This is a genomic window from Phormidium sp. FACHB-1136, from assembly GCF_014697375.1.
In the GTDB taxonomy this organism is placed as follows: domain Bacteria; phylum Cyanobacteriota; class Cyanobacteriia; order Phormidesmidales; family Phormidesmidaceae; genus Nodosilinea.
The window spans coordinates 1-57,671 of the sequence record NZ_JACJRS010000013.1 but is presented as its reverse complement, the minus strand read 5'-3'; the positions used below and the strand labels follow the sequence as shown (position 1 = coordinate 57,671).

Annotated in this window: 43 protein-coding genes and 2 pseudogenes; 18 read left to right on the top strand and 27 right to left on the bottom strand. The window is 55.5% G+C overall.

The genetic code is table 11. The features are described from left to right. Positions 1 to 57: 57 nt before the first annotated feature. The 7 genes from H6G62_RS06215 to H6G62_RS06185 all read right to left on the bottom strand — a co-directional run bounded on the left by H6G62_RS06215 (position 58) and on the right by H6G62_RS06185 (position 5,251). Positions 58 to 483, bottom strand: a complete 426-nt coding sequence (locus H6G62_RS06215) for a GIY-YIG nuclease family protein (protein ID WP_190493250.1) — start codon at positions 481 to 483, stop codon at positions 58 to 60. 128 nt (positions 484 to 611) lie between these two features. Beyond that, positions 612 to 1,568 (bottom strand): S1C family serine protease, encoded by a 957-nt coding sequence (locus H6G62_RS06210; protein ID WP_190493249.1) that lies wholly within the window; start codon positions 1,566 to 1,568, stop codon positions 612 to 614. Positions 1,569 to 1,678: 110 nt separating this feature from the next. After that, a complete protein-coding gene (locus tag H6G62_RS06205; RefSeq protein ID WP_190493248.1) occupies positions 1,679 to 1,855 on the bottom strand; it encodes a hypothetical protein in 177 nt (58 codons plus the stop codon). A 49-nt stretch (positions 1,856 to 1,904) separates the two neighbouring features. Next, positions 1,905 to 2,450, bottom strand: coding sequence for a hypothetical protein (locus H6G62_RS06200; RefSeq protein WP_190493247.1), 546 nt, complete (start codon positions 2,448 to 2,450; stop codon positions 1,905 to 1,907). Between the two features lie 92 nt (positions 2,451 to 2,542). Next, positions 2,543 to 2,878: a hypothetical protein gene (locus H6G62_RS06195; protein WP_199324781.1), complete on the bottom strand. Its 336-nt coding sequence runs from the start codon at positions 2,876 to 2,878 to the stop codon at positions 2,543 to 2,545. Positions 2,879 to 2,920: 42 nt separating this feature from the next. Next, positions 2,921 to 4,579 (bottom strand): hypothetical protein, encoded by a 1,659-nt coding sequence (locus H6G62_RS06190; RefSeq protein WP_190493245.1) that lies wholly within the window; start codon positions 4,577 to 4,579, stop codon positions 2,921 to 2,923. Between the two features lie 450 nt (positions 4,580 to 5,029). After that, positions 5,030 to 5,251, bottom strand: coding sequence for a helix-turn-helix domain-containing protein (locus tag H6G62_RS06185; RefSeq protein WP_190493244.1), 222 nt, complete (start codon positions 5,249 to 5,251; stop codon positions 5,030 to 5,032). 99 nt (positions 5,252 to 5,350) lie between these two features. Between H6G62_RS06185 and H6G62_RS06180 the strand changes: the two genes are divergently transcribed. After that, complete coding sequence (locus H6G62_RS06180) at positions 5,351 to 5,983, top strand: S24 family peptidase (RefSeq protein WP_190493243.1); 633 nt, start codon at positions 5,351 to 5,353, stop codon at positions 5,981 to 5,983. Between the two features lie 50 nt (positions 5,984 to 6,033). Here H6G62_RS06180 and mobF read toward each other — a convergent pair whose 3' ends face one another. Together mobF and H6G62_RS06170 are read right to left on the bottom strand one after the other, a co-directional pair. Beyond that, the gene (gene mobF, locus H6G62_RS06175; RefSeq protein ID WP_190493242.1) at positions 6,034 to 8,712 is read right to left on the bottom strand and encodes a MobF family relaxase; all 2,679 of its coding nucleotides are present in this window, start codon (positions 8,710 to 8,712) and stop codon (positions 6,034 to 6,036) included. 10 nt (positions 8,713 to 8,722) lie between these two features. Continuing rightward, positions 8,723 to 9,040, bottom strand: coding sequence for a hypothetical protein (locus tag H6G62_RS06170; RefSeq protein ID WP_190493241.1), 318 nt, complete (start codon positions 9,038 to 9,040; stop codon positions 8,723 to 8,725). A 778-nt stretch (positions 9,041 to 9,818) separates the two neighbouring features. On the opposite strand from H6G62_RS06170, the gene H6G62_RS06165 reads away from it, so the two are divergent. Genes H6G62_RS06165 through H6G62_RS06155 form a run of 3 tightly spaced genes read left to right on the top strand, consistent with a single transcriptional unit; the run spans position 9,819 to position 11,865 of the window. Continuing rightward, complete coding sequence (locus H6G62_RS06165; RefSeq protein ID WP_190493240.1) at positions 9,819 to 10,955, top strand: hypothetical protein; 1,137 nt, start codon at positions 9,819 to 9,821, stop codon at positions 10,953 to 10,955. 44 nt (positions 10,956 to 10,999) lie between these two features. Continuing rightward, entirely contained in the window at positions 11,000 to 11,488 is a 489-nt protein-coding gene (locus H6G62_RS06160) for a hypothetical protein (RefSeq protein ID WP_190493239.1), read from the top strand. After that, positions 11,485 to 11,865: a hypothetical protein gene (locus H6G62_RS06155; protein WP_190493238.1), complete on the top strand. Its 381-nt coding sequence runs from the start codon at positions 11,485 to 11,487 to the stop codon at positions 11,863 to 11,865. The genes H6G62_RS06160 and H6G62_RS06155 overlap by 4 nt, the downstream gene beginning before the upstream one ends. Positions 11,866 to 11,921: 56 nt before the next feature. On the opposite strand, the gene H6G62_RS06150 is transcribed toward H6G62_RS06155, so the two are convergent. From H6G62_RS06150 to H6G62_RS06070, 17 genes are all read right to left on the bottom strand, one after another. Next, positions 11,922 to 13,442, bottom strand: a complete 1,521-nt coding sequence (locus H6G62_RS06150) for a bifunctional DNA primase/polymerase (protein ID WP_190493237.1) — start codon at positions 13,440 to 13,442, stop codon at positions 11,922 to 11,924. After that, the gene (locus tag H6G62_RS06145) at positions 13,414 to 13,740 is read right to left on the bottom strand and encodes a hypothetical protein (protein ID WP_190493236.1); all 327 of its coding nucleotides are present in this window, start codon (positions 13,738 to 13,740) and stop codon (positions 13,414 to 13,416) included. The genes H6G62_RS06150 and H6G62_RS06145 overlap by 29 nt, the downstream gene beginning before the upstream one ends. Next, positions 13,737 to 14,309 (bottom strand): hypothetical protein, encoded by a 573-nt coding sequence (locus H6G62_RS06140; protein WP_190493235.1) that lies wholly within the window; start codon positions 14,307 to 14,309, stop codon positions 13,737 to 13,739. Before H6G62_RS06140 ends, H6G62_RS06145 begins: the two co-directional genes overlap by 4 nt. Before the next feature lie 165 nt (positions 14,310 to 14,474). Continuing rightward, positions 14,475 to 20,570, bottom strand: a complete 6,096-nt coding sequence (locus H6G62_RS06135; RefSeq protein WP_199324780.1) for a strawberry notch C-terminal domain-containing protein — start codon at positions 20,568 to 20,570, stop codon at positions 14,475 to 14,477. A gap of 2 nt (positions 20,571 to 20,572) precedes the next feature. Further along, positions 20,573 to 22,588 (bottom strand): hypothetical protein, encoded by a 2,016-nt coding sequence (locus H6G62_RS06130; RefSeq protein WP_190493234.1) that lies wholly within the window; start codon positions 22,586 to 22,588, stop codon positions 20,573 to 20,575. Beyond that, positions 22,573 to 22,974: a hypothetical protein gene (locus H6G62_RS06125; protein WP_190493233.1), complete on the bottom strand. Its 402-nt coding sequence runs from the start codon at positions 22,972 to 22,974 to the stop codon at positions 22,573 to 22,575. The genes H6G62_RS06130 and H6G62_RS06125 overlap by 16 nt, the downstream gene beginning before the upstream one ends. A 10-nt stretch (positions 22,975 to 22,984) precedes the next feature. Beyond that, positions 22,985 to 24,715: a type IV secretion system DNA-binding domain-containing protein gene (locus tag H6G62_RS06120; protein ID WP_190493232.1), complete on the bottom strand. Its 1,731-nt coding sequence runs from the start codon at positions 24,713 to 24,715 to the stop codon at positions 22,985 to 22,987. After that, positions 24,715 to 25,233 (bottom strand): hypothetical protein, encoded by a 519-nt coding sequence (locus H6G62_RS06115; RefSeq protein ID WP_190493231.1) that lies wholly within the window; start codon positions 25,231 to 25,233, stop codon positions 24,715 to 24,717. Before H6G62_RS06115 ends, H6G62_RS06120 begins: the two co-directional genes overlap by 1 nt. A gap of 11 nt (positions 25,234 to 25,244) precedes the next feature. Then, the gene (locus tag H6G62_RS06110; RefSeq protein WP_242051853.1) at positions 25,245 to 26,882 is read right to left on the bottom strand and encodes a M23 family metallopeptidase; all 1,638 of its coding nucleotides are present in this window, start codon (positions 26,880 to 26,882) and stop codon (positions 25,245 to 25,247) included. 94 nt (positions 26,883 to 26,976) lie between these two features. After that, positions 26,977 to 27,702: a hypothetical protein gene (locus tag H6G62_RS06105; protein WP_190493229.1), complete on the bottom strand. Its 726-nt coding sequence runs from the start codon at positions 27,700 to 27,702 to the stop codon at positions 26,977 to 26,979. After that, positions 27,699 to 29,219 carry a TrbI/VirB10 family protein gene (locus H6G62_RS06100; RefSeq protein WP_190493228.1) on the bottom strand — a complete coding sequence of 507 codons (1,521 nt, stop codon included), beginning with the start codon at positions 29,217 to 29,219 and terminating at the stop codon, positions 27,699 to 27,701. The genes H6G62_RS06105 and H6G62_RS06100 overlap by 4 nt, the downstream gene beginning before the upstream one ends. Beyond that, positions 29,219 to 29,953, bottom strand: coding sequence for a hypothetical protein (locus tag H6G62_RS06095; protein ID WP_190493227.1), 735 nt, complete (start codon positions 29,951 to 29,953; stop codon positions 29,219 to 29,221). Before H6G62_RS06095 ends, H6G62_RS06100 begins: the two co-directional genes overlap by 1 nt. A 41-nt stretch (positions 29,954 to 29,994) precedes the next feature. Continuing rightward, entirely contained in the window at positions 29,995 to 31,092 is a 1,098-nt protein-coding gene (locus tag H6G62_RS06090; protein WP_190493226.1) for a hypothetical protein, read from the bottom strand. Between the two features lie 40 nt (positions 31,093 to 31,132). Then, positions 31,133 to 31,855 (bottom strand): hypothetical protein, encoded by a 723-nt coding sequence (locus H6G62_RS06085; protein WP_190493225.1) that lies wholly within the window; start codon positions 31,853 to 31,855, stop codon positions 31,133 to 31,135. Next, positions 31,852 to 34,665, bottom strand: a complete 2,814-nt coding sequence (locus H6G62_RS06080; protein ID WP_199324779.1) for a hypothetical protein — start codon at positions 34,663 to 34,665, stop codon at positions 31,852 to 31,854. The genes H6G62_RS06085 and H6G62_RS06080 overlap by 4 nt, the downstream gene beginning before the upstream one ends. Continuing rightward, on the bottom strand, positions 34,613 to 34,948 hold the full coding sequence (locus H6G62_RS06075) for a hypothetical protein (RefSeq protein ID WP_190493224.1): 336 nt from the start codon (positions 34,946 to 34,948) through the stop codon (positions 34,613 to 34,615). The genes H6G62_RS06080 and H6G62_RS06075 overlap by 53 nt, the downstream gene beginning before the upstream one ends. A gap of 70 nt (positions 34,949 to 35,018) precedes the next feature. Next, a complete protein-coding gene (locus tag H6G62_RS06070; RefSeq protein WP_190493223.1) occupies positions 35,019 to 35,564 on the bottom strand; it encodes a hypothetical protein in 546 nt (181 codons plus the stop codon). Positions 35,565 to 36,335: 771 nt separating this feature from the next. On the opposite strand from H6G62_RS06070, the gene H6G62_RS06065 reads away from it, so the two are divergent. The 7 genes and pseudogenes from H6G62_RS06065 (at position 36,336) to H6G62_RS06025 (ending at position 45,173) form a co-directional block, all read left to right on the top strand. Then, complete coding sequence (locus H6G62_RS06065; protein WP_190493222.1) at positions 36,336 to 37,013, top strand: hypothetical protein; 678 nt, start codon at positions 36,336 to 36,338, stop codon at positions 37,011 to 37,013. Between the two features lie 569 nt (positions 37,014 to 37,582). Next, positions 37,583 to 38,227, top strand: a pseudogene (locus tag H6G62_RS06060) (reverse transcriptase N-terminal domain-containing protein); the annotation flags it as partial. Positions 38,228 to 38,329: 102 nt separating this feature from the next. Further along, a complete protein-coding gene (locus H6G62_RS06055; RefSeq protein ID WP_190493220.1) occupies positions 38,330 to 39,121 on the top strand; it encodes an IS5 family transposase in 792 nt (263 codons plus the stop codon). Positions 39,122 to 39,154: 33 nt separating this feature from the next. Continuing rightward, positions 39,155 to 39,490 (top strand): reverse transcriptase domain-containing protein, encoded by a 336-nt coding sequence (locus H6G62_RS06050; protein ID WP_190493270.1) that lies wholly within the window; start codon positions 39,155 to 39,157, stop codon positions 39,488 to 39,490. Positions 39,491 to 40,656: 1,166 nt separating this feature from the next. Continuing rightward, positions 40,657 to 40,971, top strand: a pseudogene (locus H6G62_RS06035) (thermonuclease family protein); the annotation flags it as partial. 640 nt (positions 40,972 to 41,611) lie between these two features. After that, positions 41,612 to 42,589 carry an ATP-binding protein gene (locus H6G62_RS06030; protein ID WP_242051851.1) on the top strand — a complete coding sequence of 326 codons (978 nt, stop codon included), beginning with the start codon at positions 41,612 to 41,614 and terminating at the stop codon, positions 42,587 to 42,589. Beyond that, positions 42,582 to 45,173: a S8 family peptidase gene (locus H6G62_RS06025; protein WP_190493217.1), complete on the top strand. Its 2,592-nt coding sequence runs from the start codon at positions 42,582 to 42,584 to the stop codon at positions 45,171 to 45,173. The genes H6G62_RS06030 and H6G62_RS06025 overlap by 8 nt, the downstream gene beginning before the upstream one ends. 296 nt (positions 45,174 to 45,469) lie before the next feature. Here H6G62_RS06025 and H6G62_RS28250 read toward each other — a convergent pair whose 3' ends face one another. Then, entirely contained in the window at positions 45,470 to 45,592 is a 123-nt protein-coding gene (locus tag H6G62_RS28250; protein ID WP_277883002.1) for a hypothetical protein, read from the bottom strand. Between the two features lie 499 nt (positions 45,593 to 46,091). Between H6G62_RS28250 and H6G62_RS06020 the strand changes: the two genes are divergently transcribed. The 7 genes from H6G62_RS06020 to dpdH all read left to right on the top strand — a co-directional run bounded on the left by H6G62_RS06020 (position 46,092) and on the right by dpdH (position 57,437). Next, the gene (locus tag H6G62_RS06020; protein ID WP_190493216.1) at positions 46,092 to 46,631 is read left to right on the top strand and encodes a site-specific integrase; all 540 of its coding nucleotides are present in this window, start codon (positions 46,092 to 46,094) and stop codon (positions 46,629 to 46,631) included. Between the two features lie 220 nt (positions 46,632 to 46,851). Next, positions 46,852 to 47,034, top strand: coding sequence for a hypothetical protein (locus H6G62_RS06015; RefSeq protein ID WP_190493215.1), 183 nt, complete (start codon positions 46,852 to 46,854; stop codon positions 47,032 to 47,034). A 279-nt stretch (positions 47,035 to 47,313) separates the two neighbouring features. Then, entirely contained in the window at positions 47,314 to 47,520 is a 207-nt protein-coding gene (locus H6G62_RS06010) for a hypothetical protein (RefSeq protein ID WP_190493214.1), read from the top strand. Between the two features lie 47 nt (positions 47,521 to 47,567). Next, positions 47,568 to 50,864 (top strand): protein DpdE, encoded by a 3,297-nt coding sequence (dpdE, locus tag H6G62_RS06005; RefSeq protein ID WP_199324778.1) that lies wholly within the window; start codon positions 47,568 to 47,570, stop codon positions 50,862 to 50,864. Continuing rightward, entirely contained in the window at positions 50,864 to 53,398 is a 2,535-nt protein-coding gene (gene dpdF / locus H6G62_RS06000; protein WP_277883001.1) for a protein DpdF, read from the top strand. The genes dpdE and dpdF overlap by 1 nt, the downstream gene beginning before the upstream one ends. After that, entirely contained in the window at positions 53,395 to 54,318 is a 924-nt protein-coding gene (gene dpdG, locus H6G62_RS05995) for a protein DpdG (RefSeq protein ID WP_190493212.1), read from the top strand. Before dpdF ends, dpdG begins: the two co-directional genes overlap by 4 nt. Then, positions 54,315 to 57,437 (top strand): protein DpdH, encoded by a 3,123-nt coding sequence (dpdH, locus tag H6G62_RS05990; protein WP_277883000.1) that lies wholly within the window; start codon positions 54,315 to 54,317, stop codon positions 57,435 to 57,437. Before dpdG ends, dpdH begins: the two co-directional genes overlap by 4 nt. Positions 57,438 to 57,671: the final 234 nt, after the last annotated feature.

Here is a 57,671-nt window from a genome sequence, read left to right as displayed (position 1 = left end):
CTCAAAACTTATCTCAGTCGGGTGGGCCGTGTGCCCACCCGACCGTTGGGGTTACGCCTAATCCTCCAACGGCGACTTCATCACCGCATCCTCCCGCAGCCCCTCCGGCAGCCCCTCCGGCAACCGCGCCCGAATCAGGTTCGCAACCGGGCGGTCATGGGCATCCAAATACGCCGCCTCCACCAGCTTGTGTTCCCGCGTCTCCAAATAGGCCACATACACCGCCTGGGTCGGGTCGCTGGGGCGTTCCTGCTTATTTCGCAACAGCCCCGCAATCACCTTATTACCACTGCCCCCCAAGTGCCGTTGCAACCGCCCCCGCATACTGCGCCCAGAACGGCCCACATAATGCGTGTTGTAGCGCCAGCCCGTCTTCGTCGCAATGGCATACACCCCAGCCCCATTCGGCACCTGCCCCAACCGCGACGTATCCAGGTTGCCCTTCGCATCAAACTTGCACTCAATCCAGTTACTCCAAGCCATCGTTCCATTTCTCCAAAACTAAGTTGCACAGTCAGCGGTCTATGGGCCGCTATTTCCCTATCCGGCCAACGCCCCAAAAGTTTGCAAATTCCGAGAGCACCGCCCACCCTACGGAAGTTGGGCAAACGTCAATCTCGACAGCTTGCCGGAATCTCCATTTGGCGAATGGCCGACGTGGGCACCGCAACGGCCATACTGTCGTAGCGCCGCAGCACCGCCCGGTTAATTCCCACAATGTGGCCCCGGTCATTCATCAGCGGCCCCCCCGAATTGCCCGGTGCAATGGCAGCCGTGTGCAGAATGGCCTCTGGAGAATAGGCGCTGACAATACCCTGGGTAAACACCTGCTCAATCTGCAACGGACTGCCCAAGGCATACACCGTTTGCCCCCGTTGCACAGGCTCCCGGCCAATGGCCAAACAGGTGGCGGCATCCGGCATCCTTGCCACCCGCAGCACCGCCAGATCGCTTTCCTCATCGACCCGCACCACCCGCGCCAGCACCCGGCTCCCGGTGGAGGTTTTAATCCGCACCACCGGGAACTGCTCCACCACATGCTCATTGGTGAGCAACAGCCCCGATGAATTCACAAACACCCCAGACCCCGTGCCCGTGGGCGTCATCACCGTCACCGTCGCCGACCTTGCCTTGCGGTAAACCTGCTCCGCCGAAAGCTCGGTAGGGGCCGCCGCCACCGGAGGAACCGTTCGCCTCGGTGCAGCGGGAGAGGGGGACGCAGGCCGAGAAGGTGCAGAGGACGCCGCCCGTCCGCCCGTTCCAGCGGTTGTGGGTGGCTGCCGCAAATCGCCCTGGTGCGAGAACACCGCCATTGCTCCCAGCATGGCCACCACACCCGGAGGCCATACCCAAGATCGCCAAGTTCCCCGCTGGGGCTGGGCCACCGGATCCGCAGACCGTGACGCCCCAGACAACAGGGGACGGTCTACCTCATCGCGGTCTACCCCACGACGGGCCGCAGATCGACGGGAGGCCCAGTTTCCAGGCTGGGTCTTGGCCACCCGATAAAATCGACTAACGGACGAACGAGGCGACGGTTTACGAGCGGTCGCAAATTGACGAGGCATCGGCCATACTCCATGCGAGGGGGGGAGGGGCAAGGTTTTCTCGCCCCCATGAATTGGGTCAAGCCATCAGGCTTCCATCCGCGATGGTGGGCGGTGCCCACCCTACGGGTCTAGCCAATCAGCAGCACCAGCAAAAAGCCCAGCAGCGGTAGCCACCAAAAGCCAGAGCCAACCCCACCGACATCCTTCCGCGTCAGGTGAAAATGCTCCCCCGTTTGGGGGTCAATCGCCTCGGTTTCGCTCACTTTCAACAAAACATGTTGTCCAGACGGATAAACGGGGTACATGGGCGTGTCCTCATCGCAAGGGTGGTCTGGGGGTCGCAAATCGGCGGGGCTACCGTTCATCGGCCAAGCGTTGTCGTTGGTGGAGATCCACCATTTCCTCCAGCAGGCCCATCAACTCAGTGGGCATATCCGCCATCAACCGCTGGGCCAACGCCTTACGGCCAGGGTCTTCCCCCGTGGCCAGCACCGCCTTCAGCCGGGGCATCGCCTCCTGGTCTACCAGGTGAACCAACCCCTCCAAACAACGGTTAAACTGCCGTTCTGTTAGGGGGGCGTCCTCCAAGGGCAGCTCAATCGAGGCCCGAATTTCGCCATCGGTGGGGTCATACTCCAGCCGCAGCATCTTCACTTGGTACTGGATGTGGGCCATGGTTTGCAGCAGTGGCCCCTTATAAACCGAATCCGGCACCATCAAAATCTGGGGAGCCTGGAACTGCAAAAACTCGCCCTGCTCCGACAGCCGCAGCACAATCACAAAGGGATCCACATACTCCGCCTTCACCCCGGTCAAAATGCGGGATTCAGCAGGATCCACTCGGTAGCGCCATTGGCGATGATCTAGAAATTGGGCCAACTGCTGTAGCGTGGTTGCCATGGTGGCTCCTCAATGGTGAACTGCTTACAGTCCTCTATCGGGCCATAGCCACTGAGTTTTGCAATTTCCTAGAGACCGACCCACCACTCGCCCTAGCGCTCATCCAACACCAACCAATTCATCTGCCCAAACCATTCCCGCTTGAGGTGTTGCTGCTTGTTCCTAAACTGGCGGTCATGCCTAAGATGACACCCCACGCACAGCGCCTTCAGGTTCTCTCGCTCACAGTTCTCTGGCCGCTGATCCAGGTGGGCCACTGTCAGCAACCAGCGCCGGGGCGCAGCCTGGTACTCCACCGGGGTAAAGCTTCTCTGCCATGGCTGACACCGCTTCAGAAAATCCTCCACCGACTCACCAGGACAGCGACAGGGACGACGGCATTGCTCACAGCACCACTGGGCCTCGGCCTTCACTTGGAACGCAATCATGTCCCAATCCTTGGGGTATCGGGCGCGGATCATCGGCATGGATCAGTCAACCTCCAACGCCTGTAATCGGTACAGCAACGTCATTAACTCATCATCACTCAACTGCCAGCGACGCTTACCCTCAAACTGGTCAGCAATAAACTGCCCCATCTGCACCGCCGTCCAGCCCAATCGTTCCGCCTGCCGATGGCAGATATCAGCAACGTCTTCCAAAAAGCTGAGATGAGCAGGGTCAGGAGGCTGTGGAAAACTCAGTTCATCCCCCCGCACCCCCCTTTCCGGAGTAAAAGAATTTGGATCCGACCCCGCCCCACCCTCCGGGAGCGCCCCACTCTTCATAGTGGGGGCTATAGGGTGTAATCCTTTATTCTCCAGCGGTTCTGGCGCTTGGCAGGGTGCCGCTAAAATGGCCTTGTCATCGCCGGAAAGGCTTGCTCCATCGTTAATTACACCCTGTTGGTGATAGGGGTGCCAGAGGCTCAGGTGCTTGTAGAGGGTCTGCTGGCTAACGTGGGCGATCTGGGTGATGACCTTGGCGCGGGCCGTAATTTGGTCGGGAAGGGTGCCTGCTTGCTCTAGCTCGCGGTAGGCGGTGCGGATGCGGTGCTGGGCGTCTTCGGACTGGCTTTGGTTGAAGGGCACTAGGTTGTTTTGGGGAGGGCTGGTGTCACGACTGGGGGTAGTGCCTAGGGGCCAGTAGTAGTTCTCGACGGATTTGGCCCAGGCGGTTACTTTGCGCTCGATCTCGTGCTGGTGGCGGCAGTATTGCTCGTAGCCGGGGCAGTTGATGGCGATGCGGAGGGTGTAGTCAATCAGCTCTTGGCCCGATAGCCCTTCAAAGACGCGGCCATAGCAGGCGATGGTTTTTAGCAGGTGGTTGGTCTGGCCGTGGGCTGTCCAGCCTTCGGTGATTTCTAAGTCCAGGTCGTGCCGCCAGGTATCGACGGGGTGGCTGCGGCGCTTGGGGCGTTTTCGGTGGTTGTCGCGGCCAATTTTCATGGCGTGGCGCAAGGTGTCCAGGTCTTGCTGGGCAGCCGCACCATCCCACAGCCAGAAGAATCGGGCCAGGTTGCCAAGCTGGTGGTTGAGGGCGTCATCCAGCAAACAAGACCCGCTGCCCGGTTGCAGGGGCAGACGATGGGCGTTGTATTCGATAAAGGTGGTCACCCCGTAGGCTTTGACGTTGGGGAAGACTTCGAGCTGTCCGGCTTTGATCTGAAACCCCTGGGCTTTGAGGCATTCTTTCAGCGCGACGGCTAGGTCAAAGGTGTTGACCTGTTCGGCAAAGGGAAGGTACAAATGCAGCCCACCGCTCCAGCTTGAGCGAATCAGCAGGGTGCGGGTGATGCCGATGGTTTCTAGGGCAGCTCTAATCTGGGCCACCCCTTCAGCGGTAGAGTAGGCTCCCCCAGCATCAAGGTCGATCAGGGCGTACCGGGTCTCGTGGGTGAACCGGACGCCAATCAGTTGGTTGGCATCCTGCCACTGATCCCACAGGACACGGGGCCGCAGGGGATAGCCCGTCACCGTCGTCCAATCCACCTTGGCGGTGGCATCCTCTGGCATCTCGGCATTGATGACGTTCCAGAGGTAGTGGCCAAAAATTTCACACAAGCGCTGGCCAGTGGGGTCAGCGGGGAGGGGTTCGGCATGGTGAGACGTTCTACGAGGCGTCTCACCCAGACCGATAGAGGCGGTCATGGGGCTTCTCTCTCCTAAAAAAGAGCAATGGGTATTGCCCCGAGAGAGAGCCAGTGTTACGATAAGCGCACAAGGTATTTGGTGCGCGACTCGGGACTGGTCCTCTCGGGTTTTCGCTTTTAAAAGAGTCGGTGGCAAGTGCTATCGGCTCTTTTGTGTATCAAGGGTCTGGTCAGGACGCTTAACACAGATTCACACCATTACCAGGGGGTCAGCCCAGCACGGCATAGATCATTGCCGGATCATAGTATAGGCACCCAAAGCGGGCAAGCGAACGCTAAAGATTCGTGGTATCCGGGCGGTGAGTGGGTATCGGCCTCCTGACGCGCAACAAAAGATTGGGATTAGCTCGCGGCTCAACGGTGGTTGGGGATTGAGACCAACGGGGCAGATGGGACTGAACACTCTGATTCGGCCCATCCATGACAGCACGGTCTTCACCTATCTGCCTCAGGGGGTAAGCCGAGATTGACGCCCTTTCTGATACCGCTGGGGCCAGACCTCATGGGGGGGCAAGCCCAGTTTACTCGCAACTGCTTGCTCAACACGGCGGGAGCGTTGACGATTCAGGGTATGGGACACGGCGGAGGTGTCTACGTTGAGTTCTTGGGCAATTCGCGTCAGCGTCCAACCTCGCTTGCGCAGCGCCGCTTTAATGTCTTCGACATGCATAGGATAGTTTGGTTCTATCAAGATATGGATGACGCTAACAATAAATATATTGCGTGTCAAGCGTTATAGTTGTTTTCCGAGATTAATAGTGTAGACTCTATGGTCAGCCCATCCCCCTATGAGGCCCAGGTGGATTCCACCGCCATCGACCAATTTCCCGCTCGGCTCAAGCAGGCAGTCGGGAACAACAGCGTTCGAGGCTTTGCCCGAGAATGTGGCTTTTCGGACACCGTCCTGCGCCAGTATCTCAATGGCCAAAGCGAACCCACTCGACCCGCATTGCTCGCTATCGCCCGCACGGCTAAGGTCAGTGTCGAGTGGTTGGCCACGGGTCTATCGATGACGGGGGTGACCACGCCAGACCAAGGGGATGCCCAACAGTACATCTATCAGGAGCCGTTGGCGTTTGAGACGGGATGGTTACAGGCCAAGTTCCCGGATGCGTTTGAGCATCTGATGCTTACTCAGATCATCGATGACAGTATGGAACCATCCCTGCCCGTTGGATCCCTCGTCCTCGTTAACACCACAGACCGGGACTGGGACACCGTCACCCATGGTATTTATCTGCTCAAGCTCGATGACCGCATTGTGGTGAAGCGATTGCAATATGTGGCTGACCAGACGATTCGTGTCCTCAGCGACAATGCCGCCTATGAGACCTTCTCCATCACGCTGCCGAGTCAGGCCAGTCTGATGGGCCGGGTGGTCTGGGTGGGGCACTCGGTATAGACCCACAGGCTCTAGATGGGGGATGGCTCATGCCGCTTCACGGGATGTCCCTAGCGTTCTCGCTCATCCTGTCTAGCGCTTCGAGCGGGAATCGGTTGCAGGTTGGGATTAGCCTTGCCCAGCGGAAAGCCTCTATCCACCTGTGCTGCTCGTTCTGGCGACTGAGCAGGTCGGGGTGGACAGCCGACCACGTCTCCAGGATTTTCCTTGGCCCTGGATTTTTCTACCCGCTCTATCAGACGCTCCACGTCCTCTGAGGCATACAGCCGCAGTTCCCGCTTCACCCGGCTCACCGTCACATAAAAGCTCTCCCGCGCCACCTGGCGATCCAGCGCCCCAATCACGCGCTCTGCCGATTTGCCCTGAGCGGCGTAGGTGGTGCTAACTAGGGCATAGTCCAAGTGGGTCAGTTCTGAGCGCTCAAAATGGCTCACGTCGCCCCGATGGCCTCGAATCAGCACTCGCCCTGCTTCTAGCCCCACGACTTCAAACTCTTGGCCATTGCGTCGCCCTAGGGTCGGGTCGTTGCGCGTCCACCGCAGGCGATCTCCCACCGCAATGTCTAACGCCTCCACCCCATAGACCGACTTGCGCCGGATTTGAACTGGATCCACCTGCAATGCAGCTCCAGAGTCCCCTCGCAGCATCAGCGTATTACGGTGGCGATCTATCGCCAGTACCTCGTAGCGCTGCCCTTTGTCTAGCCCCAGGCGTCGGTAGCTGGCTTGGGGAATCAGCACATCCCCCGGCTGAAACGAGTGGGCATAGCTGGCCTGGATTTCGGTCAAGTCGCGGGCTTTCAGCCGCTGGACGGTCAGGCTTTGGCCCAGGGTTCCTTCGACCTTGAGGCCATCGCGCACTCGTTGAGTGATGGCGAGTCGTTCTTGGTTGGTGCTGGCCAAGAGCAAGGTGTTCTGACGCTCGGCTGGGGTGAGGGCCAGGTAGTCGCGGGCCATCGCCGCTGCCCTAGCCTCCTGGCTGCTGACCTGATGGATATAGGGCTGGAGTTGCCGCACCCCCGCCGCAATCTCCCCGGCGGCAATCAGGTCAACGCCTACCTTGATGCGCTGGTTCTTCTGCCGCAAGGACTGGGTGAGGTGGGCCGTGGCCATGCCCGCCTGCTGCAAGCTTTTGAACGGGTTGCCTGCCTCCACCGCCGAGAGTTGGCGGGTATCGCCCACCAGAATCACGCGGGCCTGCTGCGCCTGGGCCTTGTTCACCAGGGTCAGCGCATCTTTGGCACTCAAGAGCCCTGCTTCATCCACTACCCACACTTCAGGCTGATGGAGATTCGGCGCGGCGGGTGGAGCACAGAGCAATGCGGCCACCGTTGTCACCGACTGAATCTGGGCTGAGTCCCCTAAGGATTTCGCGGCCTCGGCACTGGGGGCAAAGCCTCGGACGGTGTAGCCCTGGGCTTCGGCCATCCGGCGAACCTGGTTCAGGGCATAGCTTTTTCCGGCCCCAGCAACGCCCTGCCAAGCGATGAAACGGTCGTGGGTGGTGGCCGCTAGCCTGACGCCCTGCCGCTGGCCTTCGGTGAGTCCCTGGTCGGTCAAGTATTCGTCCACCAAACCGGGAGTGGCGATGGCTCCTACCGCTCCCCGGCCATCTAACACGGTACGAATTGTCTCCAGTTCCCTCAGCACGGCGGTCTGCGTGGTGAGCCGTTGGTCGTGGGTATGAATCACCTCAGGGTTGCCGTCTAGGCTCCGCTGCATCTCGTCAAAGGCTTGTTGCCCCAGGTGGTTTTCTAGGGCAAAGCGCTCTACCTGCTCTCGCTTGAACACGGCCTCCCGCTCGGAACAGTGGGCGAGTCCGGCCTGGGTAGCTCGCTGGGGCTGGCTCTGCCATGGCACCGCCTGGGGTTGAGGATGGGTCAGGTTGAGCACCTGGGCCTGGTGCTGCCAGTAGGTACGTAGGTCTTCCCTGGGAATTTCTTTCCCCTTGGGGGCGCGGGTCATCAGGGTGGCTAGCTCTCGCGCCTGGGCGGTGGCGTTCTCTTCGACCGCTGCCAGAATCTGCTCCCGCCGTTTGGAGAAGGTTTGGAGGTCGTCGGGCCGATAGCCTTTGAGTTCAAACTGGCCGTTGGCCCTGGGTTCAATGGCATAGCCCAGGCGCTGCACTTCCACCGCCAGCTCGTTCTGGTAAATCATCCCCAACAGCTTTTGCTGCTGAAAGAGAATGTCGTTGTGGAGCGACTGCCAGCGGCCATTGGCCAACTGGGTGGCGTTGATCACCACGCAATGGGTGTGCAGTTGGGGATCCTTTTCGCGGGAGGTGTCGTGGTGGAACTGGGCCACAATCAGATTGCCCGTCCCCACCGCCTGTCGGCCTTCCGGCGTCCGTACCCGCGTTTGGGCGTAGCGTTCTTCCAGGATGGCCAGGGTGCGCGTCACGGCGGTGTGATGGGCCTGCTCGATGGCGGTATTTTCGCCGACCAGGGCCGCTAGGCTGATGCTTTTGGGCGCACTGAAGGTCAGATCCAACCCCGCCCTATGGCGCTCTGGATCAATCTTGCGGCCTGAGAGGGTGCTATCGCCCTGGGGATGGGAGCCGTGGAGCAGGTTTTTGAAGGCGCTGCCCTGCACCTGACCAACGAGACCGAGGCGTTTGGCCCCTTGGCCCCACCAACCGGAGTGGGCCTGGTTTTCGTCGGGGGTGTAGTAGTTCTCGGCGGTGTAGTAGGTTTCGCCCTGGTTAGCGCTGATCACCGTCAGGCTGAGCATGATTCTTCCCCTAGCCCTCGACCCAGCCCTGGCGCTTGCGGATTTCTTGAATCAGTGCCCTGCGATTGTCCAGCGCCTGTGGCCCTCGGGCATTGGCTTGCTCTAGGGCAATCGTCTCTAGCAACATCTGGATGCCTTGGAACTGCACTTGCAGCCGCTCCAGCCGTGCCTTCAGGTCATCCACCTGGCGTTCTAGGTCGTGGCGTTGTTGACCATCGCGCATCAGCAGGCGAATGATGCTGGCGGCGGGAAGGCCCAGCCGTTTGGCCTCTTTTTCAACAAAGGCCGCCTCTTCGAGGGGCAATGAAACGCTAAATCCTTTACCCATGGGCTTTTCCGCGATTGTGTCCGTGATTCGTAAATGACTGGCCATTAGCTCCCATTTCGGAAACCCTTGACTGGCCTAGGTTTCAGCCATCCCCTGGCCCAGGGCTGGGCGTGGTGTGTGAACCGCGAAGCCACGAAACAACGTGGAGTGGCGTAGCCCCCAGCCCAACCCATCCGGTCGCTAACAGACCACCTTTCCCGACCAGAAGACAGGCATGAATCCCTTCTGTTTTAGCCCACAGAACCTATCGAATGGGTTTCGTTGATAAGGCTGAAATACTTGTTCTTATTCATCAATGTCTTGATTAAAATGCTGCCCCCATCGGCATTGCCAAGTCGTGATGAAGTCGTTATCAAGTCGTGAATGATGGATAAATCTCAAGTGCTCTTCAGACTCAATACCTTCCAGCCGTTATCAAGTCGTTATCAAGTCGTGAATGATGGATAAATCTCAGGCTATACCCTGGTTCAGGCCAGTCCAGCCGTGATTGAGTCGTGATGAAGTCGTCAATAAGTCGTTATCCAATCGTGAATGATGGGCTGAATTCAGATTTTCCCTAGGTTCACTATAGGGGAGTTGTTATCCAGTCGTTATCCAGTCGTGAATCGACATTACCGGACATCAAGATCATGATGAATTTTGCTGAAGATAACAATTCAGTCGTGATTAAGTCGTGAATAAAAATGACCCTTCACAATACAAATAATTCATCTACTTCAGGAAGCGCCCTCTGGTCTCTTCAAGACGTTGATGAAATGCTGTTATTGGGATTCCAATCATGCCCCCGCTCATCCAGACCTACATCGACATGGGCAGCTCGGCCACCAAGTGCCTCTACTGGCAGGGCCAGCCCCGGCTGCTGCACCTCGACCCCCAGGTGGCTCGACTCAACCCCACTCGCCTCGACCGACTAAGGCTGGGCGGACTCACCACCCAGGAACCGGAGGACAGCGCCTATGTGATGGTGGGCCACAGCGCCTATGCCATTGGGACGTTGGCCATGGCCCAAAAGGGAGACTCGGGGTTGGCGCTGCCCAAGCGTGACCGAGCGGTCTACAAAATCCTGGCAACGCTGGGGGTGATTGCGGAAAAGACGTTAGCCACGCAGGACGCGGCCCCCTCGGCTAGCGGCGAGTTCACGGCTCAACTGGGGTTGCTGCTGCCGCTGGAGGAATACTGGCAAGACCGTCAGGATCTGAAGGCTCAGGTTTTAGGGGCAATGGCCGATTTCCGCTTTCGGGGACGGGCTTGGGCTGGGCAACTGGAACGCCTGGAGATGCAGCCTGAGGGGGCGGGGCTTTACCTGGCCAAGGGGTTGCAGTTGGCGCGGGCTGGGGTGAGCATTCGCGATTCCACGGTGGTTGTCCTGATGTTGGGCCACCGCAACCTCTCCATTCTCACCTTCGAGAAGGGCAGTACACCCCAGGAAACCAATAGCACCTCCCAGGGGCCAGGGTTTGTGGAGTATCTCAAACAATGCGCCACCGAATTGCCGGGGGTCGCCCCCGATGACCCGGCGCTGCTGGCGGCGGTGTTGCAGGCCCATCCCACGTTCCATGTCCCAGGCCGTCGAGAAGCCCTTGACCTCTCCAAAGCCTGTGCCTATGCCCGTGAGTTTTACCTGGAGCGGGTGACGCAGTTTCTAGTGGAGTGGCTGCCCTCGGCGGAGGTGGAGGTAATTGTGGGCGGGGGTGCGGCCTACGTCATTCGGGCGGAGCTGGAGCAGTTTTTTGACCAGCGTGGGATGGGGCAGCAGGTCACTTGGGCCGAGGCGCTGCGCCAGGAGATGACCGATGTGTTGCGCGGCCCAGAGGGCACGGACACACCGGACTTGATCACGAGCGTTCGTTGGGCCGATGTGTATGGACTGTTCAAAACCTTTATGTACAGCGCCAAGCCAGCCCAGACGCACTAGGGCCGCTCGCGCTCCAGTCACCCCCAAAATTAGGACTCAGCACCATGACCCACGCTTCTCAATCCGTCGCCCGCGTGCAGTATTCCAGCCGACAGGCGCTCGATGTGGCGGTGATTCGCTACTGCCGAGGACAATCTCGCTACGACCTCCATGCCCGGATGCGGTCAGCCCTGAATAGCTGCTATGGGCCGTTTGCCATGGCCGCGACCCAGGCTCCCCCGCAGGACATTCGGCGGCAGGCGATGCGCTCCATTCAGCAGTTAACCGACCAGATTCGGGAGATTCAGTCTCGGTTTCTGCCGGAGTTCGACGCCCTCGCCCATCCAGTACCGTTGCCCACCGTCGCGCCCCAAAGGACGGGGCCACCGCATCCCCAGATGCCCTCGCCCCAGGGTACGCCGACCACGTCCCTCATCGAACAGCCCCAATCCTTCCCTGAGCCAGGGCCAGTGGATCCATCGCTGCGGGACTTCCTAGGCGATGATGCCGCTATCATGGCGGGCCTCAATCCGTTCATCCATGACCTGACGTGACCCCACCCCACCCCAGAACCCCCATCGCCGTTGACCGCCAGACCCAGGAACAGATTGCGGGGACGGCGGTGCTGCTGCTAGAGCGCTTTTGCCAGGGCCAACGCCGGGGGCAGCGGGTCTTTGAGGGTAAGCAGTTCTACACCATTGTGGAGCGGGGCCGGGATCTGAATATCGAGTTCCGGGGCGATGCCCACCACCTGCCGGAAACGATTCTGACCCTGCGGACGCAGCGACAAGGTGGGCAGACGGTCTACGAGATTGACGCTTGGCTCACCCAAGCCGATGTGCAGCGGTTTGCCCTGATTCGTCAGGAGCTACACCAGGATCTTCGGCGGCCAGCTATTCAGACCCATCAACCGCCACAGCAGCAGGCATGATGACGCCCCCGCTCCCTCAGTGACCAGCAGACTTCCACGCCCCATCCCAACCATCATCACCGCTCTAAGGATGGGGATGAAGAAAGCTGGGTTGCCAGAGCGCGATGATTCTGAAGTCGCCGCACCTCTGCGTCAAATCGATGCAGATCCGCCAAGGTCAAGCTGTCTGAGGTGATCCTCTCCCCCTGCGCCTGCAAAATGGCACCTCGGCCACGGGCCTGGACAGTCAGATGTTGGCCTTCAGCGGCGATGCGATAGGTTTGCCCCTGCACTGCCATCCTGGTTTGTCCCGTTGCGCGGTCGCTCGTCACCGTCCCTACCCCTAGTTGATGGGTAGACGCCAAAATTTCTCGGGCCTGACGCACAAACGTTTGACGCTGAGCCGCTGAGGGGACAGGCTCATGGGCGTCTGACACCTGAATGGCTGCACTTGGGCGGTGCCAAGATTGGCCATCTGCCAAAACCTGATAGTTTCGTTGGGCTGCGGCCCGAATAGACGCCCGTATGGCGGTCGGACACAGCGCTCGATAGAGGCCTCGGTCGAGTTTCCACACCCGCTTCCAGGCGCTCGCTTCGCCCCCGACAAAAACCGCTGCTGGGGTGCAACGGGCCGGGTCAGGAATGCTCTCCAGAATCCGCTCCACGCGCTCAGCGTCAATTCCCAATGCGGCCCCTGCGGCTCGCGCCAGGTCTTCTGCCTTGCCGCTCATGGGCACCCGGTTCTGGGTGGCCCAGTTCTCCCAGCCGTAGAACTCTCGCAGAGCGTAGGTCAGGGAGTGGGAACGGGACGCTAGGGGACTCTCCCCATGCAGTACCGCTTGGGCCTTCGCCGTTGCCAGATCTTCTAAGCGCAAGACGCCGGGTTGGGCCGGGTGTGGCTCCCTTAGATGTCGGGGCTGGCCGGAGGGGTGTCGATGGCGGCGACCACTCACCGGATAGAGCCCGATGGACTCCAACCGCTCCACCCAAATCGGCGGTACCCGCTGGAGATTGACATAGGCGTTCCCGCTGGGGCCAAGGGTGGGAGCCAATACCGTAAAGCGTCCCTGGCCCAAAGCCTCCCCCCCATGGTGTCCACCGACCCCATCCAGCGAGAAATTGGTGAAGGTCTTGTCTTGGACTCGTACCGCTAGTCGCCAGCCGCCGCTGTGGGTGCGTTCGGTAAAGGTCTGCCGCAAGAGCGGGTACTGGTGCAGCCAAGTGGCCATCCGCTGCTCGCAAGCCATCGGCGACTCAAATAGCTTCACATCCACATCAATCCAAACCAGGCTCTGCCAGCCGCCCAGGGTGCCGATGCCGTTATCGGGGTGTGCGAACCAGGTCTGAAGCTCGGTCTCCGTTGGCAGGCGATGCTGATACGGGGTATGTCGGATCAGATGGGGAATCCCACGGCTGTCTAAAAAGCTGGGGTTCTTTCCGGTGAAGGCGGGGACGAAAGTTCCGTCTGGGAGGCACTTTGGACGGCCATCTCGATGACGGGCGGGGTAGCGCGTTGGATCTTGGGCCGGGGCCACAGGCAAAGGAGGAAGCCCTTGTGCCCGCAACCAATCAACCGTGGTGCGCAGGTCGGGTCTCATCGCATTGGCTCTCTGATTGGCCCTCTAATGATTGAAAAATCCAGGCCATGGGGTGAACGTTCCCCGTCACTCGTTCCAAACGGTTGACCGTGATCTGCTGATTCACCTGGGCATAGACCAGCACCCCATCCCAAAACACCTCCAGGCGTTCGGGGTTGCGCTCCGCCGTCCACTCCACATCGAGATGCATGTCGTCACCTTCTACATGCACAGCCTTTTGCCCATCACACAGAATCACGATGGACTGGGGGCGGTAGTCGGCGGGTAAGGGGGCGGGTAAGGGGGGTAGGGTCGTCATCGTTCCAGTCCTACAACAGTGGGGGTGGGCACGCGGTCGGCGGCGAGGCGCTGCACAAAGCGCTGAAATCGCTGGCAGTCTTCCACCGTCACCACGGTGCGCTGAATTTTGCCCTGGGCCATTTCCAGAATGGTTTGGGGTTGAGGCGTCACCCGGCGAACGGTGAGGCGGTCGGCGGTTTGCTTCAGTTCGTACACCTTGCCGCGAAACTGGGTTTCGGAGCCTTGGGTCTGCCCAAGGGCCGACAGGATAGCTTGGGAGGCTTGGGCCACGTAGGCTCCCCGGCGCTGCAAGGTCTGGTAGTGGGCCAAGTCTTGGGCCATGGCCTGCTCTAGGGTGGGGGTCAGGGCCAAGCCGTTGCCATTCATGTGTTTGGCAGAAAGTCCCAACTGCTTAATGTGTTCTAGGTGAAGCGGGTCGTGGCCTAAATCGCGGGCGGCTCGATACCAATCGCGCAGGGTCTCTAGGGCCGTACCGCGTCCCGGATCCGGCGTCGTCACGGGCACGGCATCGGTCGGTGGTGCTACCGGGTCAAAAGTTGGAGCCGCTGGGAGGGGGGACGGTGGCATGGGGGGCGCAACGGGAGTCGGTGGATCGTGGGCTATCGTGTCAGGCTGGGGAGTAGATGGTGTTGGATCAGAACTCTGGCCGTTAGGGGATGCTCCGTTGAGATGCCCCAGGTCAAACAGCGATTGGATCTGAAATTCAGGTTCCTCAACCGCAGGGATTGGGGACTAGGAGTCAACCGCCGCTGGGGCCGAGGCTTCCGGGGTAGGTAGCGCTGGAATCTGCACATCAGGTGCTTCAACCGCAGGGATTGGGGACTGCACATCTGGCGGCTGAGGCGGATCCACCGTGTCAATTAGCTCTTGAGCAGAGGCTTCCAGGGCTGGGGCCAAGGGTTGATGGGGATGCACCGAGAGGGTTCCGGCTCCCTCGGCGACCACCACCGTTCCATGCTGGGTCAAGGTTTCTAAATACTGGGGCAGACGTTCTGTCGGAAACCCTGCTGCGAGTACCTGTCCCAGGGCTGGCACCCCAGAGGCTACGCGGGTGGCGATCAGCTCCAGGTGTTCCGTCAAGGGCTGCACGCCCTCCAGGAATGCCTCATAGAACCTCAGATCCGGTGACTGCACCAGGACGATGGCCCCTGGGTGCTGGGCTTGCACGTCCAAATACTGGCAGAGGTCGGCCCGCATCGAAGCCCGCTCATCCACGGGTTCAACCGCCTCAACCGGAGGTTCTGCCTGGGCCTGGGCTTGGGCCTGAGCCTGAGCGGCCTCGGCAAACCCTTGCTGCACAATGTTTTTGGAGAAAATCTGGGCAAAGGCACGGTCAGGCTGTCGAGATTCTCCACCCCGCAGACTCTGCACGGCTGTCTCCTTAAATTCCAGGTGCCCCTCACCCCGCACTCGAAACACCATCTCCGAGTCGATGAACATATCGCCGTTTTGAGTGAGGTAGTGGGTGAGGTACAACTCATTTCCCTGGCGCTCGACCACCAGCGGAATAAAGGGTTCATTCTCGATGCGGCGATGAAACTCCTGGGTTCCCATCACCTCCTGCTCTAATCCAGCCTTGCGCAGGAACCGCAGAATTCGCTTTTCGAGCTGGCCCATGGGAGGCAACGGGGGTGAATCTAGGAGCGTGGGACTATCACCAGGCTGGGCTGCGCTCAGGTCTGGCGGGATTGGAGACGGTGTCGCCGTCACAGGTTCAGGTTCAGAATCGGGAGTCTCTGCGACACCGGGGGCTGGCATCGCAGGGATTTCTGCGGTAGACACCGCTGGCTGAGGGTTCATTGGAGGCTTCACAGGTTCCACCGTCACCGTTTCTAAGGTCGGCAGCGAGACCCCCATCAACTGTCGTGCCACTTCCTTAAACTCGAAGGCGGCTAGGGTCTCATTTCGCTGGTGCATCACCACCCCTAGCACCTGCTCGATGCGCTCTGGCGGGATGACCACCTCCATGCGGTCGGCCACGGAATAGAAATCCGACCCCGCCGCTGCAATTAATGCCTCATCCAGGTAGTATCGACCGCCTGACTCCTTCGACCGAGGCACTTGCAGGATAAAGCCCGCCTCTACCTGCTGGGGCATTAGGCGTAATCGCTCGTCGAGGTTCTTGACCGCTCCTTTGCGGTTCGTCAGGTCGGTGAGGAAGACCAACACCTGGCTAGGTTCCTTGAAGGCCACGGGTTCCTTGGTCAGTTCCGACTCAATGTCAAAGTCCTTGGGCATAATCAGCCCTTGGCAAACCTCGCCCCGGTAGTCGGTGTAGTTCACCAGCTTGCCGTTGGAGTACTTTTCAAACGCCTTGATCAGGTTGCCCGTGAAAATCTGGCGGTTGACTCGTCCGACCTCCTGTTGCTTATCGAACAGGGCATAGACGTTGTTGCCAAACCAATCTTCGGTTTGCACGGTGGCATCCACCGCCCCCGCTCGCCCCGTGTTGAACTTGGAGAAGGGCACCGTAATCTGTCGGGCCGCATCTGCCACCAAGATTCTCAACTTCCAGCGATTGGGAGCCGCCGGACTACCGGAACGTTTCTTGGTATCGGCCCCCGCCACCACGCCGTAGAGAATGGTCTTGCTGGCTGGCGTCACCAACCGTAGGGGCGTCCCCGGCACAAAGGTTTCCAACACGCTCGCCACCTGCCTCACCTGCTGCTCTACACGGTCGTTGAGTTTCTCGATGGCTTTGCTGTCCGGCTTTTGGGCGATGGTCGCCTGTCGGTAGCGCTCGGTGTCCGCTTCGAGCTGGGTAAGGGCGGCGGCGGCCTGCTGTCTCGCCTGGGTAGTCAGGGCTTCAGCGTCGTGGGCCTCCACCGTTTTCACCGCCGTCAACCCCACCGATTCTCGCACCACGTTAATCGCCTGAAGCTGGGTCAGGGGCTTGCGATCACTCTTGGCCTCCACCAGTTCCAGATAGACTGGCCCCGTAAACTCGCTGGCGGTCTCGCTGTCGTCGGCCATCACCTCCATCCGGGCCAGGGGACGAGCCTCCAGGTCAAGCTGATCCGCCTCCAGGATGTTTTCGCCCATCGCCCGCGCCTGATCCACCAATTCTCGGTATTCCGATTCAATCAGGCGATAGACCGTTTCCTGTTCAGCGATGGGCAGCAGCGGAATGCGGCCCGTCACGCGCTTAATCAGGGCAATGTCCGAGGCATCGTTCTCCGCTTGGGCGGCGGGGAAGTCGAGCTTGGCATTCAGTTCGGGGTCGTCGGTCAGCAGTTCCATCACCACCTGCTCGCCGTAGGGGTTCATAAAATCCACCACGGTGTTGAGGGAAATATCCGTCTCCCGCGCCGCTGTGGTGTTGGCATTGAGGCTGGCCATCTTGCGACAGAGGATCGCCCCCGGTCTTTTTTCTGCCGGAAGGTCGCCCATCAGCAGGGTGTAGTGGGGCAGGGCCACTTGTCCGGTGCGATGTACCCGCCCCAGCATTTGCATAAACACGTTGATGTCCCGCTCGGCCTGGGCGACGATCATGTGCCGGGGTCGCTGGTCGGCAAATTTCTCGGAGGCGTGGAGGGAAATCCCGGTCGAGCCGGAGCAGTTCAGGAGGATAACATCGGCCTCCCCCGCATTGAACCGGGCCACGGCGTCAATTTTGCCCTTGGCGGTGGTTGCTTCCCCCAGCCGCATCCTGTAGGCCATGGATCCATCGGCCCCGTACTCAATCCCTGACTTGCGCCCGGTCACTTCGCTGACCCGGTAGCCCGCCCGCTCTAGCTGCTGTTCGATGTAGTCAATGGGGCTGATGGGAATGCCCGTAAAGTCGGCCTCGCGGATGCTGTCCAGGGCTTCTTCGTAGGCCAGCACCGCCTCTTCTCCCAGTTGTTCATCACTGAGACGAAAGCGGGTGGCTTGGCCTCGATAGTCTTTGACCACCACATCCCGAGAGCGCTCCAGGTAGCGTTCCAGCAAATCCCCAAAGGACAGGTTCATCCCGTCCCCAGGGCTCAAATCCTGGGACTCGGCGTAGGCTTGGATAAAGCTGCCCATGGTGTTGGCCACTGTAATCACGGGCTTTTCACCGTGTTCCAGGGCAGCTATGGCTTCCTGCACCGTGGCGTCCGCCTTCTGGGCCAGCAGCCCCTGCTCGATGCAGTTGTGCATTAAGGAGGTGAAGTTAGTGCTCTTGGCTCCCACATCGCCAATCGCCCCATCCTCTCCCAGGGCTTTGGCCTCGGCTTTCACCTCCTTGCTAATCGCCTTCACCGCCTTCTGCTTGGCCCGGTCGAAGTCCTTAATCGCCCGCATTGCCGCTGAAAAGTCGTCCGCCACCTCTCGATCCACGGGCACAGTTTTCGCATGAAACGAAATGCCCTCGTAGGAGCGCTCTCGCCGCAGCATTTGCCCAGAGGCCACAAACTTACTGGCCACAATCTGCTGAAGCGGCACACCCCCACGGGTAAGGATATTCTCCAGCGCCGTCATGCTGCTGACCCCTAGGCGCAAGTCGGTACGGCGGGCATAGAGATCCATCACATCGGCCCGTTTGGCATAGGTGGCGGAGGAATAGAACACCCCCGACGACAGGTCGATCAACTCTCGGACGAAATCAGCCCGGTCGGGTGGCCCCGCTTCTTTCCATCCGCCCTTGCTGCCCCCGGCCTGGTGGGCTTCATCGAGAATCAAAATAGCGTTGGGGGCCATGCGTCGGAGAAAGGTACGCCGCAGGGGTTCCTTCTTGCCGACGGTCTGAAGCTGGCTGTAGGTGGTGAAGACGGCGCTGTAGCGGCCTAGGTTGCCCCGCTGAATCATCCCCTGCATTTCCGCCTGCTGTTTGGCGGCCCCGGCAGTCTTCAGGGCGGCCCCATTGGCGAGGGGAATTTCGGTGCTGCTATCGGTGATAAAGGGCGTAAATCGCCGCATCCCGATATCGCCCACATCGCGCATCATGTCGGCGTAGAGGGGCTTGTCCTTGGTGATGAACAGGGCAATTTTTCCCTGCTGTTGGGCATAGCGCATGATGCTGGCGCAGATGCGGCCCTTGCCGATACCCGTTTGGTCGCCCGTGATAAACCCCGCCCCGCGCTCCAGATTGCTGATAGCCAAGGCCGAGGCATCCACCTGTTCCGCACTGAAATACTGGTGCAGTTCAGCCACGGATCCATAGCCGAGGCGAGTGGCCAGGTATTCATCAATGTCGCCCTGCTGCTGCTCGAAGCGCTCTAGGGCTTGCTGGGCCGCGCTGGCCATATTGAAGGGAATCAGAGTTTGCGTTGAAAAGCCCCGGCTTTTGGGCACATAGGCCACCTGCCGAGGCTGAACATCATAGGTGTCTGCCGACGGAGCCGCAGCCTCGCCAGTTTCAAGAGGGGTATTCATGGTGCGTTCCGGGGGAAAGGTTACAGCGTCAGTTCGGCCAGCCATGCCTCCAGCGTGGTTTCGTCGTGGAGGCTGATCCAATCCCGATAGTCGGGGTAGTCGGTCGAGACGGGCCGGACGGGGAAGCGGACTCCGTAGTGGCGCAGGCGTTCCTGAAACCGCCAGTTGTGCAGAATCAAGGTCTCGGCCCACTGCTGCCGCCACTGCTCCAGGGCGAAGCCCGGATCCTCGTCCGGTTCCAACAGCGGTACCTCCTGAGCCGAGTCCAGCGAACTGAGGGTGCTGGCCAACAACTGCTGCGTCTCCGCCTGCGTGGTCTCGGCGACCCAGTCCTGAATCAGGCCATCCAGCCGAGTTTGCATCAGATCCAGGTAGGTCGATTCGCTCAGGTACTCCAGGTCGGGCGGCACCTTGACGATGAACAGCAGGCCCAGGGTTTCCTGTGTCCAGAGGTGGGGGAAGCTGGGATACTGACGGCCCATGAACGGGTACGTCCAGGGCGACACGGGTAGGGTGGATAGGGGCATGGGGAATCAACTCCTTGAGATCAGCAAACGACCGATAGATGGCGGGAACCTCAGCGGCGGGTAGCGGGCGGGCAGACCGTCCTCGGCCCTCAATCACAATCACATCAACGGGGAAGCCTGCCCCCTGCTTATGGAACAGGTCTCCCCACAGGGAAACGTGCTGGGTAACGACATACTGCTGGTAGAGGGCATAGAAGAAACCTCGACTTTCCAGGGTGTTATAGCGCTCAGACCGCAGATCCTCCGCTATCCCTGGCTTACCCCCCAGAATCAACACGGCGCGGCCATCGTCTTTCATCGCCCCTAGGGCATGGAGCGCAATCCGCTGATCAATCTGGGTTGTCCTCAAGCCATCGCCGGGTAATCGAAACCGCTGTCGTTGGCCCTGGGCATCGCGCACCGCCCCAAAGGGCGGATTGGTGATCACCACATCATGAGGACGTTCAGGCCGATACTCCGCCGCATCCCACTCGGTGACGGTGTAGCCTTGAGCCCGCAGATCAGCGGCCCGGTCAGCATTGAGTTCATTGACGGTCACTTGGGTGGGGTCGGTTCCCACCAGCAAGGCTCCATGGCCAGCGGCGGGTTCGTAGACGGTGGTGGATGGGGTGATGCCCGCCAAGGCCGAGGCGAGGTAGGCGATGGGAATCGGTGTGCTGTAGGCTTGCTGCAACACGCTGGTGGACGAGCGTACCTTGAGGGCGGGCTGGCGCTGGTGCAATTCCACCAATCTTTCATAGGCGTCGTGGGTTGTGGCCGAGGTTTGGAGAATGGCCTGGGCAGCTCGCACCACCGCCCCCTCTACCGCTTCATCCACCTGTTTAGCCAGGGCCGTACCGGGGGAGACGGGCATCCCCAACACCTGCGCCGCCTGGTGCCGAGCGGCGGTAATCGTGGCAAACCCTTCACCCCCCAGGAATTGGGCCGTGAAGTGGTTCACCATCTGCTGTTGGGCCGTCGCCATCGCTACTCACCCATGGCCATGGCAGGGCGGGGCTGACGGGTGAGGGGCATCACCTTAGCAGCGGCGTGGAGCTGCAAGTCCTGGCTCAGCTCCCGGTCAATGAAACGGAAATAGGCCACATCCTTGGAGGTAAGGTCGGTCTTGATTTTGCCGTTGTCGATGCTGAGAATCTGGCCCCGTTCCCCGGCCTGAATTTTCAGGCTGTTGGGGGTCTCCTCAATCCGGTACTGGCTACCCCCTTGGAACACCCGCTTGCCCTTCACGTTGGGCCGACTGCCCGTGACCTCCAGCAGTTTGCGGGCGGTCTTTGCCAGGGCCAGGGCGGTGAGATCGCGGGTGATGCCCCGATCTCCAGCGGGAGCCAGGTTGCCCAACTGCCGTACCCGCATGGGCGGATCGGGAGACAACCCCGCCACCCCTTGAATCTGAACCTGCTGGCGGGCTTTCATAAAGTCAGCCTCTTGGGACGGCACCATGTCGTTTTTGAGGATGTCCAGCCCCCAGCGGGTTTTGCGGGCGGTCATCAGTTCCACGCCTTCCCGGTCTGAAACCGTGACCATGCGGCCCTTGGCCTTAATCACGTAGTTCTCAGCGACGTAAAAACCACGACCGGGGCGGTAGGTGGTGCCATAGGCTTGGAGCAAGTCCACCGCCGTCGAGGCCACCTGCCGACTGCGAATATTCGCCGCCAGGGCCACTACCCGTTCCGTCAACTGCTGGGATGACCGCTGCATCAGTCGAGTGGTGTGCTGCATCCATTGGCGGGTTTTAGAATCCGCCACGGACTGGGCTTGGCGTTCCAGCACGTCCAGAATGGAGACCACTTTGGGAGCAGCCATCGCCAAGGGCTGGGCAGATCCTCGGGTGGGTTTGGGCGCACTGGCCACAGGGGGCGGTTCGGCAACCTCAGCCGTGACTTCATCCGGCGTCTGAGGCGCTGGTTCTGGGGCGGCTGGTGTGGAAGCCAGCGGAACGGCGGGCACGGTCTCACTAGCAGGTTGGGCGACTTCTGTAGTCAGAACAGGCGGGGCAACATCGGATTCAGGCACGGTCTCCACAGCGGACGTAGCCTCAGCCGGGGGGGTCGGAAGTCCAGGCTCATCCAGCCGAATGGGATCCTCTGCCACTGATACTTCCTGAACAACCGAAGGTAAGGGCTCATCGGCCTGACTGCTGACCAAGGGAGTCTGAGGTGCAGCAACCTGATCTGTGACTTCATCCGGGATCTGCGGCGCTGACTCTGGGACGGCTGGTGTGGAAGCCAGCGGGACGGCAGACACTGTCTCACTAGCAGGTTGAGGCACCTCTATGGGCAGATCGGGTGGGGCAACGTCGGCTTCAGGCATAGCCTCCACGGCGGACATAGGCTCCGGCATTACTGGTTCAGATTCATCCGGCAGGGCAGATGTCTCGACCGCTGATGCTGCCTGAACAACCGCAGGGGACGGCTCATCGGCCTGACTAGGTTGATCGGTCTCTGTCGTCAGTACCTCTTGATTAACCGCTAGATCGACCGCTTCGACCGAGGATTCTGGAATAGGCGCGAAGCGATTCGTCTCAACAGCCCCCTTGCCCATCCGGTAAACCAGCTCATCGCCCGCCTTGATGTTGATGGTGCCTTTCACCTCCGTTGTGGCCTCTGCGCCCGCTGGCTGGGGCGCATCAACCGCCGCTCGGAGCAGCTTCAGCGTGTTGGCATTGAGCTTATTAACGGGATCCTTGTGGGCATAGCCCTCACGATAAACAATCTCGCGGCCCATCTTGATTTCGATGGGTTCCGCTAGGGCTGGGGGATCGTCCATCAGGTCATCCGCCTGGGGTGCCTGGGCCTCCGTTTCGGGGTCTTGTTCCGATGGTTGGGCCGCTCGGAGGCGTTCCCGGAGACTCTGAATAAACGCCTGAATCGCTTCAGCGGTGGCTTGGGCAGTGGCAGCGGCCATCTCGCTAGAGGCCAGGGTAGTGTGAGCATAGTCCTGCTCAATTTGTTTGGCTTCGCCAGGGTTTACAAGGGATTGCATGGTTCCTCCTTAAGGGGGTCTAGACTTTCCAAATCCATCAGGGGCAAGGTTTTGATGCGGTTAATCACCTCCAATCCGTGAACGGTGAGGTAGGCGGTATCGCCGTCGATTAGCCACTCCACCAGGGTTGGCGTATAGTCCATGTCCACATCGGGGCACTGGGCCTGAAGCTGGCCATCCCGCCAGAGCAACACCGTCACATCGTCGAAGCGCACCTCCAGTTCGCGCAGCACATAGTCTGGGCTGAGGGGCGGCTGTTCCAGCACGGGCACCAGGTCGGCGGCGAGGGTGGGATAGACCAATAGGGCGGTCACGGTGGCATCGGGTAGCTTGGCTCGTAGAATCTGGGCCAGCACTGAGTCCGGGGCTTGAATCGTGGTCGTCATCAGAGGTCTCCTAAAGCAAACTGCTGTATTTGTCGATCAGGCCAGCGGGGTCGGGATAGGCGGAGTTGACTGGGGCTTGGGGTTCCGGCAGCAACGCTTCCACCATCTGGCGGCGTTGTTCCAGGTCGTCGGTTGTCGGTTTTTGCTGGGGGCTGCGGCGCACCAAGCGAGCCTGGATTTTGGGCCACAGAGCTTCGCTGCCTGCACTGGCTTGCACGTCGGCCTGGGGAATTTTGATGGTCTGCTGGATCGGGATGGCCGCTTCTCCACGGGAGGTAAAGCCGGGGTTAATCAGGATGCATTTGCCCGGTGGCAGGCGGAGGAACTGACTGGGTTCAAACAGTTTGCGGGTGCGTTCCTGGTCGGAAATGGTGGTGCTGGTTTTGCCGCCGCCCCGGTTGCGGGACTTTTGCTTGTGCTGGATTTCTTCATCCCCCAAAAAGTCTGAGAACATGCGGGCCGCTTCGTATTCCTGGGGGTTGAAGACCGCTTTGGTGGCACAGGCTCCCAGGATGGCGCGGGCCAGTTCACGACCGTAGGTTTTTTCGAGCTGCACCAGGTTTTGAAAGCCGAGGATGATCGCCAGCCCGTCCTCTCGGTTTTCGTTCAGCCATTGCACCAGGGTGGGTAGGTAGAGGGTGGGTAGCTCGTCAATGGCAACAATCAGCGGATCTGACCGCCGCTGGGCCACATTGCGCGTCACCAGCATGTGCAGCACCGTGGCCACCAGTGGCCCTACCACGTCCCGCCGCTCCCGATCCATCCCCAGAATCAGCAGTTGTTTTCCGGTTAAATCGAGGGGAATGGAGGTATGCCCACAGAACGCCCCCAGCACCCCTTCTTTCATGAACCGGGTGAAGGTCTCGCTGGCGCTGCCCACAATGCCGCTGGCGGTTTTCTCGGCGTCCTTGACCCCAATCAGTTGGTTGAAGGACACCCGAATCCAGCTATTCATCCCCTGGGCCGCTGCCACCCGGTTGCCCAGGTTGGTTAGGCTCAACACGGCCTGGGCGGTCATGATGTCGGGGTGCGGGGTGGACTTGGCCAGCATCAGCAGGGCTTCGGTGAGCTGGTCGCCTGCGGCGGAAAAGAACCCGTCTTCGGTGCTTTGGGTCATCAGCCGAAAGTTTTTGTTCAGCACCGTGGCAATTTGGCGGGCCATCTCGGCATCGGATTCGCTGCGCAGAAAGTCGATGGGGTTGCACACCTCAGATTCGGGAAAGCCAGGGGCCAGCACGCGCACGTCGTAGCCCAGCTTGGCGGCATAGGCGGCGTGGCGGGCACTTTGGGTCGGATATTTGAAGTCGTACATCATCACCGGCAGTCCTTGGTCGAGGGCCGAGCGAATCAGCGGGTCGATGATGCTGAAGGTTTTGCCGGAACCTGGCCCACCACACACGGCAACGCCCCGCTGGAGGTCGGGCAGATACAGGGGTTTCCCATCTTTCTTGCGGGTGGGCTGGCCGATGTAGAGGGAAACCGCATTGCGTTTGCGCTCCTGCATCTGGCGTACTGCTCGTTTACGGGCCGCGCCTTTCTCAGGGCTTCCCCCAAAGCGACTGGTGGCCAGCTTACCTTTCTTGCCTTGGCCCATCAGCGAGAAGGCGGCTATCACCACGGCGCAGCCCAGCAGGGTCAGCCCCTGGCGGGACTGGAGGGAGGTCATAAGTTGCGCCACGGACTGAGTCGCGGTCGAGTCGATCTGCCCCAAGGTGGGGGAATGTTCGGTGTAGTAACGCATTAGGGCAGTACCTCATAGTGATTGGGCGGCAGTTCCAGGCCCAGTTGCTCCAGTGCCCAAAGGTATTCCGGGGGAAACTGGCTGCGGGTGCCTTCGGGCGCGGCCATCAAATACTCGGTGAGCTGCTGTTGATAGGCGTCGCGTCCGCCCTGCTCTTGCAGGACTTGGGTGTAGCGATGGAGGGCTAACTCGCGGGCCAAGTCCAGAGGAATGTAGTGACTCAGCACCGGGTCATCCTCCGGCAGCAGCAACCGACAGGTAGATTGGGGATCCAGGTAAATCAGCACTTCTTGATAGGTCTCGCCTTCCCCAGCCCCAATCAGGGCATAGCGGCCCGCGTCGGTTTCCACCAGCCCCCAGAGTTTGGTGATCTGGGTTTGAGGCGGCAAACAGTCATAGGCCGCTGCTGGAATCGGATCCGAGGCCCGTGCGAGGTTGAGGCCCACGGCGGAAATGAGCCCAACCAACAGGAGACAGAGTCCCGCTAACCCAGCAACGACCGTGCGGTTCAATGGCATCACTTCACTCCTTAGCTGAGATAGTTCATGGGATTCTGAGGCTGGCCACCCTGGCGAACCTCAAAGTGCAAATGCGGCCCCGTTGACCAGCCAGTGCTGTTGGCACGACCGACCGGAGCACCTTGGGCGATGATGTCGCCCGCTTGGACAAAAAAGCCTTGCAGGTGGGCGTAGTAGGTCTCTAAACCATTGCCGTGGTTGAGGATGACGAGCCTGCCGTAGCCACTGGTGAGGGAGCCGCTAATCCCCGCAAAGGTGACTTGTCCGCCGTCCGCTGCTCGAATGAGGGTGCCAGTAGGGGTGCCAAAATCGGTGCCGCTATGGAGACGGCGATCCCCATGAATTGGGTGGGTGCGATAGCCAAAGCTACTGGTAACGCCATAGCCCGGTGCGGGGTGGATCAGCCGTCCCGTCGCCCCCGGAGATCCTGAATGGCGGGGATCTGGGGCGGGTTCCGATGCCGCTTTGGGTTGGCCAGTCTGTGGGTCAATACCTTTGGCCGTGGCGGCAACCGCTGAATCCGTGGTGGAAAGCCCTTCTTTGATTTGCCCCAAGAAGACCATGCCCTCTTCCTGCACGGGCAACCAGGGAATGGGGCCGATAAAGTAGGGGGTGCAGCCCAAGTCTGCAAACAGGTTGCGGGTACAAAGGCGGAAATACAACCCGGTTTCAGCCGTACCGGAAGCTTCATCGGTGTCGAGCACCACCACCTTAAAGGCATTACCAAAGGGGTGGCGACCCGTGGGTTCTAGCCCGCCGTTGGCCGTGGCTAGGGCTCCTCGTCCTCCGCGCACCTGTTGATAGCGGCCAGACACCCACTGGGTGCCCTCCACCAAGGTGGGTTGTCCGATTTCCAGGTGGGCGCAGTTGGCCTCGCAGGGCACATTAAAGCCCTCCACATAGCTGCCGCTGATGGTGTTCGCCCGGTTGCCTTCCGCTGCGCCAAACACCACGTCCACCCGGCCCACCACCACGCCCTGTTCCACGATGGGATTGGGAAAGTTAGTAAAGGGGACATCCGCCAACCCCGGCACCTGGTCAATCACGGACTGTTGCCAGTCGCGGAAGCGTTCCAGCGGAGCCTCCATCAACCCTGGAATATCGGTCAGACCGTACTGCTCTAGGTTGAGTTCGCCCAGTCGGAGTTCCGCCAAGGTTTCATCCTGAAGCACTTCGGCAATAGTGGTTTGCGGATCCACTTGACCCTGAAGCAGGTCATCAATGGGGGGCACCGACGCCACCGGACGATTCGCTAAATCTGGTAACGCCTGGACGAGATCGCCGAGGGTCTGCCACGCCACTAGGGCCACATCCACCAGCCGCAGGGCAGGCCAATCCAGCCCCACCAGGGCCGCAATCTCAGCCAGCGAGAAGCGCTGAAGCTGGAAACTATCCTGAAAATCGCCGAGCTGCATGTACTGGTCAGCGGTTTGTCCCGCTTGCCACCTCCGCGAGGGGTCGTAGCCCAGCAGGCGAATCAGATTCGCTGGAGCCTCAAAGGAACCGGATTCCAGCACCGCCGGGAGGGTGCGAAGGGTAATCTGCACCCAGTCGGGCTTCGTGCCCAATAAGGGGTCTTGCAGGACAGGCACCGGAGCACCGGGCTGAAGGCTGGCCTGGGCCGAAGACAAGCGCCCGCCATGCAGCATAAGGGCCAAAATGAAAACAAGAATCCCAACTACAGGCCACCATCGCCTGCGTCTCAAGACATATGGGGTCATAGCTGTCACCTGGGTGAAGACACTAGCGAGCGGTGGATCTCAAGGGCGGGTCATCGCGGGCACTCGCCCCCCACTCGGCCAATCGAATCAGAAGTTCAGAGGACACCCCGGCCTGCTCAGCCGCCGCAGGTACGGTGAGACCGTCCTGGGTGAGCCGCAAAAAGGTTTGCAGTCGGTTCCACAGGTCTTGGTTGGGATGAATGAAGCCCCTGGCCTCAGCGACCTGGAGCCCTCGGCGCACGTACCCTGGCCCCAGCAGCGGATGAATCGGGGAGGACGGGTTAACCACGACGGTGTGATAGTCCGGTGTGCCACTACCAAAGGCAATCCGAAATTTGTAGAGGCGTCGCTCTCCTCCAGAGGTCTCGGTCATTACCGTCAACAGGGTGCCGCTAGCCCTGGGCAGGTTCTCAAAAGTCAGCCCCTCAATGCGTCGCAGATGAATCACCGAGGGCGACCCCGAAACACAGTCTGAGGCCGCTGCTGGACAGAGCGGTTCATCAAAATCAAGGGCGACGCGGGACGGATCATCCAGCCAGACCCGCACAATACGTTCGTTGGTGGGGATAAAGCTGAGGTTGGTGCCATAGCCTGACCACAGGTGAATAACCGGGGACTGACGGCCCGTTAACCCTTGAGCATGACTGGCCGCAACAGAATAGACGGACTGAGCTGGGGCCGATGGAGCGGCGATACCCGCCAGAGCAAGCGCCCCTATCACCATCCAGGGTGTCCAAAGGATTTTCATAGCGCTACCGTTTGATTGACGTACACTTCCACCTCGGTGCCGGGTGGCAAATACCAGACCACGGGGCGATTCAAAATCTCATCCAGGGCGGCCTGATTGCGGGTGGCCATCTGTCCCGATACCTGCTCAAACGCGCCTTCGAGGACGCCCGCCAGAAGATTGGCCTCTCCGGTGTCCTGGGTGATAGCGCTACCGCCCGCAGACGTGACCACCGAGGAGGTGCGGGGCCGATTCACCAGCGCTGCCGCCCGCGACAGTCCGGCCATGGCCGCCATCGTGGCATCCATGCGGGCGATGTCTCGGCCTGGGTCGTCATACTTCTGGGCCATTAGGGGGGTGCCCTCTACCCCGCGCAGGTGCAGGGTGTCCGCCGATAGTGGAATCTCTTGCCCCGACTGGATGAAGGAGACCACCGCCAGTTGCGCCAACCCGCTATCCGCCACCGCCTCTACCTGCACCACCAGGGGTGTTTCAGCGGGTAAACCCACCTCTCCAGCAGCCGTCAACAGGGGTTCCGTCAACTGCACAATCACTTGAGGGCTGTCTGTCTCTGCGGCCCAGATCAAGGGTGTTTCAAGGACGGCTGGCGCTTGGGTACCCGTCAGCAACGGCAACGGCGAAGCGGCGGCTATCGGTAGCTCCTGGAGAATGGCCGATTCCTCGGCATGGTTAATGTCGCGGGATGGGGATGGGATTGGGGGTGGAGTAAGGCGTTGCGCCACGGGTGTAGCGATAGGCGAGGGATCTTCGATGGCGATCTGGGCCTCGGCTGTCCTAGATGAAGAAGCAGGTGCAGCCACCGTCTGGGGTAAAGCCAGACTCTGGCCGTAGCTGCCTAACTGAGACAGCGCTAGCCATTGCTCCGTAGGATCAACGGTAGCCGCAGCGGGTCGGGCCATCGGTGGCGGCATCGCAGGCCGGGGGGCAACCACCGATGGTGCTGGAGTCGGTCGCGGCGGTGGCGGGGCCGGGATGGGTCGGGCCGCTATCGGCTGGGGTGGCCGGGGTGGCGGCGATGGCGCAGGCGCGGAGATTTCCTGAACGGCAGGCACCTCCTGATCTGGGGGTTCTTCGCGAGTCAAGGCTTCCAGTTCGGCCTGCTGGCGTCCCATCGCTAAATCGGTCAGCAGTTGGCCCCGGTCATCGGTGGCACTCACTTCGGGTTCTGTGACCATCGGCTCCGGGAAATCTGCCTGCCGGGTTTCCTCGGTAGGCACGTCGCCACCGCTCATCACCCCGCTGGTAAACACGGCCAGGGCACCAATGACGAGGCCCGTCCCAGCGGCCACAACCCCCAGCTTGGTGAAGGGGTTCGCCGCCAGGGATAGCCTGGGCTGACCCACCCCTACGGCAGGCTGCTCCATATCCTCACGATCCAGCAGGGGTTCCCCGTCCAAGGGGGGATCGGGCGGTGGCACAACCTCCGCTTGTTCAGAATCCAGGGTTGGTGCCGGGGAGTGGAGTCCGACCAGGTCGGCCATGGCTTGGTCATCCCACGGATTATTAGGCGTAGTCATTACAAGTCCTCTCGTTCCAGTTCACGGATGGCATAGATTTGCAGGCCCGTTTGGCGAATGCGATAGATGGCCTGCTCTAAGGGGGTCTCGCCATCGGGCACGGCGGGTGCGGTGACGGCCTCGACGAACACCTCACGGTTAAAGGGAATCGCCTGTCCTAGGGCATTGGCGTCGTTGAAAACATACAAATGGGCCACCACCGCGACTTTCCAGCGGCCCTCGCCCACGGACTCAGGGTTGCCGACGTGGTTAATCACCATCACCACCTGGCTGGTGCCTGTGAAAACTCCCGGTGGCGTGAGTTCGGCGACTCGCTTCAAAAAGTCCTGGCGGAAGTCTTCGGATAGGGCAAAGCTGGCCTGCCAACTGGCGGTGGCAATGTTGCGCTTGCCCCGCTCCACCTCAATCGGCAGGCCGGGGTCAGCCCTGGGTTGAGTGGCCTCTTCTGCGGTGGTGGCAGGCAGGCTACCGCTCCAGTTGAACATCAGCACCAGGGTGTCATTCACGAAGCGCCGGATGGTCTCTGGGGTACGCTCCCGAGATCCCAAAGGGCTAACTCGAATGGCCTGTCCATCGCGCATCTGTACCAGAGTGGGCACGTCCTGGCGGCTGAGGCGGCTCAAGGCGCTGGCCTGAAAAAACAGACCCATTAGGATCACCACTTGCAGGCCCACGCTGCCTAGAACAAACAGCGGGAGGTAGTGGGTGTTGCGTTTCTCAATCAACTGCACCATGGCATCTATCCTTATCCGTGCAATGAGTAGGGTCAGTGGAGTCAACGGCGACGATAGGCTCGCCGTCTGGCGGAGTAGCCAGGGGAACGAGCAATGCCACCCATGGCCCCTGTCCCGGCAATCACACCAGCGGCACTGGTTAAGGCTCCAAAAACCGTCATGCCGCCACCGGAGGCCAGGGCCAACGAGAGAATCGGAGCCAGCAGGCCCAGGAAAAAGGGCGCAATCAGCGGGTGAGAATCCCCGGCATTCAGCACCGCCAGGGAGACCAGGCCCGACAGAATGTTGAAGCTGAGTTTGGCGATGGCCAAGGAAAAGAACCCCGTCAACCAGGCGAAGAGGGGTTTGGCTCCCACTGGCAGCAAGGAACCGCCCACAGCCAGCGGCCCCAGGGTCGCGGTCAGCAACAACGACGCTTCAATCAGCCACTGGAAAGCAATATGTAGGGCCATCAGCAGCCCTCGGGTAACGGTCTGAAAGCCTGAACCCATCAGTGCCCCGCCAAACCGCAGCCCCGAATCTAGGGGGTTATCCCCGGCCTGAGCCGCCTCCAGCGCCCGCGAGAGGGCATTGGGATTGCCAGTTCTGGCGCGGTAGGCTTCGATAAATTCGCGGGCTTCAATGGCCGCTAGCTCAATGCAGGTTGCCCGTTCTTCGGGGTTTTGCAGTTCGTAGCACTGGTTGCGTCGTTGGATGATGGTCTGCTCGACCGAACCCTCTAGGACGGCGGCCTGGTAGGCTTCTTGCAAGCCAATATCGGCTGCGGTGTAGGCCAAGACGTCCTGGTTGACCTGGTTGATGTAGTTGCGGATGTCGAGGGTGATGGCCGCTAGGCGCTCACCGTTGTTCGACAGCAGCACAATCACCAACAGCGGCCAGATGAAATCAGCATAGGCACGGCTGCTTTCCCCTTCCACCATCTGCCGCGTCCACTGGGTCATAAACAGCAGCAGGGTCGCCACGGCAAACAGCACCCCAACCCGCGCCAGGGCAAAGTAAAGGCCACCCTGGAGTACGCTGTCCCAGAGCTGGTTCCAGCTTTCGGCCACCGCCTCCGACGCGACTTGCCCGCCTTCCAGAATGTCGGCGGTGTCGCGGGGCAGTTGGGCGAGGGGCGGTGTGGGCCAAAGCAGCGGCATGGTGGTTCCCATCCAAAGTGGTGTCATGACGAACCAACGTCTAGAACAAGCGGGCCTGGGCGCTAATTTGTAGGGTGTCGAGGGCATTGCCCAAGGCTTGCAGGCGACGGGCGCGGGCCTCCTGATCCAGGTTTTGCGACATATTGGCCAGGTTGAGGTTGGTCAACTGAGCGTCCTGTCGAGATTGCAGCAGTTCTGATTGCACCGCCCCCAGAATTTCTGACTGGCGGGCGTTTTGCTGCGCCATCTGCTTGATCGCCGCCTGGGTAGACACAGCGGTCTGGGCCGTGTCGGCATGTTGTTGCACCTGACCGATGGTGTCTTCGATCCAGGTAATCTTGTCGCGGGTGGCGGCTTGTCCCCCCTGACCCAGCACCGCATCCACCTGGGCACGGGTCATCTGGCGGTCAACTTCGTTGGCCAGTTCAAGGCTGGCATAGAGGCTATCGGACTGCACCAAGTCCCGCTCCAATGTGGTCGTGAGTTCTTCGGTGATGGCCGCTCGTACCTGGTTCGGATCCATCAGGCCCAAGTCGCCTAGGGTGGTTTGGATCACGCCCTGAAGATCACCGGGCAGGGGGGCGATCCAGTCGGCGATAGTTTGCTCAACATAGGCTTTGGTGGATTCAAAGGACTGGCGGAAGAGGCTAAAAATATCGGTGAAGGTGTTGTCCACCTGGGATGCGGCCACAGGTCTGATAGGGGCAGCCATCAAGGTCGTGACCAGGATAGAGGTGAGGGCGATACGACGACGAGTCTTCATGAATGACCTCCAGTGGGTAGGGAGTTAAAGGACGACAAGGGCACTTCGGGGTGAGGATTGCGCTCGGCGAACCAGCGCTCTGTAATCACCGAAAGCGGTTCCCCCGACTGAATCGACAGCACCAGCAGGCGGGCAAATTCGGCTAGGCCCGTGAATGGATCCGGGGCATGGCGTAGGACTAAATCCCGTGTGGCTTGCTCATCGGGGTTGTTGGCCACCGCCGCCAGTTGGACAAAGGCGGGATAGTAACGGCAGTAGGTGTAGAGGCCGTTGTTGTCGAGGAGCCATTGGCTGTAGATCCCCTCGCGCTTGGGAAAAAAGCTCTCGCTGGCGTTGCGGCTGATGATCGGCTTGGGATATTTGAGGATGCGCTCAAAGCTATCCACCGCCATGGGCTGGATGCGGCCAATCAGGCGGGTGGTCAAGTTCTGGAATATCTTGGCGCTGGCGGGCGATTGATGGACGGTATCGGGATCTTGGGCGGAGATGATCACCCGCATGCCCGCTTTGGCTCCGTTGGCGCAGAGTCGGCCAATCAAGGCTCCAATTTCGTCAAACTCAAACAGGATGGGGGCTTCATCAATAAAGAAAATAGAGGCTGGGGCTTCCAGGGCTCGTCGCAGGGCAGCGGCATAGGCGGAGAGGGCCAGCACGGCGGCATCTTCTTCGTTGGAGAGGTTGCGCAGGGCAAAGACCAGCAGTTGGGCATCGGTCGGAAAGCTAGAGGGGGTCGAAATCGCCCGCCCCACCCGACTCGCCAGCCAGAACCGCAGCCGCAATTCAATCATGTTCAGCGCCGCCTCAATGTTGCCGCCAACTTGGTTGAGATCCAGCTTGTCGGGGGTGCAAAAGCCGAGAAAGTCCGCCAGGGTCGGCATCTGGCTCCAGGCCGTTGAACCCAGCCGCTCTTCCATGGCCTCCAGGTAGCGTCGCTGAATCGAGGCATCGGCCAAGAAGGCTTTGAGGGCCAAGACCAGAATGGAGCGGATGGTTTGGGTCATCACCGAGCTATGGGTGCCAGAACCCACAATCATCGTCAGCAGGGCCGACTCTAGGAAGGACTGGAAGTCGTCGAGGCGTTCTTTGCGCTCGTCCCCCGGCAGATGACGCAAATCCGGTAGCTCAAACAGGTTGTTAGACTCGCGGGAGATGTCGAAGTACGCGCCACCCACCAGTTGGGTGTAGTCGGTGAAGGTTGAGGAACCATCGGGTTTGGGAAAATCGAGGGCCACGACCGGGAAGCGGTGGGCCAAGGCTTGGGTCAAAATGCCAGAAACCAGGACAGACTTCCCGGCGCGGGTGGTGGCAAACAGGCCCAGGTTTTGGTGCTGGTTGAACAAATCCAGATGGATGGGTTGGCCCCCTTCTTCGGCGATTAGTTCAAAGCCGCTCCGGTCGCAGGGCTGGGTCACAACCAGCGGCATCAGCCCCGGCACCTCGCTGGTCAGATAGAGCTGTCGCCGTCCAAAGGGCGTGGCCATCAGCGATTCCCAGACAATGGGCAGGGTTTGCAGCCACACTTTCCAGGCGTAGTCCATTTCACGCTCCACCCAGGCCGGACGGCGGAAGTTGCTTTGGAGATAGCGGCAGGCTTCATCTAACTGCTCTAGGGTGGGCCGATGCACCAAAAACACCACCGCCGTATGGAGCGGCATCGCCCCCTCAAACAGTTCCTCCTGGGCCTCAATCGAGCGCTTCATCTTTAGCTCAGCGGCCACATCCACCGAATGGCTATCTTCGGCCAACGTGGCCGTCAGGTTCGACTGCTTCAGCATCCGCTGCACGGTGGTTTTCACCAGGGTTTCGTTGGCCCGCGTGAGCTGGCAAAAAATTTCGGTATCGGCCACCGTCTCGCGGGCCAGAATCTCCCACAGGTAGCGCAGTTGGGCCGATGCGCTGGCCCAGCCCCCCGGCTTTTCCAGAAACGTCAGCGGGGCCACATACTGCCCCTTCACCTTGACCCAGGCTTTCCCGGCAGTGGGCACCCCGGCCCGCGTTAGCAGCGTGGTGCTGTGGGTCTCCGATGTCACCCGCTCATGCAAACCGTCCTCCTTCAGGGTGATGAGCTGGGGAATCTCGATGGGGTCACTGGCGTTAAAGCGCTGCCACAGCAGGTTCCAGAGTTCGTCGTCCCCCAACGGCTTCACGGTCAGACCCATCTTGGTGGAAAGCACCTGCTCCCATCGCAAAAAGCCATCGGTAAATGCCTTGGTCAGCACCGTTTGCAAGCGCTGATTTTTGGCCTGTTGCACCTCTCCCGTAAACGACTTCCACAGGGTTTCCGCTTTGCGAATCACCCGTTCAATCACGTCTTGGGCACCTTCGGCACCGCCCTGGACGGTATAGGTGACGTACAACCGCAGGAACTTCGGTTTACGCAAGCCTTGCTGGGTCAGGTGTTGAACCCTGGCCCGTTCAGCGGTGATGAGAAACTTGAGGGCCGCACTGGGCGCACGACCCGCCAAATTCGCAAGATCCTGCTGGCGTTGACTGTCCGACGAGAACGACCCCAGATGAATCGTCAGTCGCTCACCGTGGGGTAAGTCCTTCAGCCCCGATTCCAACTGGCCCAAGACCGTTTCTACCTGCTCATCGGTCAGGGTGTTGTGGAGTCCTCGGCAATCGAAGCCAAACACCACACAGAGGTGTTCGCGGTTCTTACCTTTCGTTAACACGTAGGCTCCCACCTGTCGTCCCCGCAACTCAATGCGCAGCATCGCCGCCAGGTGGAGGGCATCTTCAAAGGGCGTCAACGTACTAACGAATTGACCGCCCAGCTTGAGGCGGTGTTTGCCGATAGGCTGTTTCATCGTGGGTAAACCTTAGGTAGCGGGCATAGCCACGACTCCAGGTCGGAGTCGGCACAAATTTTGCGGTGAATGTCCAGCTCCGCCCCCCGGTGAGAATCCACCAGGTAGACATGCCCCAGGCGGCAATAAATCCCGTCGAAATCCAGGTCAGGTTAAGCCCCCGGCCCAACAGGTAGGACGCCCCCGTAATGCAAAACCAGGGCATGATCTGGTCTGCCGGGATGGGGCCAAGCCGAGGTTGCGCCCCCAGAATGGTGTTCACGGAACGAAATTGAGCGGCCATCCGCCATTCACCGTGCGAAAAGAACGGTAAAACCAACACCCTGTATTGGAGAATCGACGCCCAGCCTGTCCTAGCCGGTGATCAGCGTCGTCAAAATATCGCCAGCGGTGACGGCAATGATGATAATCAGCGGCGTGCGGGCAATGGTTTGCCAGTCCTCATCATTACGGGCGCTGTTAATCACCCGCACCAGCGAGATACCGACATAGAGCAAAAACAAGCCCCGCAGCACGTTGAACACCAGGGGAATGGCCTCCCCCGCCGCCGCCCCAAAGACGCTGGTCATCCAGGTTTCTGCCCCACCGAAGAACTGCGCCTGGGCCGGATAGGCCAAGATCGTGATCAGCCAGAGCAGCCCAAGGCCCAAGGTCTGACCCGCTTTGCGGCCTATCCCCTGGGACACACGCCGAGGCACAGGCGACAAAGGAGCTACCTCCTTCATCCAGGTCAGCCCAGTTATGCCAGCCACGGCCAGCACCATCAGTAGAGCAGGGCCATGGATGACCGCATCGAACACCAGAGCCACCAGGGCAATGGGAAGAAGCGATGGATTGGGAGGACGAGTGATTCGTCCAATCGTCTTGTCCATCAACGGAAAGAAATAAAGCATTTTCATGATTTCAAGGGGTTGAGTTTGACTGAGGGTTTTAATCTCCTGATTCAGTCAGTTCACACCACTCGCGTGCCCACTAGGGCATAACGTGCTCCACAAAGATCGCCTAGGATGGCTTCACTATAACAATATTTTCTGACAACGGAGAAAAACAAACGAACCGAACAATTACCGACTAAACTGACTCAAAGCGATGTCTAAAGCCTATACATGACAGCCCCTATCAGGGTTGATTCTGTAACGTTGCTTGATTTTAATCAAGTTTTTGATGTGAACTTAAATCACTCATCCCCCTTTTCTAACTAAACAGGGCATCGTTCTTCAATAGACTAGAATAAATTATTGGCATAAGTGAGAAAAGCTAGTCTTCGATACGCCATAACTCACATCGAAATTCATCTATTTGTTCTCAGCGGCGACGTAAAATAATATCTTAAGTTCCCCTTTTTTAATCAGTTTTTCTGAACTGAGTCATCCAGCGATGGTAAGCAAACTAATCAAGGGTTGGGTTGAAGACACGGCCTAGGAATCCTCAACGCAAGAGTCCTTACATCAGCTATTACTGCTGGGATGCACCCGTGAAGCAGGACGGCCAGGTGAGCTTCGGCGGCAACAGGTCTATGTGCCAAAGCAGGTGGTTTGCGTGGTGCAACCGCGAATCTATCCCCGACTGCGCTACTGTGCCTGGACAGTTCGACAACTGGCCTAGCGATGCCGCCTGAGTTAGCCGTTGGTTAGAACTGAGAACTGGCTATCCTGGAGCAACGCCTAGCGGTGGCCGCAGACCGCATTGATTACGCCGAGACGGACGATCTTACCCTGGAGCCCCTACGCCTGGTGCAAAACCTGTTTGGCGGGGGCGATGTGCAACGCAACCGTTTAGCCATTGCCGACCTGGAGGTGCAGGCCGCTGACTTGATGCGCCGCCGTGAGGAGGTGGCCACCGCCCTTACCCGCGAGGTGGTGGATCAGGTGTTGCAGTACGAGCAGGTGGGCCGACAGCTTGGGTTGTTGGATACGCAGATTGTCACCCAGCGCCACCAGCAGGCGGTGATGGAGGTGGGCTATCGCATGGGCCAGGGCAATACCAACACCATGCTTTCGGTGTGGCAGCGCACGGCAGACCTGGAGGCCCGCAGGGATGAGATGGGCTTTACCCAGGCCCGGATTGTGGCGGAGTTGGAGCAGTTAACCGGAGCAGTAGGCGATGCGTGGGTTGATTCCGATAGTGGTAGTCCTGAGTTTAGGGATAGTGCCCCATTGCATGAACCGTGGCACTCAGGGGGCGATGAGGTTCTACGCCACCCCCCCATCAGTCAGCCCATGGCTCAGGGTGTACCCGATGGCGCAGAAACCTGGTCGGTGGTGCGGGTGGCCGACGGCGATACCATCACGGCCCAGCGTGGGGGCCAGGAGCAGCGCGTCCGGTTTGCCTGTATCGATGCCGTGTGACCCGTTCGTCCGAAACCGTGAAAACGGGGGATGGACGGCAAGGTTTAGAACCTTGACAACTTGGAGCTTGACGTTGGGTGAAATCCCCAACCTGTAGGGTGAGTACAGATAGCAACATCCCCACTGAGGCGATTGGTTATCAAATTGGTGAAGCGGGATGTAACGGAGGTCACTCAGAGCCTAACTGGGAATCCCTCCAAGCTAGTTTCTATGGACAGCGAAAGCGAACATGTGATGAGATGTCGTGATGCAGAACAGCCTACGTAGGCTAAAGGGCTGGGCTAAAAAGCATGGTTCATATAGGGCTGAATGAGAGCGTCGCATTCAGACTCACTACCTCGAACCCGGTATCGAACATGATCCTAAGGAGACGTCAAACAAGCTCCAGGAACGGGATAACTCTGATGAGGCTCTCAACCTAAGGTCGATAGGCTTGAGTAGGTAACCAACTGCAAGCCTCATCAGAGCAGGATGGGTTAAGAAGCAAAGGCTCTGGGGAAAGCCCAGAGATAAGCCGACGTAACCCCGACGTTAGGAAAGATAGAGTTGCTAGTAGCAGTTAACACATCATGAGCACGGTTCAGCCAGTGTATGAATGGAATACCGTTCCCTGGAAACAGGCGGAAAAGCGAGTATTCAAGTTGCAAAAACGAATCTATCAAGCTTCTAGTCGAGGAGATGTCAAAACAGTCCGACGACTTCAACGGTTACTAATCAAGTCCCACTCAGCCAAACTGTTAGCCGTGAGGCGAGTGACCCAAGATAACCAGGGAAAACGAACTGCCGGGATTGATGGTGTGAAGTCCCTTCCGCCAAAAGCCCGATTAGCTCTAGTGAACCGATTGTCGTTGCAAGGAAAGGCTAGACCTGTACGCCGGATTTATATTCCAAAGCCAGGAACCCAAGAGCGACGAGCTTTAGGAATTCCAGTGATGGAGGATCGGGCCAAGCAGGCACTAGTTAAATTAGCGCTAGAACCCGCATGGGAAGCGAAATTCGAGCCAAACTCATACGAATTTTGTCCAGGGCGTTCGGCCCATGATGCTATCTCAGCGATTCGTAAGGGTATCGATAAACGAAGTAAATTTGTCCTCGATGCCGATATCGAGAAATGCTTTGATAGGATTGACCATGCGGCACTTCTGAAGAAGCTAGATTGTTCGCCGACTGTCCGCAGGGTGATTAAAGGCTGGCTCAAGAGTGGTGTGTTAGAGGATATTTAGAAAGTATTAATTAGCACACAGAGACCCGGATCACAGAAAAGGCTTCCTCGGTATTAGGCTCAGAGTAACAAGCACTGTAGCCCCTTGGAAGCCATGTCATCAGATTATGCTAGCCACCTGACCCGTGACCAGTGGGAGTTACTCTTCTCGTTACTCCCTGGCCCCAAAGCCACAGGACGGCCCCGCACCGTTGACCTGTATGAAGTGTTCAACGCCATTTTGTATGTCCTGGCGACGGGCTGCGCCTGGTCGCTGTTACCGAAGGACTTTCCGCCCTATTCCACGGTGTATTACTACTTCCGGCAATGGAAAAATGACCAGACGTGGAAGCGGGTGCATGACCATCTGGTGGAATGGGTGCGGGTCGCCGAAGACCATCATCCGACGCCGAGCGCCGGAGCCCTGGACTCCCAGACGGTGCCCAGTGCGGTCATGGTCAGTCAATCAGTGGGCTATGACGGAGGCAAAAAAATCAAGGGTCGTAAGCGCTTTACCCTCGTCGATACGATGGGACTTTTGATTGCGGTGAAGGTCGTTGCCGCCAGCGTCCCGGAGCGGGAAGGGGCCAAGCAACTCCTTCAGACGGTCCACGATGAGCGGGAACGTCTGCCCCGTCTGGGTCTGGTTTGGGTCGATGGTGGCTTTTCAGGGAAGCACTTCTTCAAGACCGTGATTGACTGGTTGGCTATCGTGTTGGAGGTTGTGCTACGCCCCAAAAAAGCCAAAGGCTTTGTCCTGTTACCCCGACGATGGGTGGTGGAGCGCACCTATGGATGGCTGCATTGGTGTCGGCGGTTGAATGTTGATTACGAACGCTTGCCCGAATCCTCAGAGGCGTTCATTCACATCGCCATGATTCGCGTCATGCTACGGAGGCTCGCCTGAAGCGTTTCATACTCCCTCTCCGGGTTTTCAAATATCCTCTTAGATGGGAACACACTGTTTCCAACAGAATCCGGCACCCCACAAGGCGGAGTTATTTCGCCTTTGCTAGCCAACATCACACTACATGGCCTAGAAACTGACCTTCGTCGGGCGTTTCCAGCCACGGGTTATGTAGACGGCAAACGACAAAATCCTTATGCACCTATCATTGTTCGCTATGCCGATGACCTGGTCATTCTCCATGCTAAGCAGGAGGAAATTGAGAAAGCTCACAAGCTAACAGATCAATGGCTGAACCAATATGGACTTCGACTAAAACCTAGGGCGTGTCATCAATTGGAGGAAATTCGCGATTTTTTGCCACTCTAGTGGTCTAGGCAAGGGGCTTAAGCCCCTTGTTGAACCGGGATGGTGACAGCAAAATGAGGGTCTGAGCTTATTTGATGACACGCCCTAGTAAAACGAGGATTACGCATACCTTAGAGACTGGAGAAGGTACTCCAGGATTTGACTTATTGGGGTTCAACATTCGACAGTATCGGGTTTCCAGTAGACGCAGTGGTAAAACTCCTCTCGGGGAACCACTGGGCTACAAAACGCTAATCCAACCCAGTCAGATGTCGGTCAAACGGTTCAAGCAGCGTCTTAAGGGAGTGGTGGTTAATCACCGTTCAGGGAGGCAATCAAGCGCAGATTCAAATCTGAAGTGCAACACTCTGTCTCAGAGCCGCTGCAAGCTCTCGCGACGATTGCCACCGTCGGGAACACGTATGACCCAGCCGCACCAGGCTCTATAGCCTCTCATGGATCTGATGATCGATCCATGACTACAAGCGGCTTTGAGCAGGTGTTGCACTTCAACCTTGAATTGGCCAAGTTTAATCCACTTGCTTAATTCCTTAATACGAGGATAGTGCTACTACTTCCGAACCGAAAACAGTGCCACATGTTTTCATCAGCTCAACCAAGATATCTTTGATATGCTTTGGGGCTGGGCGAACAGACGGCACCGAAACAAAGGGAAGACCTGGATTTATGACAAATATTGGCGTAGGGTAGAAGGCTCCATTCGGTTCGCAGATACCCATGACCATGTTCTGCTCAAACCCTCAATGATTCGGGTGATGAGACATGTCAAGGTTCAGGGAACGCGAAGCCCCTATGACGGCGACTGGGTTTACTGGTCTAGACGCATCACTAAAGCCCCAAAATATGCCAGCCGAGAATTCCACATTCTAGTTCGGCAGCAGGGACGGTGCGCCCATTGTAGGCTGTTTTTCAAAGCAGGAGACCTGATTGAATTCGACCACATTCTACCTTCCAGTTTGGGAGGAACGAATGGAATGGATAACCTTCAGGCACTGCACCGACATTGCCACGACAGTAAAACCGCACAGGACGGTTCTTGTAGAAGTGCTCATGTCACGAGTCCTAACGTTGAGGAGCCGTGTGAGGCGAAAGTCTCACGCACGGTTCTGAAGCCGAGTCGGGAGGGTGATCTCCCGGCTTAGGTTAACCCAGAGAGTGACCAACCCCTAGGGGCGGAGTCAGGCCAGCGGCTACAGCAGATGATTGACCAGGCCGGGGGCCAGGTGGATCTGCTGGTGACGGATACGGATCGCTATGGTCGGTTGATTGCAGAGGTCTACGCCGGGGAGAAGTTCACCCAGTCGGTGCTAGTCAGTGAAGGACTGGCCTGGAGCTATCGCCAGTTCCACCAAAATTGCCCCAGTGCTGACCTGATTAACCAGGTGATGGCGGAGGCTAAAGCCTCTGGGGTGGGGGTGTTTGGTGGCGGGCACAGGTCGCTGTGGGGGTGGTGGCGGAAGGGAGGGAGGGAAGACTCTTAGCCTAGTGGGGTATGAGCGAGATGCATCCATGGTTAACCCCGTGCTATCAATAAAGAAATTTCGAGTCGCAGGGTTCCCATGCCGTTGAGAATTTATACTTAGACTTTCTACGTAAAATACCATATTCGGCATTTAGACTAAATTTTTCCACTTGAGATTCCGTATAACCGACATGCCGCAGGTTGACAAATAACTCTGGACGTGAATAGTTCTTTTCGCTGTCCGAAAGCATTGGAAAATGGTGATCACAGTTTTCGGAACTTGTTGTCTGAATGATTGCGAATCGTTAAGACGCTGCTTGGAGTGGCCGATTACTCTGTTTTTGAAATCCTTTGAAAGCAAGGTTTTCAGCTCTTGACTCAGGCAACGCACAAGAAAAATAAACGTTAACTTGCGGGATGACGGGTACAAGAGTATTAGGCGGAGAGTTTCCCTCTGGTAAAGAGTTAGACATCCTTGCCAGCTCAATCTATAGGAGAGCACATCTTAATTTTGTAAATTTTTCATAATATTCCAAGAGATTTAGGTATCGTAAGAGTGGAACGTATGGCTGTAGGCGACAGGTTAAAGAATGAAGGGAGAGGTGCTAAAGCGTTTATTCCGTGCTGTTGCCAGTGATGACTCACAGGCAATACAAAGCATGTTGTCCATTGTAGTAGAGGAAGAACGCAAGCTAGGACATACCAATCTTGCTAATCAACTCGAAAGCATTCTGCGGAAAAGCATCTATCTTGCCAAATCTGAAAATTCATCATCAGATTCTGTACGAGAAAGCCCTTCAACGTCTTTAGAAAGAGCCGCATCTAAAACATCCGATACACGCTCTCTCACCCTCTTATCGAGTCAACATAGGTTCAACCATCCGTTTATTGTTACAATTCCCCGTGATAATTTACGGTATCATATGATTCTTGCTGATGCTGTCGAAACACGGTTTCGACGTATTGAACGGGAGTATGCTGCTCGTGATCGACTCGCCCATCATGGGTTGCGCTATCGCCAAAAGATCTTGCTTTACGGTTCTCCAGGGTGCGGCAAAACAATGGGAGCCGAGCGTATTGCTTGGAATACAGGTTTAACCTTGGTCAAAGTTCGCTTCGATGCAATGGTATCTTCCTATTTAGGAGAAACTGCGACTAACCTGCGTGAAGTATTTGAGAATGCCTCTGCATTTCCGTGTTTACTTTTCATTGATGAATGTGATGCATTAGCAAAATCCCGCGAAGATAGCCAGGAAGTTGGCGAAATTAAACGTGTGGTTAATACATTCCTTCAGCTACTTGACGAGTATGAGGTCTCAGATGGGTTGATTGTTGCTGCAACTAATTTAACTAAATTTCTAGATGAAGCTGTATGGCGAAGATTTGATGATGCTATTGAAGTACCAAAGCCGACAAAGAGAGAAATCGAGGTTATCTTAAAACAGACACTCTCTTCAGTTGAGGTTGGGTCAATTGATTGGAATTCGATTATACAAAAGATGCTCAATTTCTCGGCTGCACAGGTGGTCAGGGTTGCTCAGGATGCAGCAAAGCGTGCCATTCTAGATCGAGAAGAGTTAGTTATTCAAGAACATTTAGAAGAATCAATTCAAGACGTTTTAGCTTCTCATGTCTGAGCGACCTGAACAATTCAAGCATATTCCCTTGAGACTGACAAAAACAGATTTCGCCCGCCCTGGAAGACCTCCCCGACGATCTGAGCGCTCTCATGCTAATCGAGAAAATGCAGGTGGTCATGGCGGAAGGCTCAAATCTTCTGTATCCTCCGTTATTTCTGATTGGAAAAATACCCTTGAAAAACGTCAGCAAGAAGGAATGCCAGATATTCCAAATGTTCCTTCATTCTTACTTCAAGTAGATCCAAAATCCTTTGATGCAGATGCCCTCAAGGGCTTTGGGATTGAAGTTATTCTTGAACTTGAAAATGGTTACATCCTTGGGGCTTCGGTTGATGCTGAGTTGACTAAACTCCAGGAAAAGATCGAGAAGTTTATTTCTGAAGAACATGGTGGAGGGAAGGTCGCTGAGATCTGGGAAATTCTAGAAGGTAAGTTCGAGCGTCTGGAATACATTCTTTCACCGGATTTGCTTGCCCGATGGGATCAGATTCTAGATGACCACATTTACATAGTTGACATCAGCATTGCCTGTGTAGGTCTAAATTCTAAATTTTCAGACTATCCACGCCAACAAGAGAATGAAACCCCTGAGAGATACGCTCGTAAGATTGCTAGATGGACTGATAGGCGTGACCAAACTTTGCAGGAATGGGAAAGGCTACAACTTGATAGAGAAAATGATTTTGAAGACTTTGTAAGAAAGCTTGATGGAACATTGATTCTGCTTGGTGATCATGATGATCGCTCGCATCTTGCACTTTTGCCCGATAGTTTTTCTAGTCGCATTGAGATTTCTGGTAAGGGCTTGAAAGATTTAGTTGCCAATTATCCCTACGTTTTTGAGGTTAGCGAACCAGATCAAATAGCTGAACCATTAACGGATCGTACTATAGCAACAAGTGATCAATCGTCCTTTACACTTGATCCGCCACCACCATTAGCTCCAAAGGTCTGTATCATTGACAGTGGTATCCAAGAAAGCCATCGTTTCTTACGTGTTGCTGTAGATAACAATAACTCACGATCATGGGTTCCTAATGAGACTGATCAAAAAGTAGATCGTGTATCAGGTGGTGGGCATGGCACACGAGTCGCTGGAGCAGTTTTATATCCTCAAGGAGTTCCACGTACTGGTCGGCAAACAGCAATCGGTTGGCTTCAAAACGCTAGAGTTTTAGAAAAAGATTGCAAATTTCCAGCCAAATTATATATACCAGAAGTCTTAAATGACATTGTAGATTTCTATCATTCTCAAACAGGTACTCGCATATTTAATCACTCAATTAATAGTTCAGCACCTTGTCGAAGAACTTACATGAGTGCTTGGGCTGCTGAAATAGATTACCTTGCTTGGCAAAAGGACATTCTTTTTATTGTCTCAGCAGGAAACCTACCTACTGTTCGACTTCCAGGACTAAGTATTACTCGCAAGGCTCTCACAGAGTATTTTGAGGAAGGTTATGCATATCCAGATTTTTTACTAAAGGATTCGTCTCGGATCGCTAATCCTGCCCAAAGCTTTCAAGCTTTAACTGTAGGATCAATCGCTCATTGTACCTATAATCGTCCACCAACTACTTCTGTGGCATTACAAGACTATCCTTCAGCATTTTCCTGCACAGGCTATGGTATTTGGGATTCGATAAAGCCTGAAGTCGTTGAGTATGGCGGAGATCTAGTCAAGGATGAGGGGAATCCGCCTAGCTTTTCTACACCTGCGGATGTTTGCCCCGAGTTAGTAAGGACGACGATTGGGGGAGCGCCAGCAGTTGCAGCGGATAATATTGGCACTTCCTTTGCAGCACCTAAAGTGACTCATATTGCAGCAGCCTTGGCATCTAATTTCCCACAGGAAAGTTGCTTGCTCTATAAAGCTTTGATTGTGCAATCAGCAAGATTACCTGCATGGACTAATGATGAACCCGATCTTTCCTCAGCTATTCGTATGATGGGATACGGTTTGCCGAATCTTGAGCGTGCGCTTGGTAATGCACCTAATCGTGTGACATTGATTACTAATGGGGACAGTCTAATTCAAGCGCGACAAGCACATATTTATCAAGTGATCATTCCAGAAGAACTGAAATCTCCAGCAGAAGCTTTTGATATTCTTATTGAGATTACACTTTCTTATAAAGCTGAACCACGTCGAACACGACGTAATAAACGTAAGTATTTATCTACTTGGTTACATTGGGAATGTAGTCAAAAAGAAGAATCACCAGATAGATTTTTAGCTAGGGTTCTTGAAAAATATGAAGCCTCTGAGGATCAGGAAGACGGCTCTGGATTATTCGACTGGACACTTGGACAGCAGAAAAACCATAGTCGACGGGTAAAAGATACTTCTAGAGGAGCTGGGACAATTCAGAAAGATTGGGCGGTAGTCAAATCTTTCGACTTACGAGATACTTTCTGTATAGCAGTTGTAGCCCATAAAGGCTGGAATAATGATTTAACAGCTCAAGTGCCTTATGCTCTAGCTGTTAGCTTTGAAATTATCAATTCGGAAATTGCTATTTACAGTTCCTTTGTCCAAGCTCAAGCCTCATTACAAATACAACAGCAAATTCAAGTATGATTTTTGCTGGAAGGGTGTATTCTAGACCTTGCAAGTACGCCATAAGTTAAACGATGTCTAACAAATCGATGGAGCCGACCGCTAATAGTTTATTTGTTGGGAGTTCTAGATTCTCTGCAGTGGCTTATCTCAATCGTTATGTTTGCACCTACCTTCCGCAGGTTGACCCATGATCTTCAACGTGGACATTCCTTTCGTTGTCTAGTAGATGGTTAGGCGGCGACTGAGAGAGGTTGAGTAATCTAGGTTTCCATAAAACCCTTGGCCAATGAGGCTTGTAGCCGAAACATACCCCTCTAATCTCCCTGGAGCAGCATCAGCGTCTTGACCTGCTTCTCAATCTGGCTGAGCTTACGGCTCATCTTCTCCACCGAGGCAGGTTCCGTCTTGTCGAGGTAGGTGGCGATGGCTTCACGCACCAGCTCACTCTGACATGTCCCGGTGGCTGCTCCAATTTGGTCGAGGGTAGTGCATTAATCTACGGGTCAGAGAAAAATCAGCCAAAAACAGCAATCTACTGCCGTAAGGTCTTTAGGGTCGCCTGATTATTCTCTAGCCTGTACGAAATAGGACTACCTGGTCGAGTTGATCTACATAGGACTGGGGCACCCGGCCAGCAATCAGTGATAGACGCATCCTGATAACTCCGTAAACGCGGTTAACCCAGTCCTGGTAATGACCGGGCTATCTCTTGTATGCCCAGATTGGTTAATGAAGTTAACAGCGTTAACCCAGATGGGGGGGATCATTCAGCCATCTCGCCCTGTCAATAGTGAGGGGCCATTCTCAACAGCGGAGGCCGTTTTTGCATGATTCTCCTGAAACCCTTGCTATTTAGTAATTCTTGACTTGCTAAAATACTAAAATTAGCAAGTCTAGATTTAAGCTGCTATTTGGATCCATTTTGGGAATTAGCCCATGCCCAAGCATGACCGTCATGATCAGGCGGAGATTTGGTCTGAGGCAGAGTTCGAGCAGGTGATGGGGGAGCTTAGCCCCAAGATGAGATCTCTGTTCTCGATCTGCTACTACACCGGATGCCGGGTGAGTGAAGCGCGGCAACTGAAGGCGGAGGATCTGGTGGGTGATACTCTGGTGTTTCGCAAGGCCACCACCAAGACGAAGCGTACCCGGTCGGTGCCGATTCATCCCAAGCTGCGGGAAATCCTGGATGCCGCGCAGATCCCTAGCCGGGGCTATCTGTTTCCTGGGCGGGGTGGCCAGCAGCCCATTACCCGGCAAGCCTGTGATTTAGCCCTGCGGAAAGCCTGTGACCGTCTGGGGTTACGGGGCTACAGCACCCACAGCAACCGCCGCACTTGGGCGACTCGGTTGGATAAGGCGGGAGTACGGCTGCGGACGATTCAAGACCTGGGGGGCTGGTCATCGATGGCGGCACTCCAGCGGTATTTGGAGGTCTCCGAGGAAGAGAAGGTCAGCGCTATTGGGCGGTTGTAGGGGTTGAGCCAATCGGTTCATTGGGTCAATAGAGCCTCAAAAAAATCGCTGAATTGGTTGTTTGACAAGGGTTTTGGCTATTGAGTTAGGTAGCTCAAAGTGGCTCAATAGGGCTTGTATTGATCAATGCCGATCTGGGATGGTGGAGTCGCGGTCGTGCTAGGGATGGCTCTAGCGATGCCAGCGGCTAGGATAGACCTATCGAATGATGGGTAACGCTATGAGCACCCCACAGACCACGACCCCAGAGCGCACTATCCGATTCACCGTGGATATGCCGGAATCTCTGCACCAGCATCTTACTGACGTGGCTACCCGGCTCAAACGCAAGAAGGCCATGGTGGTGAGAATGGCCCTGGAACAGGCGCTCAAAGACCTGGATGATGATGCCGTCGTGGGGTAGGGCTTTCCTTGGTGGTGGAAGCCTGAAACCTAGGCATGACAGTAATTTCAAGGTCAGAATATTTAGTTTTGTAATGTGGTATTCCGCCGTAGCATTGGGTACTCTAGAAGGAGTGAATCTCACTGAGTCTGAGGTCGTTCTAGACCAGTGAGTTGGTCGTTCCCCTGATCGTTGTTTCGATAAACCCATAGTTGTTAGGCGCTGCGAGTGCCTAGTTTTGCTGTGGGGATGTTCTGGGAATAACCCCTGTATAGGGGCGACCCAATCGGGTTTGTGAGTATGTCAGATCAATTTTTCGAGCATCCGATTCTCAATTCTCCCTATGCTTATCCAGGGCAACACTGGGATCTAGATGAGACCCGCCAACCGACCGGGAAGGTTATCACGACCCGCCGCCCTACGGACTTTGTGACGCCGATTCCAAAGCCCCGCAAGCGCCGTCAGTCTGAGAATGCGGTGCAGCAAATCCTCACCTATCGACCTTGACCATCTCAATACCTGTGACACCATCGTTCCCTGTGGACTAGCGCGTTATGATGACTTCTCTGGAGGTCGCCCGACCTTCCCATCTGCCAATTGCCTGTTTCGTATCTACCCAATCCAATAGCCTCGGAGTTGGCAAGCTCCTGGCTGTATCTGGGGACATTGGTACGGTTGAGTACTTTACTTCAGTCAAAGATCGCTTCTCACACCAAGTGAGCCTGCAATCGTTGCAGCGAGTGCAGCTACGGCGGCATACCCGCTGCTATCTCTGGCTCGAAGATGAGGATCGTTGGCAGATTGGCAGAGTTGACGATTGGGATCCATACCAACAGCGATACGAAATTGCTCTCCCTGATAGAAAATACTGCTACGCGACCGAGCAAGACCTCTACGTTCGCTGCCATGTGCCGATTGAAGATCCCACCAGTGTTCTCATCTTCAAAGGCCACGAAACTCCGTTCTTCCATACCCATCGTTCGGCTTTTGTCCGTAACCTAACCGAACAGCGGGCCATCAGCCACGGAATGCCAGGGCTTTTCTCTGCTAACATCACCCTCTACCCGCATCAGGTGGAGGTGGTGCGCCGAGTGTTGGAAGACCCTATTCAGCGATACCTACTAGCCGATGAAGTTGGCCTGGGCAAAACCATCGAGGCGGGGTCCATTCTCCGGCAGTTCTTGCTCGACAATCCCACTGGCAAAGCATTGGTCATTGTCCCCCGTTCTCTTCAGGAGCAGTGGCGAAAAGAATTAGCCGACAAATTCTACCTGAGCGAGGAGATACAGCTTGTTGCTGCAGAAGACTTAGGTCGCGTTACCTTAAGCCCTCCCGACTTTCTCATCATTGATGAAGCTCACCACATCGCGGCGATGGCAGCTTCCGAAGATGCAACCCAGCAGGACCACTTTTCCCGGTGTCGGCGACTGGCCCATGGAGCACAGGGATTGCTGCTGCTATCGGCGACGCCAGCTCTCAACCACGAGCAGGCCTTTTTAGCGATGCTCCATTTTCTAGATCCTCAAACCTATAGCCTTGATGACTTGCAAGGCTTTAAGGAGCGGATTCGTCTAAGGCAGGATATTGGGAGAGTGCTGCTTTCCTTCAAAGCAACCGCTTCCCCCTTTGTGCTGAAAATGAGCATCGGAAAGCTTAAGGCTCTATTTGAGGGAGATCAGCGGCTCAGGAACTGGCTCGACCAACTCAAGACCCAACTGGAAGCGGGTTCTGCCGAAGGCCAGGAGATAGACGGTACGGTACGCACTATCCGTACTCATATTAGCGACACCTACCGACTACACCGGCGAATGCTTCGCAACCGGCGAGACTCGGTGCGGGATGTTTTAGTTGACCAGGGCGATGCCACTTTCCAGATGGAGTTTGACGCCTATGACCAGGCCCAGAGCCTTCATGAGTATCTGGATGAATGGCGCATTAGAGCCCTTTCATCAGCCGAACCTGAAAGTGATGAGTGGAGACGGCTCTCCCAACTCTACAAGGTTCTGTTTTTGGCTAGCGGTTCCTGGCATAGAGTGTTGGAATGGGCTGTCTCTGCCCGATCAACCAATAAAAACCTGGCGGAGATCAACCAAACCCTCGGGCAGGAAGCGCTCAGCATATTGACTGAGACTCCTCATTTTGATGGGGAGGAGGCTTTGCTAGAACAGATGCTGGAGCTGACACAGGAAGTATCGGAGGAGTGCGATCGCATCCACCAACTCCAAACGCTAGTCTGCACCCTCAGGGATGGAGGAGGCTTCAGCATTCCTAAGCTCGTCATCTTTACCTGCTATACGCCCGTTTGTCGGGAAATTGTGCGGCGACTCCGAGCCAAGCTGGGCAACGAAGCCGTCGCGACGTTACAGACAGGTCAATCGTCCGAAGTGGTTGAGGAAAACGAGCAACATTTCAAACATAATTCCCGCTGTTTTGTGATGGCCTGCGATGCTTCTGGCGAAGAAGGCCATAATCTCCAGTTTGCCGACTACATGGTTCACTTCGACCTGCCCTGGTCGCCTAACCGAATAGAGCAACGGCATGGGCGAATGAATCGAATTGGCCTGATGCACTCCATGAAATATTTGGTCTTCTCAGGTTCAGAAGCCGCAGATGATCCCCACGCTGCTTGGGTCGTACTGCTTGGGTCAGGGTTAAACCTGTTCAAGGAATCCATCGCCAGTCTTCAGTTTTATGTGGACAGCAAACTGCCAGAGCTAGAGACCGTTCTCTTTCAAGAAGGGGAGTATGGATGTAATCGTCTCGTTGACATCCTTCAGGAAGAGATAGCTTCCGAAAAAGTCAGCATCGACGAACAACATGCCCTAGACGAGATTGATGCCCTAGATGACCGAGCGGCTGAATATTTCAATGCCCTGGATGAGTACGATGGCCGACATAAAGAAATTCAGCAAGCGACCGAGGGTTGGCTGTGTCGAGTCTTACAATTCAAGCGTTGGTACACCGATCCCTCCAGCCAGAAGTTCTTCTGGTACAAGCCAGTTTCCCAAACGCAGATTCCGGTCAATGAGATCCTTGAATTCCTCTCTCCCCAAGAGTTGCAACGATCAGGGAACTATAATCGTCGCCATGCAAATTGTGAACCTGGTAAAGCGCTGTTTAGGGTAGGGGCAGGGGTTATTGACGCCTTCGCTGACTACGTCCAGTGGGATGACCGGGGCAGGGCCTTTGCCCTATGGCGGCACATCGATACCTGGCCAGCTAATGAAGGTATGGAGTGGCTGGGCTTTCGATTTGATTACGTTATAGAAGCCGATTTATCCCCGGTTAAACAGTTACTTGACGAAACTCAATGGCAGAACGCCAATCTCCGTGCCCTGCAGCGTCGTGCCGATGCACTATTTCCACCCTTTTTTAGAACTGTCTATTTAGATACTCGGATGCAGGTCGTCAAAGATACTACTTTGCTAGAAATTCTGAACCGTTCCTATTCACAAAAGGGAAAACCACGTCAGGATTACAACCTGGCTAAAAGTAGGCTAGAGGTCATCGACGAATTTATCAGCCGAGACGATTGGGAATCTCTTTGCCGCGATGCTCGAACCCATTCGGAAGAAAGCTTGAGGCGCAGCGAGGAGTTCCAGGGCTACTGCCAACGCTATGCCGAAAAGGCTACTCGTAAGCTAGATGAGCGGTTAGAGCAGCTAACCCTAAGGCTCGAAAAGCAGACCGAACTTGGCCACGATCGGGAACTAGCGAGAGAGGTGGAAGTAGAGCAGCTACTTCGGAATGCTCTTCTAAATGGCATTGTAGACCCCCGTGTCTCCCTAGACTCAATTGGATTCTATATCGTGGCGGGTCGTCCACCTCACATTGGGGAGGATGACGATTGATGGAACTAGGGTTTCAAGCTATAGCAGATTGGCTCAGGAATGGTGCGAAGGGGGTTCTTAATGAGCAAGACTTCTCGGAGTCCTGTCATCGGCGTCTGATAAGGGCTTTTCAGAAGCCAGAAACATTAGGGACGGGGGACGTTGCGGCTCTTGTCCGGCATGTACTACGTCGAGAAATGGAAGTTCAGGAGGGGGGCTCACCCAGTATCCGAATTCCCCGACAAAAACCGTTCCCAACCGCACGGGAAGCTTGGGAACGTAGCAGCATGGCCATACTGCGGGAAGAGAGCGACTTTTTAGTCATCTCTGCTGAACCCTGGAAGCCTGGATGGCTACCAGATTCAAAGACTGCTTCCCCAGAGCCTCCTCTATCGGAAAGCAAGGCAAAACGCCGAAATTATTCTCCAGTAACCGGTGATCCCTTTTTGTCTCTGCTAGGACATGAAACCTATCAGAGTGTAGGACAACGCGAAGCCGTTCGAGCAATTCTCACATCTCCTCCAGGAGCTACCCTGGTTGTCAACTTACCAACTGGTTCTGGAAAAAGCCTGTGTGCCCACTTACCAGCCCTGATGAAATCAAATCCAGTGGGAGTCACAATTGTAGTTGTCCCAACAGTCGCACTAGCAATTGACCAGGAACGAGCGTTCCGGGAGAAGACTGGAATCAGCTATTCCACTGCTTACTATAGCGATAGTTCTGTAGATGGACAGGAACGCCGTGATGAAATTCGCGATCGCATTCGTCAGGGAACCCAGTCGATTGTTTTCACTTCTCCAGAGGGCTTGATTGAGTCGCTGTCGCACAGTGTTTATCAAGCAGCACGGCAGGGTTTTCTCAGATATTTCATTATTGACGAGGCTCACATCGTTGAGCAATGGGGAGACGAGTTCCGCCCTGAATTTCAGGAACTCGCCGGATTTCGCAGAGATTTACTGCGCCTAACATCATTTCCAACACTACTACTAACTGCAACGGTTACTGAATCCTGCTTAGACACGTTAGAAACACTGTTTGGGCGGTCAGGATCTTTTCAGGTTGTTTCATCTGTTCAATTGCGACCAGAGCCTGCCTATTGGTTTACTTGGTGTTCTAACTGGGAAGAAAGACGACAGCGTTTAATTGAAGCACTGCATAATCTTCCACGTCCCCTGATCATCTATGGCAGCAAAGTAGCAGATGTAGAGCGCTGGTACAGTGAGCTTCAGCGTGCAGGCTTCAAGCGCGTTGCCAAGATGACTGGCAGATCGAAACAGCATGACCGTTGGAAACTTCTAGAGGCTTGGAGAAATGGGCAAATTGATTTTGTTGTAGCAACTTCAGCGTTTGGGTTAGGGGTAGATTTATTGGATGTTCGCGCTGTTATTCATGTGTGTATTCCTGAAACCATAGATCGCTTCTACCAAGAAGTTGGACGAGGGGGCAGAGATGGGAAGGCAGCTCTATCTCTGACGCTGTATACCCAAGCAGACTACGACGTAGCTTTTGACCTGAATAAAATTACTTATATCTCATCTGAGAAAGGTAGAAGTCGATGGGAGGAAATGTTTGCTCGCAAGTACCGGTTGCCCGATGGTCGATTCCAAGTACCTATCAACGTACTGCCGTCTTACGATCGCGACCTTGATCCGTTGAGCACAGGTAATCAGGACTGGAACGTTAGGACGCTAACGTTGATGAGCCGTGCTGGTTTGCTTGAAATTGACGCAGAACCGCCTCCTCAACGAACAAACTTTAATTCAGAGGAACCCTATAAAAAGGCTCTTGAGCAGCATCGGAACCTGCGCACGGTCAAGATTCTAAATGATGCTCACTTAGCCCCCGACACATGGAAGCAGTTGATCGAACCTGCCCGTAGTCAACGCCAATATTGGACTAAACGCAGTCTAAACCTCATGCAAGAGGCATTGCGACCTCAACGATGTATCTCTGAAATCTTCTCAGAAGCCTACAGTATCCCCGCCCGTGAGTCACCTTACCGCAACCGAATTCATGTGGAGCGGTCATGTGGTGGTTGCACGGTTTGTAGAGAGCAAAAAACAGAACCTTTTGCTGGAGGCATCCCACTACCAGCACCTGTATGGGATAAGCCAAGCTTTTACTTAGGTGAACCGCTTCGAAAATTGTTGGATGGAGAATCACTGCTACTTATATTTTACTCAATATTTGAAGATAAACGATCAGAACGTAACCGCGATCGCCTTTTTAAGTGGTTAATTAATCAAGGCATTCAAAATATCGTTACACCCACAGCACTAAATAAAGCCTTTGCTAACCAATCGGGAAAGAACCCCATTTTTCTATTTGAAGAATATCGTCCCCTTCAAATGCTCAAAATTCCAACATTAATCTTTCACACTGAGGGCAATCCCCTGCCAGTTCGATATCTTTTAGCACCGGAGATGAAAGTTCCTCGCATCGTCCTTCTACCAGAAAACACGCCTGATCCAACTACTAATCATCGCCAGCTCAAGGATGTTTTCAATGGTCGCAACTTCTACTTTGAATTTCTTCGCGGGGAACTAGGACTATGAGTGTTTTAAAAGAAGGTGTTTACACAGTTCCCAGTCGTGTAATTGGAGTCTACAAGTATCTTATCAAGGCTAAAGATCATCAAGAGAACCGAGATAAGCTTTATCAAGCTCTGTCTCCTATAAGTCTTTTGACAAGCTCAAAGAAAAAGAAACAAGATGTATCTAGTAATCCTAATGACATACCAGACGAGGAAATTAAGAAAGATCCCTATAAAATGATTAAAACTGTTATCAGGCAGTGTATAAATATGGGACTTCTGATTGAGGATAACTCAAATATCAGGCTTAATCCAGAAGTCAACAAAAAAGATTCATTGCCATCTATTATTGGAAGTCTTTTCCTGTCACAAGACAATTCCGAAAATCACGATCTTGTCAGAGTTATAGCTTGGTATTTAGCTCAAGATTTTTATAATGTACCTGGGAGCTGGGAAGAGACAGAGACACAATTACGTCAACAAGTAGGTGATGGATTACTTGAACTTAATGATACTCGTTATGGACAATTTGAGGATTGGAGTTGTTATTTAGGGTTTTGTTGGCGAAATTCCTTATCCAAGAAAGCAGTCTTGGTTCCAGACCCTACAGTTTATCTAAGGCATAATTTGAAACGACTATTTGAAAACCAAGTTGGCCAGCAACTTCCTTTAGCAGAATTCATTAATCGACTGGGAAAATATTGTCCCATATTTGAGACAGGTAAGTTCCGTGATGAAATTGAACAGCAGATCGAATTAAGAGAGCCAGATCATCTTTCGACTGTCACGTCAATTGCTTTACGTCGTTTAGAAGATGAAGGAAGCATTAGGCTAGAAAACCTTGCAGATGCAGCAATATTGCTATTAACCGATGGCTTTGGAGATCCAGATATTTCTCATATCACATGGCTTGGCAGTAAAACAAATGGAGGACAGTCATGACATTCAGAAAGTATATATGCTGGAAAACAGATATGGTTCGCCAGGTCATGGATGTTGAGGCGACTCAACCTGAAGATCATATTTTCTTGGCGACTCATTATCCCACTAAAATGTATCGCCAGAATCTGACGGAGGCAAAATTTCGTATCCCATATGATGAGGAAAGATTTTTAGAGGATTTTCTAGAAACACCGGATTTTGTTTTTGTACCGATTCTAGGTACTTCTGGTACTGGTAAATCACATTTGATTCGCTGGCTATACACCCGTCTCAAGAGTATTTGTAAAGAGCCTCATTACCGAGTTCTGTTGATCCCAAAAGTAGGGACGAATCTGAGAGATATTCTTGAACGAATCTTGACTGGTATCGAAGGCTCCGAGTTTGATGAGTACCGGAGCCGTTTACGGCAAGCCACCAATAATTTAACAGAAGCTGAAGCACGTGAACAACTGTTAGCAAATTTAGCTATTTCTGTTGGTCTGAGTGGGAAAAATAATATTTCTTCCCTTTCAGACGTAGAGTATGAAATTGCGAAAGGGCTGCCAGATTTACTGCGCGATCCATATTTCACTGAACAGTTTTGGCTAAAGCCTGAAGGAATCATTGAACGTTTGGTCACCCATGTTTTAGGCACTCAAAATACTATTGAAGATATAGAGGAACGACGCGGTTTTTCAATTGAAGATTTGCCCCAAGGAATTCTTAATAGAGAAAGGGCGAGTGAAAAAGCTCGGGACTTCTATACTGCTCTGCATAACGACTTTATTCCTAAACAGGAGGTCGTCAAATGGTTAAACAGACATTTAGACGCAGCGATCGCGAAAGTGCTTAATCTAGGTCGCGACGATCTGCAGCGACTCATGCTAGATGTGCGGCGTGTCTTAGCAAAACAAGACGTAGAGCTAATTCTACTGATTGAGGATTTTGCCAAATTTCAAGGAATTGACCATGAGGTTTTAGAAGCTATACTAGCGCGCCCCAAGCAAGTTGCAGGAGACCCTCTTTGTGCAATGCGAACGGCTTTGGCTTGTACAGATGGTTACTTCGGAGGTTTGGACACCGTAGTCACGCGCGTAGACTTCTATGTGAATTTAAATATTGAAACTGTTAATGAACAGTCCTTAGTAACTCAAACGGATGTGCAACAGTTAGCATCCCGCTATCTCAATGCAGTTCGGCTTAGCGATGGCGAAATACGGACATGGTTGAGAGATGCGGATGAAGAGACTGGGCAACCTTACCATCCCGTGCCAAATGCTTGTCTAGATTGTGAATATAGACCTGCTTGTCATGCTGGATTTGGACAAATTGATGGCATTGGGCTATATCCCTTTAATGCTAAAGCCATTGAGCGAATGCGAGATCGCGTGAATACAGGTATGTTCAATCCTCGCACTTTGATCAAGAATGTACTGAGGTACACATTGGAGTATCATCGGTCTGACCTTGAGGAAGGGCGTTTTCCCTCCCCCTTGTTACTGGCTCACTTTAAAGGAAGCCCTCTTAGTACGATAATCACACAAAATATTAAGAGTAAAGATACTCCTGAAAATGCTTCCCGTAGGGAAGCCCTACTTAACCTTTGGACAGACGGTAATGAATTACATGATCTTCCACCTGAGGTCCATACAGCGTTTGATTTATGTCCACTAGGCATTCAAGTTCAAAAACCAGTTAGTACAACGACTGCAACCCAAGCTAAGACTGCCACTGCTACTTCTACTGTTATCACCACAGTTACTCCGACTACTCCAGCAGTTGAAGTGACAGGAACAACCACAACCAGTCTTCCCAGCAAGTTGGTTGAACAGCTTCAAGCCTTAGATGAATGGCGGACAGGCACCCCCTTGCCTCAATTGGTCGCTCAAGCTCTTTTCCCTCTGATTTTTGATGCTATCAATACCAGAATTGATTGGGCTGCCTCGTTGCTACTACAGAAGCAATTTGTTCCTCAATTCTTCAAATCGAAAACAAATATTCATTTTCGGAATGACTTTAAGGGTAGAAACACAAGTTTATCTGACAACTTTAAACATCTACCAAGAGGAGTTAATTTGATTCTTCCTATCGAAGAGTCCGAGATTGGGAATACCACCTTCGCCCTTCAAGCGATTCTCCTGTATCACTACTACAAGCATTGGCGGTTTGAAAACGGAGCGACTTATTTCCGTACTTACGCGAGAAAGTTAGAGGAGTGGAGCAACTTCGTCTTAAGCGAGATTCCTAAGATTTCGGCAAAATCGAGTACTGTTTTGGATCCTGTACCAGCAGTTGTAGAACTTTTAGCGATTACAGGTCGCATGGCTGGATGCACAACTACATCGCTAGAAAACCTAATTGATTCTGTTTTTGCTGATCTAGAAAAAGTCGATATATCGAGTCGAACTGAAACTTGGCAAAAGCTATTCAGTAGCTTGAAAAAAAATCAACCCAAACTGCGAGAAGTGCTTGAAAGCAGAATCCCCTGTACAAAAGGTAATCGGTCTGTCTTACAAGTAATTGATGCGGCCCAATTAATTGGGCCGTTGAAGTCCGTCGCGTCAACTTGGCAACCACAAGCCAATGTATCAAATATTAGTGAGGATCCCCCTTTCGACGCTATTAGCAAGGCTCGAAAGAGTGTGGATGAACTACTAGAACAAGCGGTTTTGGATGAGCGAGATCGGCACTTGAGAATTTATCAGCGAGTGATAGAAGAACTAGGTGAAGAATTCTCCCAATCCGAGGTGGTTGAGAGTCTGCAGAAAGCTATAGAAAAAACAACGGCTATTGGAGCTTTCACCGGTGTAAACCGAGATGACTTAAGGCAGGTCATGGAGGAATTTGAAGGTGTAAGACTCAAGGATTATCTTGGAAAAATGCAAAAGTTGCAGAATATGAACGAAGTAGCTATGTTACTTCCTCTACTCAGCAGTCTATCAGAACGACCAGTTGAAGTTGTGTCTAAGTTTCTCAATACTGCTCGCAGATTTCTCGAAAAGTCTCGAGACGCAGTTCAAAGCTATCGAGCTAATTTGAAGGTGGAAGGAGGAAATGAATTAGAGGAATGTTACCAGACAATTGAGCAATCATTGTTGGAGCTACAGCAGTTAACTAACTCAATTAAAGGAGAATTATAGTGCTCCTAACTCAATGTCAAGACTTAACTCAAAAAGCTCAGAAATATTCAGAATTAAAGAAACATGCTTCAGATTTGAAACAGTTTCAAGACCATGAAAAATACATTAAGGATCTTGTCCAGGATTTCTGGACAGTGGGAAGTTCTGTATCCGGTAGCGGGACGCCAAGAAAAACGGACATGAGCTGAGTCAATCGACCCATCATGTCCGAAACTGGCTGATGTAAAGCCTTTC

Coding starts and splice junctions, on each gene's coding strand:
- H6G62_RS06055 (WP_190493220.1), top strand. CDS start 38,330: ATGTCATCAGATTATGCTAGCCACCTGACCCGTGACCAGTGGGAGTTA.
- H6G62_RS06120 (WP_190493232.1), bottom strand. CDS start 24,715: ATGCGTTACTACACCGAACATTCCCCCACCTTGGGGCAGATCGACTCG.
- dpdG (WP_190493212.1), top strand. CDS start 53,395: ATGAGTGTTTTAAAAGAAGGTGTTTACACAGTTCCCAGTCGTGTAATT.
- dpdE (WP_199324778.1), top strand. CDS start 47,568: ATGATGACTTCTCTGGAGGTCGCCCGACCTTCCCATCTGCCAATTGCC.
- H6G62_RS06135 (WP_199324780.1), bottom strand. CDS start 20,570: ATGGCGACGGCCCAACAGCAGATGGTGAACCACTTCACGGCCCAATTC.
- H6G62_RS06115 (WP_190493231.1), bottom strand. CDS start 25,233: ATGCCATTGAACCGCACGGTCGTTGCTGGGTTAGCGGGACTCTGTCTC.
- H6G62_RS06070 (WP_190493223.1), bottom strand. CDS start 35,564: ATGAAAATGCTTTATTTCTTTCCGTTGATGGACAAGACGATTGGACGA.
- H6G62_RS06215 (WP_190493250.1), bottom strand. CDS start 483: ATGGCTTGGAGTAACTGGATTGAGTGCAAGTTTGATGCGAAGGGCAAC.
- dpdF (WP_277883001.1), top strand. CDS start 50,864: ATGGAACTAGGGTTTCAAGCTATAGCAGATTGGCTCAGGAATGGTGCG.
- H6G62_RS06095 (WP_190493227.1), bottom strand. CDS start 29,953: ATGGTGCAGTTGATTGAGAAACGCAACACCCACTACCTCCCGCTGTTT.
- H6G62_RS06145 (WP_190493236.1), bottom strand. CDS start 13,740: ATGACGACCCTACCCCCCTTACCCGCCCCCTTACCCGCCGACTACCGC.
- H6G62_RS06025 (WP_190493217.1), top strand. CDS start 42,582: ATGTCTGAGCGACCTGAACAATTCAAGCATATTCCCTTGAGACTGACA.
- H6G62_RS06100 (WP_190493228.1), bottom strand. CDS start 29,219: ATGACTACGCCTAATAATCCGTGGGATGACCAAGCCATGGCCGACCTG.
- H6G62_RS06075 (WP_190493224.1), bottom strand. CDS start 34,948: ATGGCCGCTCAATTTCGTTCCGTGAACACCATTCTGGGGGCGCAACCT.
- mobF (WP_190493242.1), bottom strand. CDS start 8,712: ATGCTCAGCCTGACGGTGATCAGCGCTAACCAGGGCGAAACCTACTAC.
- H6G62_RS06185 (WP_190493244.1), bottom strand. CDS start 5,251: ATGCATGTCGAAGACATTAAAGCGGCGCTGCGCAAGCGAGGTTGGACG.
- H6G62_RS06130 (WP_190493234.1), bottom strand. CDS start 22,588: ATGCAATCCCTTGTAAACCCTGGCGAAGCCAAACAAATTGAGCAGGAC.
- H6G62_RS06125 (WP_190493233.1), bottom strand. CDS start 22,974: ATGACGACCACGATTCAAGCCCCGGACTCAGTGCTGGCCCAGATTCTA.
- H6G62_RS06160 (WP_190493239.1), top strand. CDS start 11,000: ATGACCCACGCTTCTCAATCCGTCGCCCGCGTGCAGTATTCCAGCCGA.
- H6G62_RS06150 (WP_190493237.1), bottom strand. CDS start 13,442: ATGAGACCCGACCTGCGCACCACGGTTGATTGGTTGCGGGCACAAGGG.
- H6G62_RS06210 (WP_190493249.1), bottom strand. CDS start 1,568: ATGCCTCGTCAATTTGCGACCGCTCGTAAACCGTCGCCTCGTTCGTCC.
- H6G62_RS06110 (WP_242051853.1), bottom strand. CDS start 26,882: ATGCTGCATGGCGGGCGCTTGTCTTCGGCCCAGGCCAGCCTTCAGCCC.
- H6G62_RS06180 (WP_190493243.1), top strand. CDS start 5,351: ATGGTCAGCCCATCCCCCTATGAGGCCCAGGTGGATTCCACCGCCATC.
- H6G62_RS06140 (WP_190493235.1), bottom strand. CDS start 14,309: ATGCCACCGTCCCCCCTCCCAGCGGCTCCAACTTTTGACCCGGTAGCA.
- H6G62_RS06020 (WP_190493216.1), top strand. CDS start 46,092: ATGCCCAAGCATGACCGTCATGATCAGGCGGAGATTTGGTCTGAGGCA.
- H6G62_RS06090 (WP_190493226.1), bottom strand. CDS start 31,092: ATGCCGCTGCTTTGGCCCACACCGCCCCTCGCCCAACTGCCCCGCGAC.
- H6G62_RS06085 (WP_190493225.1), bottom strand. CDS start 31,855: ATGAAGACTCGTCGTCGTATCGCCCTCACCTCTATCCTGGTCACGACC.
- H6G62_RS06105 (WP_190493229.1), bottom strand. CDS start 27,702: ATGAAAATCCTTTGGACACCCTGGATGGTGATAGGGGCGCTTGCTCTG.
- H6G62_RS06205 (WP_190493248.1), bottom strand. CDS start 1,855: ATGTACCCCGTTTATCCGTCTGGACAACATGTTTTGTTGAAAGTGAGC.
- H6G62_RS06015 (WP_190493215.1), top strand. CDS start 46,852: ATGAGCACCCCACAGACCACGACCCCAGAGCGCACTATCCGATTCACC.
- H6G62_RS06170 (WP_190493241.1), bottom strand. CDS start 9,040: ATGGGTAAAGGATTTAGCGTTTCATTGCCCCTCGAAGAGGCGGCCTTT.
- H6G62_RS06200 (WP_190493247.1), bottom strand. CDS start 2,450: ATGGCAACCACGCTACAGCAGTTGGCCCAATTTCTAGATCATCGCCAA.
- H6G62_RS06190 (WP_190493245.1), bottom strand. CDS start 4,579: ATGACCGCCTCTATCGGTCTGGGTGAGACGCCTCGTAGAACGTCTCAC.
- H6G62_RS06165 (WP_190493240.1), top strand. CDS start 9,819: ATGCCCCCGCTCATCCAGACCTACATCGACATGGGCAGCTCGGCCACC.
- H6G62_RS06030 (WP_242051851.1), top strand. CDS start 41,612: ATGTTGTCCATTGTAGTAGAGGAAGAACGCAAGCTAGGACATACCAAT.
- H6G62_RS06195 (WP_199324781.1), bottom strand. CDS start 2,878: ATGATTGCGTTCCAAGTGAAGGCCGAGGCCCAGTGGTGCTGTGAGCAA.
- dpdH (WP_277883000.1), top strand. CDS start 54,315: ATGACATTCAGAAAGTATATATGCTGGAAAACAGATATGGTTCGCCAG.
- H6G62_RS06080 (WP_199324779.1), bottom strand. CDS start 34,665: ATGAAACAGCCTATCGGCAAACACCGCCTCAAGCTGGGCGGTCAATTC.
- H6G62_RS06010 (WP_190493214.1), top strand. CDS start 47,314: ATGTCAGATCAATTTTTCGAGCATCCGATTCTCAATTCTCCCTATGCT.